38 protein-coding genes are annotated in these 41,180 nt (G+C 37.8%); 13 read left to right on the top strand and 25 right to left on the bottom strand.

What is annotated here, in order from left to right:
• The 7 genes from MKL51_RS00245 to MKL51_RS00215 all read right to left on the bottom strand — a co-directional run.
• A partial coding sequence (locus MKL51_RS00245; protein WP_262771820.1) for a beta-ketoacyl synthase N-terminal-like domain-containing protein occupies nt 1-473 on the bottom strand: 473 nt, incomplete at its 3' end.
• Nucleotides 474-485: 12 nt separating this feature from the next.
• On the bottom strand, nt 486-1,139 hold the full coding sequence (locus MKL51_RS00240) for a 3-oxoacid CoA-transferase subunit B (protein ID WP_032006418.1): 654 nt from the start codon (nt 1,137-1,139) through the stop codon (nt 486-488).
• An 18-nt stretch (nt 1,140-1,157) separates the two neighbouring features.
• Nucleotides 1,158-1,829 carry a 3-oxoacid CoA-transferase subunit A gene (locus tag MKL51_RS00235; RefSeq protein ID WP_032006419.1) on the bottom strand — a complete coding sequence of 224 codons (672 nt, stop codon included), beginning with the start codon at nt 1,827-1,829 and terminating at the stop codon, nt 1,158-1,160.
• A 340-nt stretch (nt 1,830-2,169) separates the two neighbouring features.
• Nucleotides 2,170-2,886 carry a 2-C-methyl-D-erythritol 4-phosphate cytidylyltransferase gene (ispD, locus tag MKL51_RS00230; protein ID WP_032006420.1) on the bottom strand — a complete coding sequence of 239 codons (717 nt, stop codon included), beginning with the start codon at nt 2,884-2,886 and terminating at the stop codon, nt 2,170-2,172.
• Nucleotides 2,852-3,241, bottom strand: a complete 390-nt coding sequence (ftsB, locus tag MKL51_RS00225) for a cell division protein FtsB (protein ID WP_004643028.1) — start codon at nt 3,239-3,241, stop codon at nt 2,852-2,854. The genes ispD and ftsB overlap by 35 nt, the downstream gene beginning before the upstream one ends.
• Before the next feature lie 267 nt (nt 3,242-3,508).
• Nucleotides 3,509-4,462, bottom strand: a complete 954-nt coding sequence (locus MKL51_RS00220) for a bifunctional helix-turn-helix transcriptional regulator/GNAT family N-acetyltransferase (RefSeq protein WP_032006421.1) — start codon at nt 4,460-4,462, stop codon at nt 3,509-3,511.
• 146 nt (nt 4,463-4,608) lie between these two features.
• On the bottom strand, nt 4,609-6,786 hold the full coding sequence (locus MKL51_RS00215) for a TonB-dependent siderophore receptor (RefSeq protein ID WP_032042636.1): 2,178 nt from the start codon (nt 6,784-6,786) through the stop codon (nt 4,609-4,611).
• A gap of 426 nt (nt 6,787-7,212) precedes the next feature.
• Between MKL51_RS00215 and MKL51_RS00210 the strand changes: the two genes are divergently transcribed.
• Nucleotides 7,213-7,893: a hypothetical protein gene (locus MKL51_RS00210; RefSeq protein ID WP_032006425.1), complete on the top strand. Its 681-nt coding sequence runs from the start codon at nt 7,213-7,215 to the stop codon at nt 7,891-7,893.
• Between the two features lie 23 nt (nt 7,894-7,916).
• On the opposite strand, the gene MKL51_RS00205 is transcribed toward MKL51_RS00210, so the two are convergent.
• Complete coding sequence (locus MKL51_RS00205) at nt 7,917-8,294, bottom strand: ParB N-terminal domain-containing protein (RefSeq protein WP_032006426.1); 378 nt, start codon at nt 8,292-8,294, stop codon at nt 7,917-7,919.
• A 322-nt stretch (nt 8,295-8,616) separates the two neighbouring features.
• Between MKL51_RS00205 and MKL51_RS00200 the strand changes: the two genes are divergently transcribed.
• Nucleotides 8,617-9,294: a DUF421 domain-containing protein gene (locus MKL51_RS00200; RefSeq protein WP_270904153.1), complete on the top strand. Its 678-nt coding sequence runs from the start codon at nt 8,617-8,619 to the stop codon at nt 9,292-9,294.
• Nucleotides 9,295-9,377: 83 nt separating this feature from the next.
• On the opposite strand, the gene eno is transcribed toward MKL51_RS00200, so the two are convergent.
• The 3 genes from eno to MKL51_RS00185 all read right to left on the bottom strand — a co-directional run bounded on the left by eno (nt 9,378) and on the right by MKL51_RS00185 (nt 13,256).
• On the bottom strand, nt 9,378-10,667 hold the full coding sequence (gene eno, locus MKL51_RS00195; protein WP_002121066.1) for a phosphopyruvate hydratase: 1,290 nt from the start codon (nt 10,665-10,667) through the stop codon (nt 9,378-9,380).
• A gap of 63 nt (nt 10,668-10,730) precedes the next feature.
• A complete protein-coding gene (gene kdsA / locus MKL51_RS00190) occupies nt 10,731-11,588 on the bottom strand; it encodes a 3-deoxy-8-phosphooctulonate synthase (RefSeq protein ID WP_002121042.1) in 858 nt (285 codons plus the stop codon).
• 30 nt (nt 11,589-11,618) lie between these two features.
• The gene (locus tag MKL51_RS00185) at nt 11,619-13,256 is read right to left on the bottom strand and encodes a CTP synthase (protein WP_017480995.1); all 1,638 of its coding nucleotides are present in this window, start codon (nt 13,254-13,256) and stop codon (nt 11,619-11,621) included.
• 223 nt (nt 13,257-13,479) lie between these two features.
• Between MKL51_RS00185 and MKL51_RS00180 the strand changes: the two genes are divergently transcribed.
• Both MKL51_RS00180 and MKL51_RS00175 read left to right on the top strand, forming a co-directional pair.
• On the top strand, nt 13,480-13,935 hold the full coding sequence (locus MKL51_RS00180) for a hypothetical protein (protein WP_002121076.1): 456 nt from the start codon (nt 13,480-13,482) through the stop codon (nt 13,933-13,935).
• A gap of 241 nt (nt 13,936-14,176) precedes the next feature.
• Nucleotides 14,177-15,022, top strand: a complete 846-nt coding sequence (locus MKL51_RS00175) for a metal-dependent hydrolase (RefSeq protein WP_002121049.1) — start codon at nt 14,177-14,179, stop codon at nt 15,020-15,022.
• Nucleotides 15,023-15,085: 63 nt separating this feature from the next.
• On the opposite strand, the gene MKL51_RS00170 is transcribed toward MKL51_RS00175, so the two are convergent.
• The 4 genes from MKL51_RS00170 to MKL51_RS00155 all read right to left on the bottom strand — a co-directional run bounded on the left by MKL51_RS00170 (nt 15,086) and on the right by MKL51_RS00155 (nt 19,458).
• The gene (locus MKL51_RS00170; RefSeq protein ID WP_270904152.1) at nt 15,086-16,180 is read right to left on the bottom strand and encodes a YheT family hydrolase; all 1,095 of its coding nucleotides are present in this window, start codon (nt 16,178-16,180) and stop codon (nt 15,086-15,088) included.
• 19 nt (nt 16,181-16,199) lie between these two features.
• On the bottom strand, nt 16,200-16,916 hold the full coding sequence (locus tag MKL51_RS00165) for an SGNH/GDSL hydrolase family protein (protein ID WP_032006433.1): 717 nt from the start codon (nt 16,914-16,916) through the stop codon (nt 16,200-16,202).
• A gap of 38 nt (nt 16,917-16,954) precedes the next feature.
• On the bottom strand, nt 16,955-17,362 hold the full coding sequence (locus MKL51_RS00160) for a nuclear transport factor 2 family protein (protein WP_032006434.1): 408 nt from the start codon (nt 17,360-17,362) through the stop codon (nt 16,955-16,957).
• 71 nt (nt 17,363-17,433) lie between these two features.
• Nucleotides 17,434-19,458 (bottom strand): NADPH-dependent 2,4-dienoyl-CoA reductase, encoded by a 2,025-nt coding sequence (locus tag MKL51_RS00155; RefSeq protein WP_032042410.1) that lies wholly within the window; start codon nt 19,456-19,458, stop codon nt 17,434-17,436.
• 135 nt (nt 19,459-19,593) lie between these two features.
• On the opposite strand from MKL51_RS00155, the gene MKL51_RS00150 reads away from it, so the two are divergent.
• A complete protein-coding gene (locus MKL51_RS00150) occupies nt 19,594-20,154 on the top strand; it encodes a PadR family transcriptional regulator (RefSeq protein WP_005069032.1) in 561 nt (186 codons plus the stop codon).
• A gap of 2 nt (nt 20,155-20,156) precedes the next feature.
• Nucleotides 20,157-21,074: an alpha/beta fold hydrolase gene (locus MKL51_RS00145; protein WP_032006438.1), complete on the top strand. Its 918-nt coding sequence runs from the start codon at nt 20,157-20,159 to the stop codon at nt 21,072-21,074.
• 48 nt (nt 21,075-21,122) lie between these two features.
• On the opposite strand, the gene MKL51_RS00140 is transcribed toward MKL51_RS00145, so the two are convergent.
• The 6 genes from MKL51_RS00140 to argC form a co-directional block, all read right to left on the bottom strand.
• Nucleotides 21,123-22,178: a 3-deoxy-7-phosphoheptulonate synthase gene (locus MKL51_RS00140; protein WP_005069028.1), complete on the bottom strand. Its 1,056-nt coding sequence runs from the start codon at nt 22,176-22,178 to the stop codon at nt 21,123-21,125.
• Between the two features lie 425 nt (nt 22,179-22,603).
• Entirely contained in the window at nt 22,604-22,966 is a 363-nt protein-coding gene (locus MKL51_RS00135) for a YnfA family protein (RefSeq protein ID WP_032006439.1), read from the bottom strand.
• A 3-nt stretch (nt 22,967-22,969) separates the two neighbouring features.
• The gene (gene clpA / locus MKL51_RS00130) at nt 22,970-25,246 is read right to left on the bottom strand and encodes an ATP-dependent Clp protease ATP-binding subunit ClpA (protein ID WP_032006440.1); all 2,277 of its coding nucleotides are present in this window, start codon (nt 25,244-25,246) and stop codon (nt 22,970-22,972) included.
• A gap of 9 nt (nt 25,247-25,255) precedes the next feature.
• Nucleotides 25,256-25,669 carry an ATP-dependent Clp protease adapter ClpS gene (gene clpS, locus MKL51_RS00125; protein ID WP_002121129.1) on the bottom strand — a complete coding sequence of 138 codons (414 nt, stop codon included), beginning with the start codon at nt 25,667-25,669 and terminating at the stop codon, nt 25,256-25,258.
• 9 nt (nt 25,670-25,678) lie between these two features.
• Nucleotides 25,679-26,437 carry a DUF6776 family protein gene (locus MKL51_RS00120; protein WP_014206946.1) on the bottom strand — a complete coding sequence of 253 codons (759 nt, stop codon included), beginning with the start codon at nt 26,435-26,437 and terminating at the stop codon, nt 25,679-25,681.
• Nucleotides 26,438-26,512: 75 nt separating this feature from the next.
• Nucleotides 26,513-27,568 carry an N-acetyl-gamma-glutamyl-phosphate reductase gene (argC, locus tag MKL51_RS00115; protein WP_080973481.1) on the bottom strand — a complete coding sequence of 352 codons (1,056 nt, stop codon included), beginning with the start codon at nt 27,566-27,568 and terminating at the stop codon, nt 26,513-26,515.
• 184 nt (nt 27,569-27,752) lie between these two features.
• Between argC and MKL51_RS00110 the strand changes: the two genes are divergently transcribed.
• Nucleotides 27,753-29,273, top strand: coding sequence for a hypothetical protein (locus MKL51_RS00110; protein ID WP_032006442.1), 1,521 nt, complete (start codon nt 27,753-27,755; stop codon nt 29,271-29,273).
• On the opposite strand, the gene MKL51_RS00105 is transcribed toward MKL51_RS00110, so the two are convergent.
• Entirely contained in the window at nt 29,270-29,950 is a 681-nt protein-coding gene (locus MKL51_RS00105) for a YgjP family zinc-dependent metalloprotease (RefSeq protein WP_270904151.1), read from the bottom strand. The two genes, MKL51_RS00110 and MKL51_RS00105, sit on opposite strands and share 4 nt — an antisense overlap.
• The gene (gene rpiA, locus MKL51_RS00100; protein WP_002046900.1) at nt 29,950-30,621 is read right to left on the bottom strand and encodes a ribose-5-phosphate isomerase RpiA; all 672 of its coding nucleotides are present in this window, start codon (nt 30,619-30,621) and stop codon (nt 29,950-29,952) included. The genes MKL51_RS00105 and rpiA overlap by 1 nt, the downstream gene beginning before the upstream one ends.
• Before the next feature lie 101 nt (nt 30,622-30,722).
• Here rpiA and ilvA point away from each other — a divergent pair, with 101 nt between their 5' ends.
• From ilvA to MKL51_RS00085, 3 genes are all read left to right on the top strand, one after another.
• Complete coding sequence (gene ilvA / locus MKL51_RS00095) at nt 30,723-32,270, top strand: threonine ammonia-lyase, biosynthetic (RefSeq protein WP_014206951.1); 1,548 nt, start codon at nt 30,723-30,725, stop codon at nt 32,268-32,270.
• 146 nt (nt 32,271-32,416) lie between these two features.
• Nucleotides 32,417-33,067, top strand: a complete 651-nt coding sequence (locus MKL51_RS00090; protein WP_005069007.1) for a potassium channel family protein — start codon at nt 32,417-32,419, stop codon at nt 33,065-33,067.
• 18 nt (nt 33,068-33,085) lie between these two features.
• Nucleotides 33,086-34,423, top strand: coding sequence for a TrkH family potassium uptake protein (locus tag MKL51_RS00085; protein WP_032006445.1), 1,338 nt, complete (start codon nt 33,086-33,088; stop codon nt 34,421-34,423).
• Nucleotides 34,424-34,461: 38 nt separating this feature from the next.
• Here the strand turns inward: MKL51_RS00085 and MKL51_RS00080 are convergent, their stop codons facing one another.
• Nucleotides 34,462-35,613, bottom strand: coding sequence for a phospholipase A (locus MKL51_RS00080; RefSeq protein WP_032006446.1), 1,152 nt, complete (start codon nt 35,611-35,613; stop codon nt 34,462-34,464).
• Nucleotides 35,614-35,634: 21 nt separating this feature from the next.
• On the bottom strand, nt 35,635-38,574 hold the full coding sequence (locus MKL51_RS00075) for an insulinase family protein (RefSeq protein ID WP_032006447.1): 2,940 nt from the start codon (nt 38,572-38,574) through the stop codon (nt 35,635-35,637).
• A 382-nt stretch (nt 38,575-38,956) separates the two neighbouring features.
• Between MKL51_RS00075 and MKL51_RS00070 the strand changes: the two genes are divergently transcribed.
• From MKL51_RS00070 to MKL51_RS00060, 3 genes are read left to right on the top strand one after another with little or no spacing between them, the layout of a single operon-like run.
• On the top strand, nt 38,957-39,961 hold the full coding sequence (locus MKL51_RS00070; RefSeq protein WP_032006449.1) for an adenosine kinase: 1,005 nt from the start codon (nt 38,957-38,959) through the stop codon (nt 39,959-39,961).
• Between the two features lie 16 nt (nt 39,962-39,977).
• Nucleotides 39,978-40,286 (top strand): Rieske (2Fe-2S) protein, encoded by a 309-nt coding sequence (locus MKL51_RS00065; protein WP_002121079.1) that lies wholly within the window; start codon nt 39,978-39,980, stop codon nt 40,284-40,286.
• A 25-nt stretch (nt 40,287-40,311) separates the two neighbouring features.
• Nucleotides 40,312-40,920 carry an OB-fold-containig protein gene (locus MKL51_RS00060; RefSeq protein WP_017480984.1) on the top strand — a complete coding sequence of 203 codons (609 nt, stop codon included), beginning with the start codon at nt 40,312-40,314 and terminating at the stop codon, nt 40,918-40,920.
• Nucleotides 40,921-41,180: the final 260 nt, after the last annotated feature.

Genomic DNA, 41,180 nt, shown 5'->3' with positions numbered 1-41,180 from the left:
TCTTTAAGTTTAGGGTTAATGAAACGCCAGCCCATGGTGGTGTCTTCAATCTTCTGGCTACGGCCAAAAGCACTGTCAGACTTACCCATCACATAAGGTGCGCGGCTCATGCTTTCGACACCACCTGCAATCACCAAGTTTGCTTCACCGGCTTTAATGGCACGGGCAGCAATGGCAATCGCATCGAGTGAAGAACCACACAAACGGTTAATGGTGGTTGCTGGAACCTGATACGGTAAACCAGCAAGCAGTGCTGACATACGGCCGACGTTACGGTTATCTTCACCGGCTTGGTTGGCACAGCCATAGATCACATCATCGACCTGTTCCCAATCTACATTTGGGTTACGTTGGATGAGGGCTTTAATCGGTACAGCGCCCAGGTCATCGGCACGGACAGGTGCAAGACCACCGGCATAACGGCCAAATGGAGTACGGATGGCATCGATGATATAAGCGTTTTTTAATGTCATTTCCCTACTTCCTTACCCTTGAGTCGCATCAATCAAAGTTGCACCAGTCAAAGCCTGTAACTCTTCAAAGCTAAGACCTTCAACTTTCTCAATCACCTTTAAACCATCTTTAGTCACATCAATCACACAAAGATCGGTGTAAATACGGTCAACACAGTGTTTACCCGTAACCGGATAAGTTAGCTCAGCCACAATCTTCGGCTCACCTTGCTTGGTCACATGGTCTGTAGTGATAAATACTTTTTTAGCACCTACAGCCAAATCCATCGCACCACCTACAGCAGGAATCGCATCAGGTGCACCCGTGTGCCAGTTGGCCAAGTCACCATTCGCAGCAACCTGAAATGCACCGAGTACTGCAATATCAAGGTGACCACCACGCATCATGGCAAAGGAGTCGCCATGGTGAAAAAAGCTGCCACCTTCAAGCATGGTCACAAACTCTTTACCCGCATTAATCAATTCAGGGTCTTCTTCACCTGCCGCTGGTGGTGGGCCAAATGCCAACAGGCCATTTTCGGAATGAAGGAAAATATCTTTATCGTTAGGTAAGTAGCTTGCAATCTTGGTTGGCAAACCAATACCCAAGTTCACATAGGCGCCATCTGGAATATCTTGTGCCACACGTTTTGCAATCTGGTCACGGCTGAGTTTCTGGTAGCTCATGTTATTTCTCCTTATTGCTTACTGTGCGGGCTGTACTTGTACAACGTGCTGTACAAAAATACCTGGGGTGATGATGTGCTCTGCATCTAAGCCACCTAGCTCAACCACCTCAGAAACCTGAACAATCGTGACATCAGCAGCCATGGCCATAATCGGGCCAAAGTTACGTGCAGATTTACGGTAAACCAGATTGCCCCAGCGGTCGCCCTTATAAGCTTTAATCAGGGCAAAGTCAGCCTTGATCGGATATTCGAGTACGTAGTCTTTACCATCGATCTGACGGGTTTCTTTGCCTTCAGCTAAAAGTGTTCCAAAGCCAGTTGGGGTAAACACAGCGCCTAGGCCCATACCTGCTGCCTGAATACGACATGCCAGATTACCTTGTGGAACCACTTCAAGCTCGACTTTTCCGGCACGGTACAGCTCATCAAACACATAAGAGTCTGACTGACGTGGGAAAGAGCAGATTACTTTTTTAACCGAACCAGCTTTGAGTAGTTTAGCCAGACCATAATCGCCATTACCGGCGTTATTGCTGACAATTGTTAAATCTTTAATACCCAGTTCAATCAGTCCGTCAATGAGTTCAGCGGGTTGTCCTGCAGTACCAAAACCACCAATCAGAATGGTCGCACCATCTTTAATCTGCGATAGTACCTCGCTAAGAGAGGACTTACTTTTGTCAATCATTAGACAACTCCATTGTGCTCATTCAGGAAGGAATAGATAAGAGATTTAGGCACACAGAGGCAGAATGAACAGATAGATATTTCACTCAATCCCGAGTGTTTCCCTTAGATTTCCTTTTAAACATTCTTGATAATTTTTCTAATTTGATCTAGTTATCAAACCATGGTTTTGTTCGGTATAAATATTTTTTGTTCGATGATCGAACATTATCTAGTATAGTTGTACGATCTTGATAAATCCTAAAACTTATCAATGTAAAAGAATATGAGTGGTTATAAATAGATATGTAGAAAACTTGCTTAGGTGGGCAAATTATCCAAGCAAGTTAAAAATAATAGAATTAAGACTGAGATTGCAGAATCAAACGTGCAAGTTCTAAATCATCGGGATAGGTAATTTTTATATTATCCGAACGACCCATTACGACCTGTACAGTTTCACCCATATACTCGAGTGCACTTGCCTCATCGGTAATAGTGACGTCATTTTCTAAAGCATGTTCAATTGCTTTTTTTAGTTTACCGATTTTAGTAATTTGAGGCGTTTGAGCTTGCCATAATAAATCTCGGCTAACTGTTTTATCAATGTGATTGCCTGACTTAACCTGCTTTAAAGTATCGCGAACAGGAATTGCTAAAATAGCACTCTCATTTGATTCAATTGCATTTGCCACAAGTGCATTTAAACAATCAATGGTTACACAAGGGCGAGCCGCATCATGCACAAGAACCCAATCATTTTCATCGGCAAAATTTAAAAGATGATTTAATGCATTTAAAACTGAATGGACTCGCTCAGCTCCACCAATGCAAAAATGCGCCTTATCTATATTTTGAAATGCTAGAGTCTGAGCAAAGGTATCTTGTGCGCCAATTGCCAAAACATAACCATTTAATGGAAGTTGGCTTATACGGCCAATCGTATGTTCTAAAACAGTCCTATTCTGAATATATTGATACTGCTTCAATTCAGTTTTAGAAAAACGACTTCCTGATCCTGCAGCGGGAATCACTGCCCACAATTTAGTCTGGGATATCTGGGGATGCAGGTGTCTCATTCGTTTCCAAATCAACTTTAGCGTTCGGGTCAATATAAATAGGTTTGTAATGGGTACTGATCGTACTCATTTGAACAAATGTCTCGTGAGGTTTAACCAAACCAAGATCAAGGCGGGCATGTTCTTCTATTGCTTCTGTACCATTTTTCAGGTCAAAAACCTCTGCTGCCAAAATACGGTTTCGTTCTTTAAGCTCTTCATTTACCTCAGCTTGTTGCTGAATTTGTTGCATGAGAGCTTGATGAGGGATATAGCCACCCTCACCTAACCAAAATTGATATTGCAGGATAGCTACTAAAACAATAACAAGTAGCAATATCAGTTTGCTTGAAGTGGATCGAAATACTTCTAACATATCATTAAGATTTTTAATTAAAAACTTTCGTTAAGAGATTGTATTGTATAGTAATTAACAAGTAGCATGCGCAATTCCTGCAAAAATTTAAGCAAAATTATTAATGGGCATATTACTTTAATTGACCATTATGACATGTTTCATTTTGTCAAAAATGAATAGAATTTGAAAGGGAAATAATATTTATAAGTACAACTGTTTATAAATCAATCTACCCACAAAAAATCATTCTAAGCATGAGAAATTTATGCTGAGAAAAGCTTATGGTTAATTTCCATTATTTATCCGTGTAAATTGTTGCTCTAACATGGTGTTGCCCCATTGGTCTCCTTCCCATTCATTCGTGAGTTTAAAACCAAAAGTTTCATAAAGTTTTCTTGCTGCACTAAGGCCACTAAATGTCCATAATTGAACAGCAGAGAATTGTTTTTGATCACAAAAGTTTATTGCTTCTTTTAATAGCTTTTTGCCGATTCCCTGTCCTCGACAATCGTCACTTAAAATAAACCACCGAAGATGAGCCTCGCTATTCCCTAAATCTTCGCCATCAATCGCAACAGAACCCACAATTTTATTATTTTTTATTGCCAACCAAATATTATTAGAGTCTTTATAAAGACGGTTAGAGAACTCAGCTAAATTGGTAGCCACTTTTCCTTCAAAAAAAGGTCCAAAATTATAATTTTCATAATAATAAGTACCATGCATTTCTGCGATTCTGCCAATCATACCTGCGCGGTAGCCACTCACAATTTGAATAGTATTGTTATCTATAAGATCTTTATTATCTCGACAATTTACTAAAGATTCAGCATAGGCTGTCAAACCTTGAGCAATAACAAGTTGTTCATAAGATTTTAATTTTTCAATGGCTTGAATAACTCGCATTTCTCCATAATTATTAATTTTTCTTACAGTTTCCACTCCTTTCGGTGTGAGTTTAATCACTTTTAGTCTAGCATCATTCTTATCTTGTTCCTCTCTAATCTCCCCCGCCTTAATGAGTTTAAGCAACATTCTACTCACACTCGATTTCTCTAAGCCTAAAAGCTGTCCTAATTGTACCGCGGTTAAAGAACCTCTATTTTCAAGTTCAAGTAAAGAATGAACAGCTGACGGAGAATAATCAGTGGCAGCAAGAGTTGAACTCATAAAACCTAATTCACGAACCATAATTCGAGATGAACTACGGATTTCATCAATAATTTTTTGATCAATCATCACTGCACACTCAAAATATAGTTGTATAATACAACCATATTTATAAAAAAGAAGTCAAGATTTTCTTCACTTTTAAAACGAGCTTAAAAAGAATAAAAGCCCTCTTTGGAGGACTTTTATAAATCGTTTACTTATGTGAGTTTAAATCAGAAATTATAACGAACACTCAACGTTGCATTTCGTGGTGTGCCCCAATTCATTGAGTTAGCACCAATACCTTCATAATATTTTTCATCAAAAATATTATCGATATTCAATTGAAGTTTGATATTTTTATCCACTTGATAGCCAAGCATCGCACTTGCTAAAACATATGCATCTTGCTCAATACGAGAGCTTCCACTTCCCGTATAGTATTTACTCTTATAATTTAAACCAAGCCCTGCACTCCATTGATCAAGTTTGTACTTAACAAATAGATTCGAGGTTGTTCGAGAGTTTGTCGTATTAACCTTTGTGCCTTGTGCATCTTTTGCTTCAAAATTAGCAATACCAAAGTTAATACCCCAATTGTCATTAATCTCGCCATCAGCTTCAAACTCAAAACCTTTACTTTCAACCCCATCTACAGCGCGATAGGCCTGTTCTGTAGTTTGTGTACCATTACGGACAATAAATACTCCCGGTATCGATTCAGCAAAATTAGATTGTTCTATTCGGAATACTGACAATGCTGTATTTAAACGCCCTCCAAACCATTCGCTCTTTAAGCCAGCCTCATAACTCTTACCAGTAATCGGATCTATATATTGATCATTTATATCTTTACGTTCTTGAGGTTTAAAAATTTCTGTATAACTTGCATACACAGAATGATCTTGGGCAAAATCATAAATAGCGCCAACATATGGTGCTAATTCATTGTTAAATTCACGGTTACCTTTATCATTTTCAGACTTATATTCCCAGTTAGATAAACGTGCACCAGCAATAATTTTCAAAGGATCCAAAATCTGAAATTTTCCAGCAATATAAGCGGCAGTTTGTGTGGTTTCATTTAGCGCATTTTTACCGTTTAAAACAACAGGCTGAAGCAACTCTTGAGCCATATCATTATAGTTAAGTGGTCCACCTAAATATTTCTCAATGTCTTGGTTTGTGTTAGATCCACCAAAAATATCTTTTGTCTTTTCATTCTTATTCCACGATCCACCAATAATAATTTCTTGTGGACGATTAAAAATCGTAAATGGAGCATTGATAAAAACATCAATATTGTTTTCTTCATTTGCAGCTTTTGCACCATATACTGAGACATTATCCTTGCCCTCTTCATTTTTTAATGGACTGGTATTGGTTGCCTTGTCTACTTTTCCAGCTGTATACAACAACATAGAAGCTGTATCTTCTTTACGGAAGGTATAAGCAATATTTAAATTAACGTCATTAAATAAATTATGCTTTAAATTTGCAAATACTGCCGTTGTATTTACATCCCAATAGGTCCAAGGTGCACTTACTGTTAAGCTTCTGGAAAAATTGGTACGAGTCCCATCAGTATAAAAAGCAGGTGTACCGCCCCAACGAATACCATCACGATGTAACTCTTGATAAGTTGCACCAAGCGACATGCTTGTTTTATCACTTAAGTCATAATCAACCGCACCATAAAATACATTGCGTTCTTTCTCATAGAAATCCATAAATGATTTTTCATCAGAATGTTTTACAAACATGCGGCCACGCAATGATCCATCTGCATTAAGTGGCGTGGAAACATCTGCTGAGCTATTCCAAGAGTTCCACGAGCCTAAAGATGTGCTGACATTACCAGTGAGTTCTTTTGAGTTTGCATGTTTCCGAATCATGTTCAGCGCCATTGCTGGGTTTCCCGCACCTGTGGTTAGTCCATTGGCACCCTTTACGACTTCGACACGATCATAAATATCTAAATCTAAATCTCCAGTGCCTAAGTTTGTAGTACTAGGTATTCCATCAATTAAGTAATAATCCACCTCAAAACCACGTGCATACACTCTTTGGCGCTCATCGGTACGTGAGGTTGAAACACCCGTAATATTATTCATTAAATCTTGAAAGGAATCGATTTTTCGATCATCTAAATATTCACGGGTTAAAACTTTGACTGATTGAGGAGTTTCACGAAGAGATAAATTTAATTTTGTAGAAGTATTTGTGCGTTTTGCTGTATAGCTCCCGGAACCTTCAGTAACGGCCGGATTTTCTTGTTCTGCTTGTACTTTTATCGTTGCTAAAGTGGTTGTTTCGGTTTGTTCTGCATAAACAAATGAAGGTACCGTTAAAGCCATAGAAAGTGCTAAAGGGCGAACTCTAAATGCTTTTCTAAAGGGCGGATTGTACATAAGAAAATTCCATAATAACCAATGTGCTGAACCATATTTTTAGCCTTCCACTACCTTATTCCTTGTTACACAGTAGTAAAAGTTCGGCACAAAAATTAACACGAATAATAATTGTTATCAACTTTAAGTTAATAATTATTCTTATTTGTTTAATTTAAATTGCCAATTTATCATTGCATTAAAGAATCGCTATCCACGACATCAAAATTTGGATTTCTAACAGATTGAGTGTTGATCTTGTTGAAGTATAATGCTGAAACCACAGGCTTTATATTATTGATTCAAAAATATATAAACCAATTTTCAAATTCAAATTGACTGTTGAACTGCTCATGAACATGAGAAATAAAAAACTACACAGTATTTTCTTTTATATTTTATTATTCTTCATAAATCTCATGAAAGAGAATAAAGGTATAAACTGTAGTGCACAAAATTTTAGCGTTTTCTTTAGTAAGCTTAGGTTTAAGCGCTTGTGATCACCCTACTGATGATAGCCCTTCAAAAATAATTAATATGGAGAGCAATCATAAACAATATACACCTGCTAACCCTTATATATTTGAATATAATGATATTGTTTACAGTCTAAAAGCTGAGCAGCCACAAGATACTTCCCATAGAAAATTTAAAAACTTATTAAAAAAAATTCCCTCTAATGATAATAATTTAGATATTTTAAAAACCAAACGCAAGGTACTTATTCACTTAGGTTGCCTTAAAGAAGCATATATAGTTACCGAAAAAATTTTAAATAAAACAGATAGTTCACAACTACAAGAGATGCAATGTATTTTCTTAAGAAAAATGAAAAAAGATGCTCATGAAATAAAAGCATGTTATGAAAAAATGGCTCATAGCTATTTAAACGAAATAAATTTAATTCCAAAGGCAGCCATACGATATCAATATGCACTGTGGGGCCATTATGCAGCGATGTTTCATGCGGGACATATAGAATATAAAGATAAACTCCAAGAAATCGTTGATTATCATAACATTGAAGATCATAAACAAACATATCAACAAATGTATGAAAATATACTGAATCCAAATGTTTTTCAAAAACGTTTAGACGCTATTCCCTACAGTCCTGATTGCCACTGAATCATATTCGCAATTATTTATAATTAATCATCGTAGCTCAGTTCATCCTCCTCAACATTGATATAATCTGGTTGAGGGTCTTTATCAAATTGTACAGCACGTATTTTAAACTTACCTAAAATTTTCGCCTTTCCTACTCTATGCATACCATCCATTATCCTGCCCTGTGAGCATATTATTATTGGATAAGACAAATCTGCTTCTTGAATTAATATCATATGATCAATGATATCTTGAGTAGTGGGATGAGAATCTGGATACCAGTATGGTTCATTTAATTCTTTTATTTCTGATAGCAAAATTTCTTTTACTTTAAAATTTCTAGTTAATTCTACTAAATTATCTACATCCCAAATATAAGTATCATTTTCAACTTTTCTAAAATGATATTGCTTTCTCATCATATAAAATTCGCTTAAAATACAATAATATTAAAATATATCATATACATATTAAGACCAAACATTTTAAAAATTGACAAACTAAATTTAGTCCATACAGATCAAAATTTTTATCTTATTTGATAACTTTAAAATCATTTTTTTTAGTGTTATTTCTACGATTGAAGCTTCAACTATATGTTTATTTTAATAGTAGAATTTATACAAAATCACATAAAGTTCGATTTTTTAACCAACAACTACTTAAAAAGTATATTTTTTCTATTTTTAATTTGCTAAGAATTTTATAAAGACTTCATATACCTATTAAAAAGGAGAAAAAATGGATTTTTTTAATATTTTCATAGGTGACACGACTTGGACCTTTATTTTAGAAATCTTGGTTCGATGCTTTCTTATGTTTATCATTATTATTAGTTTTTTGAGACTATCAGGTAAACGTGGTGTTCGCCAACTCTCCCTTTTTGAACTCGCAATTATTTTATGTTTAGGCTCGGCTGCTGGTGATCCAATGTTTACCAAGGACTTACCTATTTCTCATGCTTTTGTCGTATTTATCGTTATTCTTTTTCTCTATCGTCTTGTAACTTGGGCGATGGTGAAACATAAAAAAATTGAAGACTTATTGGAAGGAAGAGCTCTCTGTGTAGTCAAAGATGGACTTTTGGTTTACAAAGATTTCCAGAAACAATCATATTCACATGATGAGTTTTTCTCAGAAATGCGCCAACAAAATGTTGAACATTTAGGTCAAGTAAGAACAGCTTTATTGGAGTCTGACGGTATCTTGAGTTTACTTTACTATGAAGATGAAGAGGTAAAATGGGGACTCCCCCTATTCCCTGATGCCTACCGTAAAGACGATGTACTGAAACTGAATACTTTTTATTCATGTATGAAGTGTGGTGAAACTAAAATTTTAAATAAAATCGATCAAGAATGTACCCGCTGCAAACATCACAGTTGGGCTGAGTCTTTAAAAACACGCCGATTAGGATAATAAAAAAGGTGCTATTTCCTATTAAAAACAGGAAATAGCACCTTCAAATGTTAAAAAATTAATTTTAACTTTTTATTTAAAGATTAGTTTAAACCTTTAAACTCAGCTTTACCGCGGTAAGCAGCTTTAGTCAATTCTTCAATACGAAGTAATTGGTTGTACTTAGACACACGGTCAGAACGACAAAGTGAACCAGTCTTGATTTGACCAGCAGCTGTACCTACTGCTAAGTCAGCAATAGTAGAATCTTCTGTTTCACCAGAACGGTGAGAAATAACAGTCGAATAACCATTTGCTTTAGCAAGATAGATTGCATCTAAAGTTTCAGTCAAAGTACCGATCTGGTTGTATTTGATTAAGATTGAGTTACCAACTTTTTCATCAATACCACGTTGTAAAATCTTAGGATTAGTTACGAACAAGTCATCACCAACCAATTGGATTTTATCACCAAGGATTGAAGTCAAGTAGCTCCAGCCTTCCCAATCAGACTCATCAAGACCATCTTCGATTGAGATAATTGGATATTGATTTACAAGGCCAGCTAAATAATCTGCAAACTGATGACTTGTAAATGCACGGTTACCTTCACCTTCTAAAACGTATTGACCGTTTTTGTAGAATTCTGAAGATGCGCAGTCAAGTGCAAGCATCATGTCTGAACCAGCTTTGTAACCAGTCAATTCAATTGCTTGTAAAATGATTTGAATTGCTTCTTCGTTAGAACGTAAGTTAGGAGCAAAACCACCTTCATCACCTACAGCAGTATTCAAACCTTGTTTCTTTAAAACTGATTTTAAAGAATGGAATACTTCAGCACCAGCACGTAAAGCTTCGGCAAATGAAGTGAAACCTACAGGCTCAATCATGAACTCTTGAATATCAACAGTGTTGTCCGCATGCTCACCACCATTTAAGATGTTCATCATCGGTACAGGCATTGTCAAAATTGTTTGACCACGAAGATCTGCGATGTATTGGAAAAGAGGAAGTTTCTTTTCTTCAGCAGCAGCGCGCGCAGCAGCCAATGACACAGCTAAAGTTGCGTTAGCACCTAATTTCTCTTTGTTTTCAGTACCGTCAAGCGCGATCATTGTATTATCAATGTCTTTTTGCTCAAAAACTGATTTACCCAACAAAGCATCACGAATCAACGTATTAACGTTATTAACTGCTGTACGAACGCCTTTACCTAAGTAACGCGATTTATCACCGTCACGTAGTTCTAAAGCTTCACGAGAACCAGTTGAAGCACCAGATGGTGCACATGCACGACCAACAACCCCAGATTCTAAAATTACGTCTGCTTCGATGGTTGGGTTACCACGAGAGTCCAAAATTTCACGTGCACGAATGTCAACGATTTGGCTCATGAACAATTCCTCTTTGAATGAATATGAGCTGCGGTTAAAGCAGCGTAAGGGTTATAAAACAACTCAATGGGTGTCTAACTTTTTGAATCCTTTAACTAAAGTATCCAATTCTTTTATTTGTGCCAAGAACGGTTCAAGTTGCGACATACGTAATGCACAAGGTCCATCGCATTTTGCATGTTCTGGATCTGGGTGTCCTTCCAAGAACAATCCAGCCAAACCAGTTGCCATTCCAGCGCGTGCTAAAGTTGTAATTTGAGCACGACGACCACCTGCTGAGTCAGAACGACCACCAGGGGTTTGTAACGCATGTGTCACGTCAAAGAAAACTGGCACATTCATTTCTTTCATTGTGTCAAAGCCAAGCATATCTACAACAAGATTGTTATAACCAAATGCTGAACCACGTTCACAAAGAATAAGTTTGTCGTTTCCTGCTTCTAAACATTTGTGCAGGATATGGCGCATTTCATGAGGTGCTAAAAACTGGGCTTTCTTAATATTAATAATAGCCTGTGTTTTCGCCATCGCCTCGACAAGATCAGTCTGACGACTTAAGAAAGCGGGTAATTGAATAATATCGGCTACTTCTGCAACTGGTGCAGCCTGATATGGCTCGTGCACATCAGTAATGATAGGAACATTAAAATGTTTTTTAATATCACCTAACCATTCGATACCTTTTTCAAGTCCAGGACCACGGAATGAATGCAGACTAGAACGATTTGCTTTATCGAAACTCGCTTTAAATACATAAGGAATATCTAAGCGTTTGCAAATATCAACATACGTTTCTGCAATTTCAAAAGCTAAATCTTTTGATTCAAGTACGTTCATTCCGCCAAATAATACAAATGGCAAATGATTTGCCATTTGTATATCGCCTAAACGTACAACTTCTTGTGGTTTTAATTGTGACATTTAAACTTTCCCAGTTTATTTAAAATCGCATTATTTACTTTTTTGATGCTGTGTTTTTGCAGCGTCAATAAAACTAGCAAATAATGGATGTCCATCACGTGGTGAACTTGTAAATTCCGGGTGGAATTGTACAGCAATAAACCAAGGATGTTCAGGAATTTCTACAGTTTCAACTAAATGTTGTGCTGAAGAGTAACCTGAAATCTTCATACCAGCTTGTTCAATCGACTCAATGAAACGGTTATTCATTTCATAACGGTGACGATGACGCTCAGTGATTTCAGCTTTACCGTAGACTTCACGTGTTTTTGTGCCTTCAACCAATTCAGATTTTTGAGCACCTAAACGCATAGTTCCACCTAGGTCAGACTCAAGGCTGCGTTGTTGTAATTCACCGCGCTCATCTAACCATTCAGTAATTAAACCAATGAGTGGATATTTTGTAGAACGGTTAAATTCTGTAGAAGAAGCTTCTGGCATACCTGCAACATGGCGAGCGTATTCAATAACAGCCAATTGCATGCCTAAACAAATACCCAAGAATGGGATTTTGTTTTCACGTGCGTATTGAATAGCTCTCATTTTGCCTTCAGTACCACGTTCACCAAAACCACCTGGAACTAAAATTGCGTCAGCTGTACTTAAAATAGATACGTCTTGGCTTTCAAGTTCTTCAGCGTTGACATAATCAATTTGTACTTTTACGCGATTTTTAATACCTGCGTGTAATAACGCTTCATTCACAGACTTATAAGCATCTGGTAATTCAACATATTTACCAACCATAGCTACACGTAAAGTGTATTCAGGATTTAGTAATGCTTCGACTACATTATCCCAATCTTCTAGGTTTGCTTCTGGAAGATCATTAAATCCAAAACGCTCACAGATCAAGTCATCAACGTTTTGTTCATAGAATGTACGTGGAATTTGATAAATCGTTTTCGCATCCTTACATACCACTACAGCACGCGCTTCTACGTTAGTGAACAATGCAATTTTGCGTTTAGTGTCAACATCCACATCATATTCAGTACGGCAGATAAGAATATCTGGCTGAATACCAATCGAAAGCAACTCTTTTACAGAGTGTTGAGTTGGTTTTGTCTTAAGCTCTGCTGCAGATTTGATATATGGCAACAAAGTTAAATGCATAAGCATGGTTCTTTTATGACCAAGCTCAACCATTAACTGACGAACTGACTCCATAAATGGAAGTGATTCGATATCACCTACCGTACCGCCAATTTCTACGATAGCAACATCGTAGCCTTCACCTGCGCGAAGTACGCGTTCTTTAATGTTGTCAGTAATATGAGGAATAACTTGAACTGTACCACCAAGATAGTCACCACGACGTTCTTTATTTAAAACGTCCTGATATACACGACCACTGGTAAAGTTATTAAGTTTGGTCATTTTCGCACGACGTAAGAAACGTTCGTAATAACCCAAGTCTAGATCAGTTTCGGCACCATCCTCTGTGACAAAAACTTCACCATGTTGGAAAGGGCTCATTGTCCCTGGATCGACATTAATGTAGGGATCCATTTTAACCATTGTGACTTTTAAGCCACGGGCTTCCAAAAGTGCAGCAACTGAAGCAGCAGAAATACCTTTACCTAGCGATGAAACTACACCACCAGTGACAAAAATAAAATGGGTCATTAAGTTTCTCGTACAATCAAGCCGAAATCGGCCTACAATGTTTGGCAATTTTACTGTACTCTGCCCCTATAAAGCAAAGTCAAACCGCATCAATTCAAAGATCATTAAACAACTGGCTATTCTATCAGCATTTTTAATAAAAATTTAGGTCAATCTCACATGATTTTTTCATTCTCTTTTGCTGTTATAATGCCAGCTCCTCAATTAAATGTTGTTTAGGACAATGGCAAATAAAAAACTTTTAATCTGTGCTGCAATTGCTGCTGGACTATTGTTAACCGCATGTGTCAAAAAAGAAACACCTAAAGAAGAAGAGCAAGAAAAGGTTGAAACTGCTGTTTCAGAACCTACACCTGCTGAACCTGCAAAATTTGAGTCTCTAGAAAGTGTTCAAACTGAAGAAGCTCAAACTCAGGAACCAACGCAAGTTGAGGTGCATCACGAAGAAACAGCAAATACAACAACTGAAATTCGCCGTGAAACTCGCCCTGCCCAAGCTGAGCAAAATTCACAAACAAATGTTTCTGAGCAACCTAAAGCAGAACCAAAGCCAAAACCTGAACCTAAGCCTGAACCAAAAGCAGAGCCAAAACCATCTAAACCAGCTGAACCAGCTCAAAGTGAAGATGATGCTGTTGCTGCTGCAATTGCGGCTGCTACTCCAGCGCTTAAGAATTAAGTTCGTATGCGAATATGCCCAAATTGAACCATCAGTTTGGGCTTTTTAAATATTATTTAAGTTATCAACACAATAATAAGTTTTACTTTTCTTTCTATTTATCTTTAAAGTTTTCTTAGTTATCAATTAGGGACAATCTACTTTTTCTGCTTAAAAAAGCATTGACGATAGATATATGGCAATGTAGTTTTCTATCAAGTTCCTTTTTGGAACTTAAATTAAAAGAAGATTGGAGCCTAGAATGAATACAGTATCAAATCGTGTCCCCGCCTCATTTCCAGTCCGTCGTATGGACTACAATTTTGAAAACGTACCTCGCTACTGGTGTAATAACGAGCCCACTTTTACACATTATTTTACTGGTTTATCTACATTGTTCCCTGAAGGTGAATCATATTTCGTTCGCTCTGTTCGAGCTTTACGCGCCAAAGCAAAGTCAAATGAAATTTTAGATCGGGAAATCAGTGCGTTTATTGGCCAAGAAGCAATGCACTCAAAAGAACATCATGCTTTTCATGTAAGTGCACAGCAATATGGTTTAGATCCTCAATCTTTAGAAAAAGTAACTGGCATCGTTTTAAAAGCTATTGAAAAAGTTTTTAGTAAAAAATGGAATTTGCTTGTAACAGTAGGTCTAGAACATTACACAGCAGTACTTGTGGTTAGTATGATGCAATCCGTTAATGAATTGATGACAGACTCGACTATTCGCAATTTATGGCTATGGCATAGTATTGAAGAAACTGAACATAAAGCTGTGGCCTTTGATCTCTATCAACATTTATATGGAAGCGGCTTAAGTGCATATCTTCCTCGCATTACAGTCTTTACTTTAAGTCTATTTTTAATTACAGGCTTTTCAACAATCTATCAATTTGTTCTTATGAAACGGGATCATCAACTTTTAAATTTCAAATCTTGGCGTAAGTTCTTTAGTTTTGCAAATAAACAATATAGAACATTGATCCCCCAATTTTTTGATTATTATCGCTTTGACTTTCATCCCAACCAAACAGATGAAAAAGACCTCGTGGCTAGCACAAAAATCAAAATTGGACTAAAAGATCCCAAATTGCTTTTATCTTGATCTAATAAAATTATAAAGCCCATCTATTGAATGGGCTTTATTTAACTTATCGCAAAGTTACCGTTATTGTTTATGCTCAACCATAAAATAATTTGATATTAATTTGGCAGCCCATGAGGTACTTTTCCAACCTTCGTAGAAGCCACAATGACTTCCTTTTTTTGTGGTGATTACCGCAATATTACTCATTTGCTGAATCGTTTCTTTGTAAGGTTCCAAATTTTTAATAGAACAGACTGGATCATCCTCAGCATTAAGAATCATTAATGGTATTTTTACATTCTCAAATACATAAATTGGATTAATGGCTTGGCAATAACTTTGATAATCCTCAAAGCCAGCCATTTCAAAATATTCTTTTTCAAACTCTTCCAGACTTGTGGTCGCCAGAACTTTTTCAATAGAAGAAAGTTGGTTCCATGTATTTTGATACGGATGAATAAAATATTTGAATAACTTTTTGGTCATCATTTTGCTATAAAACGGATGAACATTTTTAAAGCCAATCTCTGTGTTGTAGCCCGGACACATTGCAAAGGCAGCTTTAAATGGCGTGTCAGTACCTTGCTCTCCTAAGTAGCGAACCAGTAGACCTGTCCCAGCAGAAGAACCTACTGCGTATAAATCCGATTTAGGAAACAAATTTTGAATATGCTCAAGTTGCTCTTTAAGATCGCTTGTTGACCCAAAAAGAGAAATCTGTGGCACAGGCATAGGTAATCCAGCATGCCCACGGCGTAAGCATAGTGCTATTCTCCATCCCGTATAATGATGTATGTCTTTCACAAGTTCACACATACTTTCAGGTGTTCCTGTAATGGTATGCATAATGACAACTGTTGGAGTATCTGGAGGAAGATCATAGCCATACCACGCGATCGCAGTTACGCCACCATCTTTCATGGTGAGCTGATCAATACGATCGTATTCAAGCTTAATGGTTTTTTTTCTGATAATATCAAAATATAAAAGATGCACGTGATTGTTGCTTAACCACGGTGTGGGCCGATATTTTTGCTTGAGCTGGGGCAATTTCTCAAGAATATCTTTTATTTTCCCATTTGGGTCATAATAGATTTTTGGTTGCTCGGCACCTAATACCGAATCGAACAATTCTGAACCGAAAGCTTTAATTTTATTTAAAGTAGATATGCCCATTTCCAATCACTACCTCTGATTATGAGTTAAATGATTGCCGCACTAATGCTGCAACCTGTTGTCCCCAAATTGCATAAATTTCTTTACTCGGATGAAAGCCATCACTTGCCATAGGCAGATTCATCGCTTGAAAATGCTCAATATCATATTGAATGAACTTAAATTGGTTTTGTGATTCTAACCATTTATCTAGTACTTGATTCATTTGTTCCGCATATTTTCCAAACAACCAAGCCAATGGATTTGGTAACGCTGGAAAATGCTGCATTGGTGGAATACCAGAAACAATAATGAGCTTAGGCTGAAAACGTGCCTGTATAGATTGAAATAATTGTTTTTGTTGTTTTATCCATGAACTTGCTGAGGTTAGTTTCGTGACATCATTAACACCAATCGACGTAACCACCACATCGTAATTTTGTTGCTCTAAATGCTGTACTGCTTGAAAAACCTGCTTAGTTGTATCACCTGTTTTTGCATGCAGTTTCCAGCGTATCGAATATTGATCTTGCAACTCAGAAATAATTACACCAGATAAAGCATCTTTTTGGGTTTCTACCCCAACACCTGCTGCGGCAGAGTCTCCTAAAATAAGTAATGATAGAGGTCTTCCCTTGCCAACGATGCCTTGTCTCTCACCACTGGCTTCTAGCAAACGTGGCGTATTCTTACGAACCTTTGTTCCCTGTACAAACAGTACTGGAAGCAATGCTAGAGTTGAAAGCTTTAACCACATTTTATTGATCTCTATCTTACTTAGGCTATTTACTAAAATTATTGAGGTTGAAACTTAGCAATTCTTATACCCATTTGTTCAGCCAATGCAGCTAAGCCACTCATTGGACGTATCATTACTTCAAAATCAATAATTTTGCCTTGTTCATTAAAACGAATCATATCAATACCTTTTAATGATTTACCACTGACATTAGCACTGAACTCAAGCACTACATTTTCACCGTCTTCTGTATAAAACTCACGATGATAGCTAAAGTCTTCGAACACCTGAATCACATTGGTAAGAATAAAGAAAACGACCTGCTTTCCTTCATAAGGTTTGTAAGCAACTGGTGAACGAAAAACCACTTCATCCGCCAGCAAGTCATTTAGATCGGATAAGTTACCAGCCTGAACCATTTCATGCCATTTTTCTAAAGACTGTTTTGTTGTTTCGAGTGTCATTGTTTTTTATATCCTATAATTTAACCAAAGAAGTAATGGGCATTTCTCTTTAAAAAAATGCCCATAAAAATTTATAGTGTCGCTGCTAATTCAGCACCTTGGCGTATTGCACGTTTTGCATCTAGTTCTCCCGCCTCTTTAGCACCACCAATTAAATGAACTTTTTTTCCATCTGTTTTTAATTGATCATACATTGCAGTAAATGACTCTTGGCCTGCGCAAATCACCACATGGTCAACCTCAAGTACACTTGGTTTTCCATCTATAGTTATATGTAAGCCTTGATCGTCTACCTTGTCGTATTGCACACCAGCAAACATTTTGACCTGACGATTTTTTAGTCCTGTACGATGAATCCAGCCTGTTGTTTTACCTAAACCAGCACCTACAGCAGCAGTTTTACGCTGTAGTAAATAAATTTCTCGTTCAGATGCCTCAACTCTTGGCTGTTTTAAACCACCCACATGCTCATATTGAGTATCGATTCCCCACTCTTCATAGAACTTTTCTGGATTTAAACTGCCACTTTCACCTTCGTGAGTAAGATATTCAGCTGTGTCGAAACCAATACCACCTGCACCAATAATGGCAACACGTTGGCCTACTGGCACACGCTCTTTTAGAACTTGTAAATAGCTCAGCACTTTAGGATGATCAATTCCCTCAAACTGTAATTGACGAGGTGTTACACCTGTTGCAACCACAATTTCATCAAAATTTGCTTGGCTTAATTCTTCGTAAGTTGCTTGATGGTTTAACACAAGTTCAATATTTGGTCGCAATTCAATTTGACGACTAAAGTAGCGTAAAGTTTCGTAGAACTCTTCTTTTCCAGGAACTGTTTTTGCAATATTAAACTGACCACCAATTTGATGACTTGCTTCAAAAATTTTAACTTGATGTCCGCGATCAGCTGCATATACTGCAAAACTTAAACCTGCCGGACCTGCGCCAATAACAGCGATACTCTTTTTCACCTGAGCTTCTTTAAAGATCAGTTCAGTTTCATAACATGCACGCGGGTTTACTAAACAAGTTGCAATTTTCATTGAGAAAATATGATCTAAACAAGCTTGGTTGCACCCAATACACGTATTAATTTCATCACTACGGCCTTGACTTGCTTTCAAGACAAATTCAGCATCCGCTAACATTGGTCGTGCCATAGACACCATATCAGCATGACCAGATGCCAATACATGTTCAGCCATTTCAGGCGTATTAATTCGGTTAGAAGTAATTAAAGGGATAGAGACTTCACCTTTAAGTTTTTCAGTCACCCAAGTAAATGCAGCACGAGGAACTTTGGTTGCAATTGTAGGAATACGTGCCTCATGCCATCCAATACCTGTATTGATAATTGTTGCGCCTGCTTTTTCAATTTCTTTTGCAAGCTGAATCACTTCATCAAAACTTGAACCGCCTTCAACTAAATCAAGCATAGATAAACGATAAATAATGATAAAATTTTCACCAACTAAAGCACGTGTGCGCTTTACAATTTCAATTGGAAAGCGGATACGATTTTCGTAACTACCACCCCATTCATCATCACGATGATTCGTTCGAGCTGCAATAAATTCATTAATTAAATAACCTTCAGAGCCCATGATTTCTACGCCATCATAGCCCGCATACTGAGCAAGTTTGGCGCAGTTAGCAAAGTCATCAATGGTTTGTTGTACTTCGGCAGAACTTAAAGCTTTAGGCTTAATCGGGTTAATAGGGGCTTGAATTGCTGAAGGCGCAACGTTATTTGCCTGATAAGAATAACGACCCGTATGTAAAATCTGCATAGCAATTTTACCCCCAGCTTCATGGACAGCTTGGGTAATCACTTTATGTTTTTCAGCTTCTTCAACTGTATCTAGTTTGGTCCCGTGGCTAAATACAACACCATCATCATTTGGAGAAACACCGCCAGTTACAATTAAACCCACATCACCTTTTGCACGCTCAGCATAAAACGCAGCCATGCGCTCATATCCTTGCGGTGCTTCTTCTAATCCAATGTGCATCGACCCCATAAGCACACGGTTTTTTAAAGTAGTAAAGCCTAAATCAAGTGGCTTTAATAAATGTGGATAAGCTGACATATTTTCTCCTATGGCTAGCAATAAGCTTGCTAATGCAACTTGTTGCATAAATTTATAATCAAATTTTGACTTTTATGCAACATGTTGCATAATCTTATGAGTCACACTTTACTTTTGCTTACAAACTGGATTGCCATGTCACTTCCTCATGTTTTATTGACCAGCTTGCTTGAACGTCCAAGTACAGGGTTTGAACTCGCCCGCCGCTTTGACCGCTCAATGGGCTTTTTCTGGAATGCCACTCACCAGCAAATTTATCGTGAACTCAATAACATGCTTAAAAAAGGCTGGGTTTCCACTTTAGAAAATGAAATGGATAATGGCCGAAAAAAAACCTATCAGGTCGAACAACTGGGTCGTATAGAACTGGCTTCATGGATGACGCAACAAAGTGAACCTGCGCAGCTTCGTGATGATTTAATGGTTAGATTGCGTGCAGAAGCACAATTGAGCAATAATCAGATATTACCTGAACTGTTAAGGCATCTTGGTTTACATCAAGAGAAGCTCAAACTTTATCAAAGTATTTATGATAAAGATTTTAAAGACAGTGATGATCTAAATGACCGTGTGTTATACATCCACAAAATGATCTTAGAGCTTGGAATTACGATGGAAAGTGAATGGATCAAATGGTTGGAACAAGTCATCCCTCAATTAAAACGCTTTGCCCAAGATAACCCATCTGGAGAATAGCCATGCCGTATTACACCATGCCCGATCGGGAAAATTTATTTGTACGCCGTGTTGGTCGTGGTGAGCCTGTTTTGGTTTTATCTGGCCTTGGCATGCAAAGTTGGCAGTGGCTACCGTTTATTTATGCAAACCGCAAAGAATATGAGTTTATTATTCCAGACTGGCGTGGTTTCGGTGGATCAAAGAATTGTGCAATTCCCGAGCAAGATGCCATTTCTAGTCATTGGCAAGATGTTGCTCATTTAATAGATCAATTAAAACTCGATAACTTTATCTTGATGGGTTACTCAATGGGCGCAACAACTGCCATGCATGGCATGAAACATGCGCAACTGGCACAGCAGTTAAAAGCCTATTTACATATTGATCAGACACCAAAAATATCAGTAGATTCAACTTGGGAATATGGTTTATTCGGCCCTCTTCACACCCAGTTCAAACAATTATTAAATGATATTTATCAATTATTGCTAAAGCATAAAAACGCCAAATATCTTTATGAGCTATCACTTCCAGATCGACAAGAACTAGTCCGTCTATGGGTAGATTTTATTGAGTTACAAAGTAGCAATCCATTTAGTCCACTAGTTTTTAAAACAGCTTTAAAACAGCCTTTTCTACAAAAATATTTATTACCTATTCAACGTTTAGATTACTTGTTTTGGTATGTTGAAAACTATCTTTATCACAATGAAGATTATCGAGAAGCAATTCAGCAGTTAGCATGTCCTACCACTTTCTTTATTGGTCGCAATTCGACACTTTATCCAGAAACTGGTCAGACACTGATTGCACATAGCGTTGAGCATGCAAAAGCAATATATTTTGAACGTTCAGGCCATACACCTTTATTAACCGAACCCAAAAAGTTTGGGCATGAAATCACCACATTCTTATCAGAACTAAAATGTGCTTCTTAAAAAATAAAGGGATCTATTTATAGATCCCTTTTTAAAATCTAAAAATAATTAAGCGGAATGAGCTAATTCTTTTGTCTTTAATTGCTTCGAGACATTTAATAAAAGCTGCTCTGTTTTTTCCCACCCTAAACAACCATCAGTTACTGACTGGCCATAAGTCATATCACAAGAAATCTTTTGGTTACCATCAACCAAATGACTTTCAATCATGACACCTCGAACTTGTGTTTTTAAACGTTCAGCAACGATTTGCTGTAAAACTTCTGGCTGACGCAATGGATCCTTACCGCTGTTACCATGACTACAATCAATCACCAGTGCAGGTAAATTCTGTTTGTATTTTTCGCGTATCGCCTGAATTGAAGCCAAATCGTAATTTGGCCCATGATTCGCACCACGCAAGATCAAGTGAGGTAATGGATTTCCGGCACTCTGAATCACTGAAGGCAAGCCTTGTTGATTCATTCCTAAAAATTGATGTTCATTTTGCGCGGATTGAATCGCATCTAGTGCAATCTGAATAGAACCATCAGTACCATTCTTGAAACCAATACTGTATGGCATATGACTTGAGATTTCACGGTGAATCTGAGATTCGCTTGTGCGAGCTCCAATTGCGCCCCAAGCCAATAAATCATCAAAATAGCCAGTTGCCATTGGACTTAAAATTTCACTCGCAATTGGCAAACCCTTTTCAATAATCTGTAGGTAGAGTTCACGAGACTTTTCTAAACCAAGTTGTAAATTTGATGAGCCATCTAAATTTGGATCATACATGAACCCCTTCCAACCAACAGTGGTACGTGGTTTTTCAATGTATGTACGCATCACGATAAAAATCTGATCTTTAACTTTTTCTTGTAATTTTTGCAGTTTTTCAGCGTATTCAAGTACTGCAACTGGATCATGAATTGAACAAGGCCCTGTAATTACCATTAGACGATGATCGTTGCCGTTAAGAATATTTTGAATAATTTGGCGGTGTTCGGCAATTTGACGTGCGAAAGAGTGTGCAAGCGGGTATTTCGCTTTTAACTGGATAGGTAAACTAACTGGTGTTTCTTTTGTATTGGTTTGAGTCAATAAAGTATTTAGGGCATTCATTGGTTTTTTCCTTGGGACTGCAATCTACTCAGTCCGATCATTTATTTGAGCGTTTTGGATCTATTCGTTGGTAAAGGTAAGCAAAAGTAAAACCAATAAAAGTTGCTAAAGTACGAATAAGTCATGTTGTTCATTTTAAGTTCCTCGATTCTAAAAAGATAAAGCATAAAAAAACCTGATCGGGGTTGCCGATCAGGTATTAACTGTGATGGGCAACTTTCTCATGCCCGAATACGCTCAGGCAACTATCTAAATTGCCAAAAGTAATAGTAAGCGTTAGTGTTCACAGATTGATTTAACATCTTTATCTCAAATATTAAAAAATGTTCCTTAAATCTAAAATACGCATTGTTGATGAGTTTGACAAGTCTTTTTTTTGAAAAAAACTTCTTATTTTCTCGCTTAAGATTTGATTCAATGATGCATTAACGAATCAACCCTTGAGGTTGCAAAATAATTAAACCAGCTCCACAAAGCACAATTAAACCACCTAATATATCCCATCTTGTTAATCCCACCTGATCAACAAAGCGTAGCCACATAAGCGCAGTAAAAATATAGATACCGCCATAGGCAGCATAAATGCGCCCAGAAGCTGCCGGATGTAGGGTCAACAACCATACAAAGATAGCTAGACTTAAGGCTGTAGGTATCCACAACCAAGCTGACTTACCTTCTTTTAAAATCAGATAAGGAAAATAACAACCCAGAATTTCAGCAATTGCTGTGATAATAAATAACCCGAACACACTGAGTATTCGGGTTATAGCAAGACTATCAATTAACATAATTTACGCAGGTTCTGCCGTATGATGATCTTCAAACACTTCAAGTTTCAAGCCGACAGCTTTGCCATCTTCTTTTTTCACTGATACAGCCACATTACCACCATGATCTGCAAGCTCACCAAACAGAATCATTTCAGCGAGTGGTTTCTTCAAGTGTTCTTGAATGAGACGTTGCATTGGACGGGCACCCATCAAACGATCATAACCGTTTGTTGCCAACCAATCTCGTGCACTTTGATCAACATCAAGAACAACTTGTTTTTCATCTAATTGTGCTTGCAATTCTGTTAAGAATTTGTCGACTACAGACTCAATCACAGTAGTTGGTAATGCTTTGAATTGAATAACGCCATCTAGACGGTTACGGAATTCTGGTGAGAAAGCACGTTTCATCGCCTCTTGGTTATCAGAACTATGATCTTGTTCCGTGAAACCAATGCTCGCGCGAGAAATACTTTCTGCTCCAATATTCGTAGTCAGAACAATAATCACATTTCTAAAGTCTGACTTACGTCCATTATTATCCGTTAAAGCGCCATGATCCATGATTTGTAGCAATAGATTAAACACATCTGGATGTGCTTTTTCAATTTCATCAAGCAACAAGACACAATGCGGATTTTTGTGAATCGCATCAGTAAGCAAACCACCTTGGTCATAACCCACATACCCTGGCGGTGCACCAATTAAGCGTGAAACTGCATGACGTTCCATATATTCAGACATATCGAAACGTACAAGCTCTACACCCAATAATTTAGCGAGTTGCTTAGTAACCTCAGTTTTACCTACACCTGTTGGACCAGCAAAAACAAAACTACCCACTGGTTTATCTGGTGACTTCAATCCAGCACGAGATAACTTGATCGCTGAGCCTAATGCAGTAATTGCTTCATCTTGACCAAACACCACACGTTTCAAATCACGCTCAAGATTTTCAAGCACTGACTTATCATCTTTAGACACAGTTTTTGGTGGAATACGAGCAATCTTAGAAACGATATCTTCGATATTCTCTACAGTAATCAAGCTATCATCACTTTCAGCTTTCAAACGGCGTTGAGCACCTGCTTCATCAATGACATCAATTGCCTTATCTGGCAAGAAACGATCATTAATGAACTTAGCAGAAAGCTCTACAGCTGATACCAAAGCCTTATCGTCATATTGTACGTGGTGAAAATCTTCAAACTTAGTTTTCAATCCACGTAAAATATCAATCGTTTCCGAAATACTTGGCTCATTAACATCAATTTTTTGGAAACGACGTGATAACGCATGGTCTTTTTCAAAAACCTGACGATATTCTTGGAAAGTCGTTGAACCAATACAACGTAAAGTACCATTAGCTAAAGCTGGCTTAATAAGATTTGAAGCATCCATTGTGCTGCCCATACTTGAGCCTGCACCAATGATCATATGAATCTCATCAATGAATAAAATTGCATTTGTATTTTTCTTCAATGCATTAAGCAACTGTTTTAAACGTTTTTCAAAGTCACCACGATATTTAGTTCCAGCAACTAATGCACCAATGTCCAGACTATAAATTTCAGCCTGACTTAAAGGTTTAGGTGCTTTACCATTCACAATTAACCATGCCAAACCCTCGGCAATCGAGGTTTTACCTACTCCTGGATCACCTACAAGCAATGGATTGTTTTTGCGACGGCGGCACAGAATTTGTGCTGTACGCTCAATTTCTTTTTCACGACCAATCAGTGGGTCCGTTTTGCCTTTTTGCGCTTCAACATTTAGATTCAGCGTATAAAGCTCAAGTGGCCCTGCATTGCTTGCGCTAGTTTCACCTTCAATATCTTCAACTTCTTCTTCAACTTGTACTTCGTCTTTACGTGTCCCATGAGACAAGTATTGAGTCAATGTCAAGCGATTGATTTGATGACGTTTAAGTAAATACACAGCAAAAGAATCACGCTCTGAATACATTGCGACCAAAACATCTGCACCCTCAACAGTACGATCGCCGCCACTTGATTGCACGTGAAAAATAGCACGTTGCAAAATGCGGTCGAAACTTTCTGTTGGATGAGGCGCTTGCTCGCTATTTTCGCCAAGCTTAGGAGTATGTTGTTCTACATATTCTTCTAATTCTTTACGCAAAGAAACTATATCAGCCCCGCATGCTTTTAATGCATTCACGGCTGAATCGTTGTCGAGTAGTGCTAATAATAAATGTTCAACTGTAAGAAACTCATGTCTCTTTTGACGAGCCATGCTAACAGCCAAACGTAATGATACTTCTAATTGACGACTGAGCATGTAACCCCCTTATGCTTTAGGCTCAATCTGGCAAAGTAATGGATGACCTTGCGATCGAGCGTAATTATTAACAAGGTTTGCCTTAGTTTCCGCGATGTCTCTTGGATAGACTCCGGCAATACCTTTACCTTCATAGTGTACTGTTAGCATTACTTGAGTTGCTTGGTCAAGATTCATTGCAAAGTATTGTTGTAAAATTTCAATTACAAAGTCCATTGGAGTGTAATCGTCATTCATTAATACGACTGCATATAATGGGGGACGCTTGAGTTCAGGAGGAGCTGTTTGTACAACAACCTCTCCATCATGATCTTCGTTTTGCGAATCACTTAAGCGTGGGTGGAAGTGCCAATCGACATAGCCAGACTGCTGAAAAGAAGCCTTGATATCTTTTAAGTTTGTTTGACGCTTATTTGTTCGCATAGGATGTTACTATTGTGAATTTGCTTCAGCTTGAGGAATTTCTGCCACGAAAGCAGAAGATGTTTCGACAGGTTTACCACGCTGCCAACTAAAACGTTTAATAATCGGTGTATCAGAACCACCAGTTAAACGCACTTCAATAAATTGAGGCGTGAAACCTTTAGGCATTGTCCAGCGACCTGTTAAACGTTCAAAGTCAGTAAAGTTGAAGTTCTTCGCTTCAAGCGGTACGACTAAAACTTCAGTATCTTTGATCAATCTGATTTCAACCGATCCTAAAGCACGACGCTTACTTGGACTTACTTGAACTAAATCTAGTTGATATTCATAAGCATTTTCAGGCAACGGCTTAATTGCCAGATTTTGGATTGTTAAGCTCAAACCACCGCGCTGTCTCAAAATCTCACGATAGATATTACTCATACCTTCTTGCTGAGTCTTATCGGCATTCGCTTGATTAAGTGCCTCAAACAGATCATTTGCATTGGTCACAGCCACATCACGCTCTTGCACCGCTGCATTAAGGCTTTTGTTAACAGCATCTAAAGCTGTTTTTTGCTTTTGCACCACTTCAACCAATTGCTCCGCATCTGCATCGTAACCAACAACAGTTAAACCTTGACGGTGCCCAATTGTATAGCCGAGCGCAAAACAACCACTCATTAAAATAGCAGCACCAATAAACAAAGGCTTATTGGTGTTTAAAAATTTTTTCTTTTGCAACGAACTTTCTGCTGAAGTCGTCTGTCCAGAGTTTTGCATCGTCATCTCAGTGTTCAAGATCAGAGTCAAGACACACATTTAAATCGAAATTTAAATGTGTGTGAAGCAAAAAAGAGTTTTTTATGGTAATAAACCAATCCCTTGTAAGCCTTCTTCTTCATTAAAGCCAAACATAAGGTTCATATTTTGTACAGCCTGACCAGATGCACCTTTTACAAGGTTATCTTGAGCCGCCAAAATAATCAGTTTATTTGGTTGTGGTTTATATAATGCAATACGAAGTTCATTCGCACCGCGTACACTACGTGTTTCAGGTGAACTATTTGCAGGCATAACATCTACGAATTTTTCATTAGCATAGAAGTTTTCATACAAAGCTTGTAAGTCTGTCTGCTTACCAGCTTCTGTCAAATCTACATAAATTGTACTCAGCATACCGCGAATCATAGGTACTAGATGCGGAACAAATAAGAGTCCATCAAACCCACCCTTTTGTCCTGCAATATTTTCTAAGGCTTCTACAATTTCTGGATGGTGACGATGACCTGCAACACCATATGCTTTAAAGTTATCAGCGTTTTCACTATAAATCATGCCCAAGCTTGCTTTACGGCCAGCACCCGAAACACCAGACTTCGCATCAATAATAATATTTTTGGTTTCAATCAGGGCTTGTGCTGATTTTAATAGTGGCGCTAAACCTAATTGAACAGTCGTCGGATAGCAACCAGGGTTACCAATAACTTGAGCTTGTTTAATTTTTTCGCGGTTTAACTCAGTTAGACCATATACAGAATCTTTTAGTACATCTGGGCAAACATGCTCCATACCATACCATTTTTCAAATTGTTCAAGATCTTGTAAGCGAAAGTCTGCTGCTAAATCAATAACTTTAGTTCCAGCTGCAATTAAATCTTTGGCATGTTGCATGGCAACACCATGTGGCGTTGCAAAAAATACAACATCACACTCTTTTAATGCATCAATGTTTAAATCTGAAAATTGAAGATCTGTATGTCCACGTAAATTAGGGAACATATCTGCAACTGGTTTGCCCGCTTCTGTACGTGAAGTAAGAACTCGAACCTGCGCTTTAGGATGTCGTAATAGAATACGTAATAGTTCAACGCCTGTATAACCCGTTCCACCAACAATTCCGACAGAAATCACGTGCATTACCTCAATTTTTGAATCTATACTTGGGCAGTAGTATGACAGGATGTCCAAGCTTACAAAACCATTTCATGCTTGGTAATTTTAATTTTTTTAATTTTAGCGACAATCAGATAGCACTTACTGGACTGTCATAACCACATAAATATCAGCAAATAAATACCAGATTAATTTTTGGAGAGCTAGGATGCTTCATCAATCAAAAGAAACAAAATTACGCACGTACCTTGGCTTAAGCACATTCATTTTAAGTGTAGCCCTTACTGGTTGCGGAGGTGGAGGTAGTAGTGGAGGCAGTTCACCCACTACACCAACGCCAGTTGACCCTACACCTGAAGCAACAACTGATGTTACTTTAAAAACCCCTGTAGAAATGCGTAATATCCAGCTTAAAGTATATGACAATACCAACAATGCTATTTTAGTGGATACTTCAATTGCGAGTTTAAATAGCTTTAATGTCAAAATTCCTACTGCAAAATTGAATCGTTTATATCGCGTAGAAATTACAACTCAAAGCTCATCTCAAGTGTTTGACCCCATTACTCCACAATACCAAACCTTGTCAGGTATTTATCATGCATTTATTACACCAAACAGTGTAAGTGGCAGAATCCAATTCATTAGCCCAAGCAGTGAAGCAGTTTATCAACGAGCTGTCATACGTTCAGGACAACTCCCTCAAGAAACGGTTGACCCAACCCGTATTGAGCAATTACATGTGGATTTAGCTTCTCAAGATGTCTACAAATCGTTAATGAATGCGTTTAAAGATGGCGACATTCCAAGTTTAAGTCCAGCTAATTCCCTTCTGAATTTAACTTTGTTGCGATACTCAACTACTAAACCTAGTACATATGTAGATAGTTATCTTAGCTTTGGTTACTTACAATATTGGTCAACGATTCATGGCGGAGCAAACACCTACCAAGAACTTGTTAAAAGTTTAGTAACTGATTTAAAAGATGGCTTTTTGGATGGGAAAAAACTTCATGGGGATCAAACATCCTTCACTCCTATTTTCACACCTGCTCCAGATAATATTGATCCACTAAAAAATACGCTGTTAGATATTGCAGCTAATCAAAAAGTAACTCGCGATTACTTTGGAACCAACCTAAAAGCATCTACTTTGCAATTGGCTCAGGCTAATTCACAACAGTCTTTAGATCAGACGGGTTATGAACTTCTACAAAAAAAACAATATACAGGAATTGTTCCTACTGTAAATTCAACAACATTCATTCGCATTGACGGTGCTGGAGATTACCGTAGAGCTGTTGGGTTTACCACCACAGCGACGTGTAATGGATCAACCTACCCATGCAAACAAGGCTTAACCAGCATCAACCTATCAGATCCAAACCTACCAGCTACAGACTATTTAGTGGGTCACTATGAAGACACCTCAACTGGATGTCAGCTTAATTTTCGCGCGAACGGTCAAATCGACTTAAGTAAAGGTTCACAAATTTATCGTGCTGCTTTAAGTGCTGATAGTACCGATAATTTATTGCAAACAGATGCTGCCAGCTCAAGTTATTTACTCAATTCAAGTTCAGCCGAACCAAATAACTCGACGCAACAATACAACTTTATCCAATTATCTATTAAAGCAAATAAGATTATTAGTGCTAAAGCAGGTTTAGATAGCCGGAAAGCACCCGATAGCTTACAAACACCACAACTAGAATGTAGTTTTAGTTAGTTTGAGACATACCACCATGCAGGCAATGGATTTGATTTAAGTTGTCTGCGGTGTTTTTGAAAATATGGATCGTATTTTTCAACTTCTGCCCAAAATGCAGGACTATGGTCAAAATGTTTAGTATGCGCCAACTCATGAATAGCCACATAGCGAGCAATTTCATGTGACATAAGCACCAGCCCTGCATGTAGCATAATATTATGCTGGCTACTACAACTTCCCCACCGAGTTTTAGGGCGGCGAATTGTGCATTCCCTATAAGCCAAATGAGTATGCTCACTTAATTCTTTCAAAAGCTCTGGTAATTCTTGTTTCGCATAAGCAATAACTGCGTTTTGCAATGCCAAATATGGCTGTGTGTCTTTAATAAATAAAGAATTGTTTTCCAAGTCGAATTGAAAAACACGATGCTGCTTTTGAACAACGACTTGAAATGGCTGTTCTTTATTAAAGAAATAAATTTCCGAAGGAATTTCAATAGATGCCGATTGGACGTTTTGTTGCTTATTCCATGTCTCGGTTAACCATTGTTCAGATTGTGCTAAAAAATGCTGAATTTGTTTTTTACTACAAAATAAAGGAACCGTAAGACGGATTGAAACAGGCTCAACACGTAAGCGCAATTTTCTTGCTCTTACGTGTCGAACGATTTTAATCTCTGGCATTTTTGCAGACATTACTGTGCTGTACGCTCTTCAATACCATTATTCGTTGCAACAATTGCAATCGTTGCAGGATTTAAGGCGAAGATACCGTTAGTTACCACACCAGGAATATTGTTAATTGTTTTTTCCAGCTCAATAGCATTTAAAATATTAAGATTGAAAACATCCAAAATAACATTACCGTTATCTGTAACTACACCCTCACGATAAACTGGGTCACCACCTAAACTTACCAATTTACGAGCTACAGCCGAACGCGCCATTGGAATAACTTCTACTGGAAGTGGAAAATCACGTCCAAGTTGATCAACCCATTTTGAATCATCAACAATACATACAAATTTCTTAGCGATTGATGCAACAATTTTCTCACGTGTTAATGCAGCACCGCCACCTTTAATCATATGCATATGACGGTCGATCTCATCTGCACCATCAACATAAGCATCTAGGCTACCTACATGGTTCATATCAACCACTTCAATACCAAGTTTTTTAAGGCGATCAGCAGTTGCTTGAGAACTTGCCACAGCCGCTTCTAATTGTAATTCAGGTAATAAATCAATTAGAAAGTTTACGGTACTTCCAGTCCCAACACCCAAAATGCCACCTTTGGGTAAGTGTTTTAAAGCAGCTTTCGCAGCAGCTTGTTTCTTTTCATCTTGCGTTGCATATAGGCTCATTACATCACTCAACTATTTTTTGACATTTATGCACCAATAAACGGCGCAAATGCACAAGGGTTTGCTACAATAATTTCCTATTTTAAACTGTTATAGGGAAGATGAACATGCTGTCTCGTGTGGTACGACAAATTTTACAAGCAACGGTTTATGATGTTGCAATTGAAACACCTCTCGAAGCAGCTCCACGAATTAGTCAAAAATTAAACAATACAATTCGTTTTAAGCGTGAAGATTTACAACCCGTTTTTTCTTTTAAATTACGCGGTGCCTATAACCGTATTAGTCAATTACCAAAAGAACAACTTGAACGCGGAGTAATTTGCGCCTCTGCTGGTAACCATGCTCAAGGCGTAGCTTTATCAGGACAAAGATTAGGAATTCCCGCTATTATTGTTATGCCAAGCACAACACCTGACATTAAAGTTCAGGCTGTTAAACGCTTAGGTGGTCAAGTGGTATTACATGGCGATAGCTTTGATATCGCAAATAAATATGCTCAACAACGTGCAGAAGTTGAAGGTCTTGTATTTATTCCACCTTATGACGATGAACTTGTCATTGCAGGTCAAGGCACAATTGCCAATGAAATTTTACGTCAATGGCGTGATGTAGAGTACGTGTTTGTTGCCGTAGGTGGCGGTGGCCTTATTTCAGGCGTAGCAGCTTACCTTGGAGAAGTTGCACCGCATGTAAAAGTTATTGGCGTTGAATATGAAGAGTCTGCTTGTTTAAAGGCAGCTTTAGAAGCAAATGAACGTGTAATTTTGCCACACGTGGGCTTATTTGCAGATGGTACAGCTGTTGCCCAAATTGGTGCTTTACCATTTGATATTATTCGTTTGCGCAAATCTGATAACTCAGGCCCGATTGTTGATCCTGATATTGTGACTGTGAATACAGATGAAATCTGTGCAGCAATTAAAGACACATTTGATGAAAACCGCAGCATTGTTGAACCTTCTGGAGCAATGGCATTAGCGGGTATCAAAAAATATATTCACGAACATAAAATCAGTAATAAAAATATGGTGTCGATTGTGTGCGGCGCCAATATGAATTTTGACCGCCTCCGTTATATTGCTGAGCGTACCGAGTTAGGTGAGCAACGCGAAGCGATTTATGCAGTTACCTTATCTGAAGAAAAAGGCGCATTCTTAGGCTTCTGCCGTGCTTTACAAGGCCGCAATATTACTGAGTTTAACTACCGAGCAAACAATACAGAGGAAGCACAAGTATTCGTCGGTATTAGTTTAAAAGGTGGAGATGCAGAGCGCCATGAAATTTTGGAACAATTAAAACAGCAAGATTATATTGTAGATGACCTTTCTGACGATGAAGTTGCCAAATTACATATTCGTTATTTAATTGGTGGTCATGCAAATCTAGATGATGAAAGATTGTTCCGTGTTGAGTTCCCTGAACGTCCAGGCGCCCTCTTAACATTCTTAACTCGTTTAGGTCCAACTCACAACATTACCCTCTTCCATTACCGTAACCATGGTGCAGCAGAAGGTCGTGTTTTAGTTGGCTTACAAGCAACCGATGCTAAACAAAACCCTGATGGATTGATTGAGACACTCGAGCAGATTAATTATCCGTATGCAGAAATTACTGATAATGTTGGCTATAAACGTTTCTTGAAATAATCTTTAGTTCTGATGAGGAAGCCGACATAGTTGTCGGCTTTTTTTATACAATTCTTTTTATATTTCTAGCATCTTTACATTGCTTCTCTTTATCTTAAAGAAAATATCCTTAAAAATAATGATCTAACTCGGAAAAAAGGAACAACATGGCACAGTTTGCAGTCATTGGCTTAGGTAGTTTTGGAGCAACAGTTGCTCAAGAACTCACAAAATTGAATCATGATGTTATTGGCATCGATACAGTAAAAAAGAATGTCGAAAATCTTGCCGACGTTTTAACTCATGCCGTCATTGCCGATGCTACTGACGAACATGTGCTTGACGAATTGAATATCCAAAATTGTGACGCTGTTGTAGTTGCAATTGGTGAAGATATTGAAGCCAGTATTTTGTGTGTATTGAACTTAAAAAATCTAGGCATTGATAAAATTTGGGTAAAAGCAAAAACCAAAGCTCATCACACCATTTTGTCACACCTTAATATCAATAAGATTATTCATCCTGAAGAAGATATGGGGGTAAGAGTTGCTCAAGCCCTGAATTACCCTATGGTAAGCCGCTATATGTCTTTAGAAGATGATCATTACATTATCAAGATTGAAATCCCAGATAAGCTTAATGGCATCAATTTATATGGCATTATGCAGCAAGCTCCTCAGGTCAAAACATTGCTCGTGAAAAGACAGCAGCAAATTTTGTTTGAGACTGAAGAAAATTTCACTTTGCAAACACATGATATTCTTATTTTAGAAGGTCATTTATCACAGTTAAAGAAACTTTCTAATTGCTTCTTATAAGAAAACGAACTCTAGAATATGTCCATATATCCCAAGCCTCATAAAACGTTAAATTTAAGCCCTCCTTCACTTTTAGCGCTAGGGTTTTTAGGCTTTATTACTTTTGGCACTTTATTGCTTAAATTGCCATTTGCGAATACAGGCAATGTCAGTTGGATGGATGCGCTTTTTACAGCCACCTCAGCAGTTACCATTACCGGTCTATCCGTTTTAAATATTCATGAGTCTTTTACCCTCTTTGGGCAAACTATTATTTTATTACTGATCCAGTCTGGCGGTTTGGGTTTTATGACTTTTGCGATATTGGCCGCATTAAGTTTGTCACCAAAAGTTGGTCTTAAACAGCAAATGATGGCTCAAGATAGTCTCGGGCAAACAAGCCTATCAAAAGTTACCTTTGTTGCTAAAGGCGTTGTCACCTATACTCTTATTTTTGAGCTGATTGGTACAGTTATTCTTACTACCGCTTTTACACCAACCTATGGCTTTGCTCGTGGTTTATATTATGCGGCTTTTTACAGCATTTCCTCATTCAATAATGCTGGTTTTTCATTATTTTCCAATAGCTTAATGAATTTCCAAAGTAACTATATTATTTGTATAACCATTAGCATCCTTTACACTTTAGGTGGTCTTGGTTTTTTAGTACTCATGGATATTAAGCAAAACAAAAGATGGAAAAAACTAACGCCAAATAGCAAACTTATTCTGACAACCATTGCAATTATTAACCTAGTTGCCTTTATTTTAATATGGGCTTTAGAAGCTCAAAATCCCGCGACTTTAGGGATGTTAAACTCAGGTGAACAAGCATTAAACGCTTGGTTTCAGGCAACAGTCCCTCGTTCCTCAGGTTTTAATACCATTGATACGGGTGCAATGACCAACAGTAGCTCACTACTAATGATGTTATTGATGTTTATTGGTGGTGGTTCACTGAGTACAGCGGGTGGAATCAAAGTTGGAACCTTTGTCATTTTAGTACTTAGTGTAATTTCATTTTTACGCCGTACAGATGAAATTAGAATATTTAACCACTCTGTATCTCATGAAACGACCTATAAAGCATTAGCGGTAACTGCTATTACGAGCATCCTCATCTTCATGGGCTTCTTTATTCTTTTGCTTTTAGAGCCTAAAGCAGATTTTATGAATTTGCTTTTTGAGGTTGTTTCAGCCGCATGTACAGTGGGCCTCTCTCGTGGAATCACACCAGATTTACATAATGGTAGTTTATTCATTTTAAGCCTACTCATGTTTGCTGGACGACTGGGACCATTAACACTCGCCTATTTAATTGCTACTCCTAAAAAGAGCCGACTCAAACACCCTCAAGCCAACATTCAAATTGGATAATAAAAAAGCCGCTTTAAAAGCGGCTTTTTTATAGCGTCTTAGTACCAATTCAAGAGCGATACACCCAAACCAGCATAAGTTGCTCGATGGTTATAATCAATTAGGCTTTCACCATAACCGTTAAACAACTGGAGATGTCCGCGTAACTTGCCACTGATTGGAAAAGCCCAATCAAATTGCACAGCACCATGAGAGTCATCACCACCTTTCAATGAATGACGCAGCATTAAAGAGAAGTCATTCTGCTTCCACTTATAAAACGCTGTTAAATCACCACGACCAATGTAATCTTCCATATCCGGATTATTATCATCTTTACTATCTTCTTCAAGACGAATCCATGGACGAAGCATTAAAGCAAAATTACCACGCTCCAATCCAACATTAAAAATTACACGGTTCCAGCTACGAGATAATGGATCTGAACGACCATTTGACTGATGGTTTAAGGTAACTCCAAGCAAACGCCCATCTAAACCAAGCAACTCGTAGTTCGTTCTAAACATTAAACTTGCTTCTGGCTCATAGTTCGTTTCACGGAATGGGCGAGATTCTTCAGCATTGAACGTCTGCCAGCGTGAAGATTGCGTATACCCTACCCACAAATCACCATTATTTCCAAAAATATTTTCCCAAGCTTTGGTTTTCAAAGAAATCTGAAACTTACTTTCTGTTGATTTCAGATTCTGAGCATCCGTTACAGTGTTATTTGGATTTGGACTACTCGGGAATTCATTCTTGTCACTGGTCCAAAATACAGGTAGTAAATAGACTGGTTGATAAGCACGAATATTCCAAACACCTAGCTTACTTTTTTCAGATAATTCCCAACGTTGATCTAGCAAAGAAGTAGTAGGTTCAAGTGTAGGTGCTTTACCAATCACTTTAATATTACTAACTGTATCTACCACCTTCTCTTTAAATGTTTCTGGTTGAACAGCGGGCTGATCGATTTTTTTAACAGGCTCAGGTACTACCGCGGCTTGTACAACAGGTAAAGCTGCTGGCTTAAATACAGAGTCGTAACAAGCTAGACGATCGGCATTCGAAGCAAGAGCAACACATGCATCAACTGTGGCAGGGTTTGCTGGAGCTAAGGTATCAGCATATGTTACAGACGCACATAAACAGCTAAGCACGATTCCCATGCTTAGCTGTAAAGATGTGCGTTCAAATTGTTTGAACGCCATGTTCAATCTCCAATTTTTATTTTAATTAACTTGTTGAATGGTAAAACCTAATCGCTGCAATTCATCACGTTTAGCAAATGGCGCAACTACAGCTTTTACAGGAGTTTGCTCTACTAAATATTGACGAGCAACACGTTTTAAATCATCCAATGTTACATGCAACAATCTTTCACGCAAAGTACGGCGGAAAGCTGGTGTTCTCGCATGCAACAATGCATAACATGCTGTAATCGCTTCACCTGCTGGAGAGCCTGGTTTATCCATACTTGCCACTAAACCAAGAATTGCTTCTTCAAGCTGATGAGGTTGTTGCTCTGTATTTAATAACCATTGCACACTTGCTTCAAAGTCTTTAAACGTCTCTGCTAAACGTGGGTCACGGTAGCTAAAGAAACGGAATGAACACGCATTTCCATCATAACTAGCACCGCCGCCATAAGCACCACCTTTTTCACGGATAGCACTGTGCAAGAATCCGTTACGTAAATAAGCTGCCAATACCATTAATGGAGCCGCATCTGGATGTGATACTTCTACGGCTTGATATGCAGACGCACAGAATTGAACGTTTGCCTGAATTAACCATGCTTCATGATTATTATCATTAGCTTGTTCTACTTGAGTTAACTCAGTTGTAGCTGTATCAACATTCAACTTATCCCAAACATTCTGGATTTCTTCAACCAAACGTTCAGATTGATGTTCTTCGCACACTAGTAAGAACTGTTTAGGTGCTTGCAACAACTTACTATGAATACGTTTTAATTCTGCAATCAGCTCATCGTAAGCAGCATCATCTTGGGTAATTTTAGTAACAAGCTCACCCAACCAGTTCAATGCACCTAAACCCGTGTTTTGATAGTCACGTTGAGCCAAGGCACTCATGTTACGAGAAGCAATCTGCATCGCATAGCTATGACCTGAACCAGATAAACGAGATTGCCAACGTGTTTTACGTTGTTGCAGTAACTCGATAATTCGTTCTTTCTCATCAAATCGAAGCTGTTCAAATGCTAATTTTAATAAATGAATTGCATCAAATTTCTGAGTCAACGATTTAGTCGTTAAAGTTAACCAAGCACTAATTTTATCTTTATCATCAACTTTGCTACGTAAAGAGGCACCCATTCCTAAACCACCACTTACAGCGGTTTGTAAGTTTTGTAGTTCAAGATAGCCATATTCGCCTGCACCTACTTCACCCATCAAAATAGAAAGCAAATTGAAATAAGGCGACTTCACAATATCTTCAGGAATCTGAATGAGTACTTGTTGATAGTAAATACCGTTAGTACCAGCATGGTACAAGTTCAACGGCGTATCCATACGATTACAAATAATTTCACGTAACTGACCTTGCACAATATGCAAGTCAGCAGGTACATCTTCCAAACCTACTTTTGGCAATAACTCAAGATTATCAGGAGTGTCCTGACGTTCCTCTAAAGCCTTAGTCTTAGCAATGATTTCAGCCTTATCAGCATCTGTTAGCTTTTCACCAATAGCCGCTAAACGAGCTTTTTCCGCTTCCTGCTCTTTTACAGACTTGGTCGGGTCTGGAACTAAAGTCATTTGTACGCGATGAGGGTTGTCGAGCAAATATGTTTGAATCAGATTTGATAACCACATTGGGTCTTTCAACTCTTCTTTAACTTGTGCAATTGCGCTGTCAACATCCCAAATTTGGATTGGATCATTATGGTGAATCGCACCACTTAAACCATTTAAAATTAGACTTAAGCCATAAGGTGTGCCGTCACCATTAATTTCACGCTGATGCAACTCAATCTGATGCAAGATTGCATCGACTAAATTACTATCAATTGGTTTAGCAGCAACCTCACGCAGAATATTTAAAACACCCTCTCTAAAGCTTTGTGCATGTTCTGGGTTTGAACCTTGAACACCACAGTAGAAAGTCATTTCAAAATTACTATCGTCTACGCCCATTAATGGACCTGTAGATTGAGCATAACCACAAGTTTCTAAGTAATGACGTAGTGGTGAAGCTGAATTTTCTAATAAAATTCCTTCAACTAAACGCATTCCTAAACGCAATTTAATGTCATTTGCCTCTGGTAATAACCAAGATAGAACATGATAAGTTTTATCTTTTAAATCATCACTATCAACACCGTAGTTCTCTGTTACTTCAATTGGTGCAGCTAAACGTTTTTCAGGCTTAGAATATAAAGTTGTTCCTGCCGAAAACTTATGCAGGGCTAGTTTTTCAAACTGCTCTTGTAGTTCATATGCTGTTTGATTACCAAAGGTCATGAATACAGCATTACTTGGATGGTAATGTACTTTATAAAAATCGACTAACTGCTCATACGTTAAATCAGGAATATCTTTCGGGTCACCGCCTGAGTTGTAATGGTAAGTCGTTTCAGGAAATAAATGATGGGCCAACTGATGATAAAGTTGGTCAGACGGCGCACTCATCGCACCTTTCATTTCATTAAAAACAACACCTTTATAAACAGGTTGACCATTTTCCAGTTCAATACGAATACCTTCTTGAGCAAAATCAAGTGGATTCAAATTGGCAGCAAATGCCGCATCAAGATAAACAGAAAGTAAGTTTTGAAAATCTTTTTTGTTTTGAGTAGCGAATGGATATGCTGTCCAATCTGCTGCGGTAAATGCGTTCATAAAAGTATTTAAAGAACGACGAATCATTAAAAAGAATGGATCACGTACCGGAAACTTTTCAGATCCACACAAAGCCGTATGTTCTAAAATATGTGCCGTGCCTTTAGAGTCCATAGGCTGTGTTCTAAAAGCAACAAGAAATACATTTTCATCATAATCAGTTGCCAAGTGATAATGCACCGCACCTGTGACTTTATGCTTATATTCAGACACTAAAATATCTAATGCTTCTACATGGTGCTGACGTAGCAACTGAAACGCAGGGTGAACAGTTTGAGAAATGGTTTCAGTGACATCTACAGTCATGTGATCTCCTAACATATCGGATAAGTGAATAAGTCTCATTATAGCCTGAGTCAGCTTGAGATTGGCGAACAAAAGCCAAGTAAAATACTATGTTTTTGTTGAGTATTAGTTTTCATTGGCACAGCTTTGATATCAAACACATAGCCATGAATGTTTTATCCTAACAGAACAAAAGCTTTTAATTCTATGTATATGATAGACATTGAATAAAAAAGCTTATCAATTTTATCTTAACGAGCTATTTGTGAGTCTAAAGAATTTTCACACAATAATATTTTTCCACTAATTTTTGATTTAACTGAATTTTATTCAACAAACTACAGCAAATCCAAGCAATGGTGTAAACTTAGCAACCTGATTTTTTTATTTTGTGACAACACATATGGCAACTGTAGATCTTTTTGCAATTGGTAATGCATTAATCGACCAAGAATTTAAAGTGTCTGATGATTTTCTTAGTCAACAAGGTTTGCAAAAAGGCACCATGCAGTTGTCCGATGGCGACACTCAATCTGCTCTTTATGCAGAGTTAAAACAGCATCAAGATTATAAAGGTCAAGCAAGTGGTGGTTCTGCTGCGAATACTACTGTAGCCTTTAGTGCATTAGGTGGAAGTGCTTTTTATGGTTGCCGCGTTGGTAACGATGATTTGGGTTCAATTTATTTACAAGGTTTAAATGAAGCTGGCATCCAAACCACTCCAAAATCAATCAGTGAAGGCGTGACAGGTACCTGCATGGTACTCATTAGCCCTGACTCTGAACGTACAATGCATACCTATTTGGGCATCACTGCTGAACTTTCTCAACATCAAATCGACTTTGAACCATTAAAAACAGCAAAATGGCTTTATATTGAAGGTTATCTTTCTACAAGTGAAACAGCGCGCAAAGCTGTAAAACAAGCCAGAGAAATTGCAAAAGCAAATGGCGTTAAGATTGCTTTATCTCTTTCAGATCCTGCCATGGTGCAATACGCTCGCGAAGGCTTAGAAGAGCTCATGGATGATGGCGTAGATTTACTATTTTGTAATGAACAAGAAGCCTTAATGTATACAAATACAACAACTGTTGAAGATGCTCTTGCTCAATTACGTTTTAAAAATCATACAGTAGTCATTACACAAAGTGCTAAAGGTGCTTTAGTTTCTAACTCTACTCAACATTTCCATGTGGCAGGCCGTCATGTAGAAGCCGTTGATACCAATGGTGCTGGCGATGCATTTGCAGGTGCATTCCTATATGCCCTAAATCATCATCAAGATTTGAATGCTGCTGCACAGTTAGCTGTCTTAATTTCTAGTGAAGTTGTTTCTCAATTTGGCCCACGTTTAGCGATTAATGATTATGCTAAACTTCTTGAAAATTTTCAGAAGGAATGTGCTTGAAATGGAAAGGATCTGTATGACGGAAGAAGTTCCTGAGCGTGAAGCTAGAGCTTTTGACACTTTACAAGGAACTACTATTTTCATTACGCAACGTGATGGCGCATTCTATGCTTATCAAAACTTATGCCCTCACTTGCAAACAGAGCTTGAATATTTAGAAAATCAATTTCTTGATCAAGACCAAGAATATATTCAATGTTCTACCCATGGTGCTTTATTTACTGTGGAAACAGGCGAATGTATCTCAGGACCATGTTTAGGTGATTTTTTAAATAAAGTTGAGATTAAAGTACATTCAGATGGCGGTATCTATATCGTAGACTGAAGCGATAAACATTAGAGTTTCTGCCATGGCTGATTTCTTTTTCAATTATTATCTTATGCCATTTCACTTAAGTGTAGTGGCTTTGATATTACTCAGCGTGGTAGAAACCATTGGTATGTATATTGGACTTCGTCCAAGTCAATTACTCAAAAAAATTGCGCCTGTTTGGCTTTCTAACTCGCCACTACTTAACGTTAAATTTTCTAAAGCTTTAATTTTCGTTTTTTTACTTATCAATTTTAGTTTTGCAGGCTATTTTTTACAGCTCTCTTTCTTTGCAATCCAGCATTATTTTATTTCACCATTTTATTTAATCGTCCCAGCCCTTGTCATCGCAATCTTTTTTACTGTATTCATGATTCACTGCCTTGACCAAGTAATTAAACCAAAGCTTACTCATACAAACTATAATCTTTTAGGACGTTTAGCGACAGTTTCCAGTGGTAATGCTAGACCTGGGTTTTCTGCCCAAGCGCGTGTGCGTGATGAATTCGGCCAGCTACATTACGTTCAAGTCGAACCAGAATACGGCGAACTCGAATTATACTCTCAAGTTATCCTTGTGAGAGTGCATAAAAGCCATTATGTAGCCAAGAAAATTTCTATATCAAACGATCTTTTCGCCCCCGATTAAACTCTTACTACTATTCTATTTACTTACTGCTTTTAGCAGGCTTTATTACGCCTATATTTTATTATTTTCTTTTTAATTAATTATTTATTATTCCAACCATTTTAGTTTGAAATATAACTTATAAATATAATATACAACTATTTTAGTCGGTATTAAATTAAAACAAGGCGAATTCAAACATGAGGTGCGACAGTTTGAAAAGTCTTATGATAATCAACAAGCTGAGCAAATTTCTCTAATGGTGTAAGCCAATCTAACGC

It is taken from the genome of Acinetobacter sp. AOR18_HL (assembly GCF_027855145.1).
GTDB lineage: Bacteria > Pseudomonadota > Gammaproteobacteria > Pseudomonadales > Moraxellaceae > Acinetobacter > Acinetobacter pittii.
Note: the sequence above shows the minus strand (reverse complement) of the source record. Positions and strands in the feature narration are given on the sequence as shown.

What these genes read in the sequence shown, in the direction of transcription:
- MKL51_RS00240 (WP_032006418.1), bottom strand. Translation starts at nt 1,139, where the DNA reads ATGAGCTACCAGAAACTCAGCCGTGACCAGATTGCAAAACGTGTGGCA.
- MKL51_RS00235 (WP_032006419.1), bottom strand. Translation starts at nt 1,829, where the DNA reads ATGATTGACAAAAGTAAGTCCTCTCTTAGCGAGGTACTATCGCAGATT.
- ispD (WP_032006420.1), bottom strand. Translation starts at nt 2,886, where the DNA reads ATGAGACACCTGCATCCCCAGATATCCCAGACTAAATTGTGGGCAGTG.
- ftsB (WP_004643028.1), bottom strand. Translation starts at nt 3,241, where the DNA reads ATGTTAGAAGTATTTCGATCCACTTCAAGCAAACTGATATTGCTACTT.
- MKL51_RS00220 (WP_032006421.1), bottom strand. Translation starts at nt 4,462, where the DNA reads ATGATTGATCAAAAAATTATTGATGAAATCCGTAGTTCATCTCGAATT.
- MKL51_RS00215 (WP_032042636.1), bottom strand. Translation starts at nt 6,786, where the DNA reads ATGTACAATCCGCCCTTTAGAAAAGCATTTAGAGTTCGCCCTTTAGCA.
- MKL51_RS00205 (WP_032006426.1), bottom strand. Translation starts at nt 8,294, where the DNA reads ATGAGAAAGCAATATCATTTTAGAAAAGTTGAAAATGATACTTATATT.
- MKL51_RS00200 (WP_270904153.1), top strand. Translation starts at nt 8,617, where the DNA reads ATGGATTTTTTTAATATTTTCATAGGTGACACGACTTGGACCTTTATT.
- eno (WP_002121066.1), bottom strand. Translation starts at nt 10,667, where the DNA reads ATGAGCCAAATCGTTGACATTCGTGCACGTGAAATTTTGGACTCTCGT.
- kdsA (WP_002121042.1), bottom strand. Translation starts at nt 11,588, where the DNA reads ATGTCACAATTAAAACCACAAGAAGTTGTACGTTTAGGCGATATACAA.
- MKL51_RS00185 (WP_017480995.1), bottom strand. Translation starts at nt 13,256, where the DNA reads ATGACCCATTTTATTTTTGTCACTGGTGGTGTAGTTTCATCGCTAGGT.
- MKL51_RS00180 (WP_002121076.1), top strand. Translation starts at nt 13,480, where the DNA reads ATGGCAAATAAAAAACTTTTAATCTGTGCTGCAATTGCTGCTGGACTA.
- MKL51_RS00175 (WP_002121049.1), top strand. Translation starts at nt 14,177, where the DNA reads ATGAATACAGTATCAAATCGTGTCCCCGCCTCATTTCCAGTCCGTCGT.
- MKL51_RS00170 (WP_270904152.1), bottom strand. Translation starts at nt 16,180, where the DNA reads ATGGGCATATCTACTTTAAATAAAATTAAAGCTTTCGGTTCAGAATTG.
- MKL51_RS00165 (WP_032006433.1), bottom strand. Translation starts at nt 16,916, where the DNA reads ATGTGGTTAAAGCTTTCAACTCTAGCATTGCTTCCAGTACTGTTTGTA.
- MKL51_RS00160 (WP_032006434.1), bottom strand. Translation starts at nt 17,362, where the DNA reads ATGACACTCGAAACAACAAAACAGTCTTTAGAAAAATGGCATGAAATG.
- MKL51_RS00155 (WP_032042410.1), bottom strand. Translation starts at nt 19,458, where the DNA reads ATGTCAGCTTATCCACATTTATTAAAGCCACTTGATTTAGGCTTTACT.
- MKL51_RS00150 (WP_005069032.1), top strand. Translation starts at nt 19,594, where the DNA reads ATGTCACTTCCTCATGTTTTATTGACCAGCTTGCTTGAACGTCCAAGT.
- MKL51_RS00145 (WP_032006438.1), top strand. Translation starts at nt 20,157, where the DNA reads ATGCCGTATTACACCATGCCCGATCGGGAAAATTTATTTGTACGCCGT.
- MKL51_RS00140 (WP_005069028.1), bottom strand. Translation starts at nt 22,178, where the DNA reads ATGAATGCCCTAAATACTTTATTGACTCAAACCAATACAAAAGAAACA.
- MKL51_RS00135 (WP_032006439.1), bottom strand. Translation starts at nt 22,966, where the DNA reads ATGTTAATTGATAGTCTTGCTATAACCCGAATACTCAGTGTGTTCGGG.
- clpA (WP_032006440.1), bottom strand. Translation starts at nt 25,246, where the DNA reads ATGCTCAGTCGTCAATTAGAAGTATCATTACGTTTGGCTGTTAGCATG.
- clpS (WP_002121129.1), bottom strand. Translation starts at nt 25,669, where the DNA reads ATGCGAACAAATAAGCGTCAAACAAACTTAAAAGATATCAAGGCTTCT.
- MKL51_RS00120 (WP_014206946.1), bottom strand. Translation starts at nt 26,437, where the DNA reads ATGACGATGCAAAACTCTGGACAGACGACTTCAGCAGAAAGTTCGTTG.
- argC (WP_080973481.1), bottom strand. Translation starts at nt 27,568, where the DNA reads ATGCACGTGATTTCTGTCGGAATTGTTGGTGGAACGGGTTATACAGGC.
- MKL51_RS00110 (WP_032006442.1), top strand. Translation starts at nt 27,753, where the DNA reads ATGCTTCATCAATCAAAAGAAACAAAATTACGCACGTACCTTGGCTTA.
- MKL51_RS00105 (WP_270904151.1), bottom strand. Translation starts at nt 29,950, where the DNA reads ATGTCTGCAAAAATGCCAGAGATTAAAATCGTTCGACACGTAAGAGCA.
- rpiA (WP_002046900.1), bottom strand. Translation starts at nt 30,621, where the DNA reads ATGAGCCTATATGCAACGCAAGATGAAAAGAAACAAGCTGCTGCGAAA.
- ilvA (WP_014206951.1), top strand. Translation starts at nt 30,723, where the DNA reads ATGAACATGCTGTCTCGTGTGGTACGACAAATTTTACAAGCAACGGTT.
- MKL51_RS00090 (WP_005069007.1), top strand. Translation starts at nt 32,417, where the DNA reads ATGGCACAGTTTGCAGTCATTGGCTTAGGTAGTTTTGGAGCAACAGTT.
- MKL51_RS00085 (WP_032006445.1), top strand. Translation starts at nt 33,086, where the DNA reads ATGTCCATATATCCCAAGCCTCATAAAACGTTAAATTTAAGCCCTCCT.
- MKL51_RS00080 (WP_032006446.1), bottom strand. Translation starts at nt 35,613, where the DNA reads ATGGCGTTCAAACAATTTGAACGCACATCTTTACAGCTAAGCATGGGA.
- MKL51_RS00075 (WP_032006447.1), bottom strand. Translation starts at nt 38,574, where the DNA reads ATGACTGTAGATGTCACTGAAACCATTTCTCAAACTGTTCACCCTGCG.
- MKL51_RS00070 (WP_032006449.1), top strand. Translation starts at nt 38,957, where the DNA reads ATGGCAACTGTAGATCTTTTTGCAATTGGTAATGCATTAATCGACCAA.
- MKL51_RS00065 (WP_002121079.1), top strand. Translation starts at nt 39,978, where the DNA reads ATGACGGAAGAAGTTCCTGAGCGTGAAGCTAGAGCTTTTGACACTTTA.
- MKL51_RS00060 (WP_017480984.1), top strand. Translation starts at nt 40,312, where the DNA reads ATGGCTGATTTCTTTTTCAATTATTATCTTATGCCATTTCACTTAAGT.